Origin of the sequence: Parafrankia soli, assembly GCF_001854695.1 — a bacterium.
Classification (GTDB): domain Bacteria; phylum Actinomycetota; class Actinomycetes; order Frankiales; family Frankiaceae; genus Parafrankia; species Parafrankia soli.
Map to the genome: position 1 here is coordinate 57,672 of NZ_MAXA01000069.1, position 57,671 is coordinate 115,342.

Annotated in this window: 47 protein-coding genes and 2 tRNA genes (2 of these 49 cut by a window edge); 13 read left to right on the plus strand and 36 right to left on the minus strand. The window is 73.2% G+C overall.

The features are described 5' to 3' along the window. Together rsmD and BBK14_RS07995 are read right to left on the minus strand one after the other, a co-directional pair. Positions 1-447, minus strand: partial view of a 16S rRNA (guanine(966)-N(2))-methyltransferase RsmD gene (gene rsmD / locus BBK14_RS07990; RefSeq protein WP_071060623.1) — the 5' portion only. The gene continues 111 nt to the left of window position 1, outside the view; 447 of the gene's 558 nt are visible here — the first part of the coding sequence; its start codon is at positions 445-447; its stop codon lies beyond the left edge, outside the window. 7 nt (positions 448-454) lie between these two features. After that, positions 455-2,776, minus strand: a complete 2,322-nt coding sequence (locus BBK14_RS07995) for an ATP-dependent DNA helicase RecG (RefSeq protein ID WP_071060625.1) — start codon at positions 2,774-2,776, stop codon at positions 455-457. Positions 2,777-3,062: 286 nt separating this feature from the next. Between BBK14_RS07995 and rpmB the strand changes: the two genes are divergently transcribed. Both rpmB and BBK14_RS08005 read left to right on the plus strand, forming a co-directional pair. After that, positions 3,063-3,251: a 50S ribosomal protein L28 gene (gene rpmB, locus BBK14_RS08000; protein ID WP_006545176.1), complete on the plus strand. Its 189-nt coding sequence runs from the start codon at positions 3,063-3,065 to the stop codon at positions 3,249-3,251. Between the two features lie 127 nt (positions 3,252-3,378). Next, positions 3,379-4,482 (plus strand): D-alanine--D-alanine ligase family protein, encoded by a 1,104-nt coding sequence (locus tag BBK14_RS08005; RefSeq protein WP_071060720.1) that lies wholly within the window; start codon positions 3,379-3,381, stop codon positions 4,480-4,482. Positions 4,483-4,584: 102 nt separating this feature from the next. Here the strand turns inward: BBK14_RS08005 and BBK14_RS08010 are convergent, their stop codons facing one another. Both BBK14_RS08010 and BBK14_RS08015 read right to left on the minus strand, forming a co-directional pair. Continuing rightward, complete coding sequence (locus tag BBK14_RS08010) at positions 4,585-5,109, minus strand: DUF3515 family protein (protein ID WP_420849136.1); 525 nt, start codon at positions 5,107-5,109, stop codon at positions 4,585-4,587. Further along, positions 5,106-5,339, minus strand: coding sequence for an Lrp/AsnC family transcriptional regulator (locus tag BBK14_RS08015; protein ID WP_018504536.1), 234 nt, complete (start codon positions 5,337-5,339; stop codon positions 5,106-5,108). The genes BBK14_RS08010 and BBK14_RS08015 overlap by 4 nt, the downstream gene beginning before the upstream one ends. 211 nt (positions 5,340-5,550) lie before the next feature. Between BBK14_RS08015 and thiD the strand changes: the two genes are divergently transcribed. Next, complete coding sequence (gene thiD / locus BBK14_RS08020; RefSeq protein ID WP_071060629.1) at positions 5,551-6,372, plus strand: bifunctional hydroxymethylpyrimidine kinase/phosphomethylpyrimidine kinase; 822 nt, start codon at positions 5,551-5,553, stop codon at positions 6,370-6,372. A gap of 239 nt (positions 6,373-6,611) precedes the next feature. Next, entirely contained in the window at positions 6,612-8,018 is a 1,407-nt protein-coding gene (gene murA, locus BBK14_RS08025; protein WP_071060631.1) for a UDP-N-acetylglucosamine 1-carboxyvinyltransferase, read from the plus strand. Between the two features lie 13 nt (positions 8,019-8,031). Here murA and BBK14_RS39770 read toward each other — a convergent pair whose 3' ends face one another. From BBK14_RS39770 to BBK14_RS08045, 6 genes are all read right to left on the minus strand, one after another. Continuing rightward, entirely contained in the window at positions 8,032-8,634 is a 603-nt protein-coding gene (locus BBK14_RS39770; RefSeq protein WP_241831295.1) for a WD40 repeat domain-containing protein, read from the minus strand. 50 nt (positions 8,635-8,684) lie between these two features. Then, entirely contained in the window at positions 8,685-9,545 is an 861-nt protein-coding gene (locus tag BBK14_RS39780; RefSeq protein ID WP_241831288.1) for a WD40 repeat domain-containing protein kinase family protein, read from the minus strand. After that, positions 9,545-10,099 (minus strand): serine/threonine-protein kinase, encoded by a 555-nt coding sequence (locus BBK14_RS39785; RefSeq protein ID WP_241831290.1) that lies wholly within the window; start codon positions 10,097-10,099, stop codon positions 9,545-9,547. Before BBK14_RS39785 ends, BBK14_RS39780 begins: the two co-directional genes overlap by 1 nt. 249 nt (positions 10,100-10,348) lie before the next feature. Next, entirely contained in the window at positions 10,349-10,954 is a 606-nt protein-coding gene (locus BBK14_RS08035) for a hypothetical protein (RefSeq protein ID WP_241831292.1), read from the minus strand. A 76-nt stretch (positions 10,955-11,030) separates the two neighbouring features. Then, a complete protein-coding gene (locus BBK14_RS08040; protein ID WP_071060633.1) occupies positions 11,031-12,035 on the minus strand; it encodes an NAD(P)H-dependent glycerol-3-phosphate dehydrogenase in 1,005 nt (334 codons plus the stop codon). Next, complete coding sequence (locus BBK14_RS08045) at positions 12,032-12,895, minus strand: lysophospholipid acyltransferase family protein (RefSeq protein WP_071060635.1); 864 nt, start codon at positions 12,893-12,895, stop codon at positions 12,032-12,034. The genes BBK14_RS08040 and BBK14_RS08045 overlap by 4 nt, the downstream gene beginning before the upstream one ends. Before the next feature lie 160 nt (positions 12,896-13,055). On the opposite strand from BBK14_RS08045, the gene cofC reads away from it, so the two are divergent. Further along, the gene (gene cofC, locus BBK14_RS08050; RefSeq protein ID WP_071060637.1) at positions 13,056-13,835 is read left to right on the plus strand and encodes a 2-phospho-L-lactate guanylyltransferase; all 780 of its coding nucleotides are present in this window, start codon (positions 13,056-13,058) and stop codon (positions 13,833-13,835) included. Next, positions 13,832-14,677, plus strand: a complete 846-nt coding sequence (locus BBK14_RS08055; RefSeq protein ID WP_071060639.1) for a cyclase family protein — start codon at positions 13,832-13,834, stop codon at positions 14,675-14,677. Before cofC ends, BBK14_RS08055 begins: the two co-directional genes overlap by 4 nt. Here BBK14_RS08055 and BBK14_RS08060 read toward each other — a convergent pair. Both BBK14_RS08060 and BBK14_RS08065 read right to left on the minus strand, forming a co-directional pair. Beyond that, positions 14,635-17,265, minus strand: a complete 2,631-nt coding sequence (locus BBK14_RS08060) for a putative bifunctional diguanylate cyclase/phosphodiesterase (protein WP_083390795.1) — start codon at positions 17,263-17,265, stop codon at positions 14,635-14,637. The two genes, BBK14_RS08055 and BBK14_RS08060, sit on opposite strands and share 43 nt — an antisense overlap. A gap of 563 nt (positions 17,266-17,828) precedes the next feature. Next, positions 17,829-18,815, minus strand: a complete 987-nt coding sequence (locus BBK14_RS08065; protein WP_071060722.1) for a transglutaminase family protein — start codon at positions 18,813-18,815, stop codon at positions 17,829-17,831. A 192-nt stretch (positions 18,816-19,007) separates the two neighbouring features. Between BBK14_RS08065 and BBK14_RS08070 the strand changes: the two genes are divergently transcribed. Beyond that, positions 19,008-21,224 carry an RNA degradosome polyphosphate kinase gene (locus tag BBK14_RS08070; RefSeq protein ID WP_071060645.1) on the plus strand — a complete coding sequence of 739 codons (2,217 nt, stop codon included), beginning with the start codon at positions 19,008-19,010 and terminating at the stop codon, positions 21,222-21,224. 118 nt (positions 21,225-21,342) lie between these two features. Here BBK14_RS08070 and BBK14_RS08075 read toward each other — a convergent pair whose 3' ends face one another. The 3 genes from BBK14_RS08075 to leuC all read right to left on the minus strand — a co-directional run bounded on the left by BBK14_RS08075 (position 21,343) and on the right by leuC (position 24,248). Further along, on the minus strand, positions 21,343-21,627 hold the full coding sequence (locus tag BBK14_RS08075; protein ID WP_006541029.1) for an HU family DNA-binding protein: 285 nt from the start codon (positions 21,625-21,627) through the stop codon (positions 21,343-21,345). Positions 21,628-22,163: 536 nt separating this feature from the next. Next, complete coding sequence (leuD, locus tag BBK14_RS08080) at positions 22,164-22,751, minus strand: 3-isopropylmalate dehydratase small subunit (protein WP_020458749.1); 588 nt, start codon at positions 22,749-22,751, stop codon at positions 22,164-22,166. A gap of 99 nt (positions 22,752-22,850) precedes the next feature. After that, complete coding sequence (gene leuC, locus BBK14_RS08085) at positions 22,851-24,248, minus strand: 3-isopropylmalate dehydratase large subunit (protein ID WP_071060647.1); 1,398 nt, start codon at positions 24,246-24,248, stop codon at positions 22,851-22,853. 182 nt (positions 24,249-24,430) lie between these two features. Here leuC and BBK14_RS08090 point away from each other — a divergent pair, with 182 nt between their 5' ends. Both BBK14_RS08090 and BBK14_RS08095 read left to right on the plus strand, forming a co-directional pair. Further along, positions 24,431-25,243 (plus strand): IclR family transcriptional regulator, encoded by an 813-nt coding sequence (locus tag BBK14_RS08090; protein ID WP_071060650.1) that lies wholly within the window; start codon positions 24,431-24,433, stop codon positions 25,241-25,243. A gap of 382 nt (positions 25,244-25,625) precedes the next feature. Continuing rightward, a complete protein-coding gene (locus BBK14_RS08095; RefSeq protein ID WP_071060651.1) occupies positions 25,626-27,785 on the plus strand; it encodes a serine/threonine-protein kinase in 2,160 nt (719 codons plus the stop codon). A gap of 487 nt (positions 27,786-28,272) precedes the next feature. Here BBK14_RS08095 and BBK14_RS08100 read toward each other — a convergent pair whose 3' ends face one another. After that, positions 28,273-30,033, minus strand: coding sequence for a sensor histidine kinase (locus tag BBK14_RS08100; protein WP_071060653.1), 1,761 nt, complete (start codon positions 30,031-30,033; stop codon positions 28,273-28,275). Positions 30,034-30,233: 200 nt separating this feature from the next. On the opposite strand from BBK14_RS08100, the gene BBK14_RS08105 reads away from it, so the two are divergent. Beyond that, positions 30,234-30,503 carry a hypothetical protein gene (locus BBK14_RS08105; RefSeq protein ID WP_071060656.1) on the plus strand — a complete coding sequence of 90 codons (270 nt, stop codon included), beginning with the start codon at positions 30,234-30,236 and terminating at the stop codon, positions 30,501-30,503. A gap of 553 nt (positions 30,504-31,056) precedes the next feature. Here BBK14_RS08105 and BBK14_RS08110 read toward each other — a convergent pair. From BBK14_RS08110 to BBK14_RS08120, 3 genes are all read right to left on the minus strand, one after another. Then, positions 31,057-31,129: transfer RNA gene (locus BBK14_RS08110), tRNA-Glu, on the minus strand. 45 nt (positions 31,130-31,174) lie between these two features. Beyond that, positions 31,175-31,246: transfer RNA gene (locus BBK14_RS08115), tRNA-Gln, on the minus strand. A 286-nt stretch (positions 31,247-31,532) separates the two neighbouring features. Next, entirely contained in the window at positions 31,533-32,309 is a 777-nt protein-coding gene (locus tag BBK14_RS08120) for a fumarylacetoacetate hydrolase family protein (protein WP_071060724.1), read from the minus strand. Between the two features lie 256 nt (positions 32,310-32,565). Between BBK14_RS08120 and BBK14_RS08125 the strand changes: the two genes are divergently transcribed. Further along, a complete protein-coding gene (locus tag BBK14_RS08125; protein ID WP_071060659.1) occupies positions 32,566-32,832 on the plus strand; it encodes a hypothetical protein in 267 nt (88 codons plus the stop codon). Between the two features lie 280 nt (positions 32,833-33,112). Here BBK14_RS08125 and BBK14_RS08130 read toward each other — a convergent pair whose 3' ends face one another. From BBK14_RS08130 to BBK14_RS08155, 6 genes are all read right to left on the minus strand, one after another. Continuing rightward, positions 33,113-35,509 (minus strand): murein transglycosylase, encoded by a 2,397-nt coding sequence (locus BBK14_RS08130; protein WP_071060661.1) that lies wholly within the window; start codon positions 35,507-35,509, stop codon positions 33,113-33,115. 341 nt (positions 35,510-35,850) lie between these two features. Then, entirely contained in the window at positions 35,851-37,509 is a 1,659-nt protein-coding gene (gene cimA, locus BBK14_RS08135) for a citramalate synthase (RefSeq protein WP_071060663.1), read from the minus strand. A gap of 196 nt (positions 37,510-37,705) precedes the next feature. Next, positions 37,706-38,383 carry a Crp/Fnr family transcriptional regulator gene (locus BBK14_RS08140; protein ID WP_041255536.1) on the minus strand — a complete coding sequence of 226 codons (678 nt, stop codon included), beginning with the start codon at positions 38,381-38,383 and terminating at the stop codon, positions 37,706-37,708. Positions 38,384-38,500: 117 nt separating this feature from the next. Beyond that, positions 38,501-38,887, minus strand: a complete 387-nt coding sequence (locus BBK14_RS08145; protein WP_041253718.1) for a CBS domain-containing protein — start codon at positions 38,885-38,887, stop codon at positions 38,501-38,503. Positions 38,888-39,100: 213 nt separating this feature from the next. After that, on the minus strand, positions 39,101-40,024 hold the full coding sequence (gene ilvE, locus BBK14_RS08150; RefSeq protein WP_071060665.1) for a branched-chain-amino-acid transaminase: 924 nt from the start codon (positions 40,022-40,024) through the stop codon (positions 39,101-39,103). Between the two features lie 389 nt (positions 40,025-40,413). Further along, positions 40,414-41,442 carry a 3-isopropylmalate dehydrogenase gene (locus tag BBK14_RS08155; protein ID WP_071060668.1) on the minus strand — a complete coding sequence of 343 codons (1,029 nt, stop codon included), beginning with the start codon at positions 41,440-41,442 and terminating at the stop codon, positions 40,414-40,416. Between the two features lie 435 nt (positions 41,443-41,877). On the opposite strand from BBK14_RS08155, the gene BBK14_RS08160 reads away from it, so the two are divergent. Continuing rightward, positions 41,878-43,248 carry an EAL domain-containing protein gene (locus tag BBK14_RS08160; protein ID WP_071060670.1) on the plus strand — a complete coding sequence of 457 codons (1,371 nt, stop codon included), beginning with the start codon at positions 41,878-41,880 and terminating at the stop codon, positions 43,246-43,248. Further along, positions 43,245-43,544, plus strand: coding sequence for a DUF1059 domain-containing protein (locus tag BBK14_RS08165; RefSeq protein ID WP_071060673.1), 300 nt, complete (start codon positions 43,245-43,247; stop codon positions 43,542-43,544). Before BBK14_RS08160 ends, BBK14_RS08165 begins: the two co-directional genes overlap by 4 nt. Before the next feature lie 85 nt (positions 43,545-43,629). On the opposite strand, the gene leuA is transcribed toward BBK14_RS08165, so the two are convergent. The 11 genes from leuA to gatA all read right to left on the minus strand — a co-directional run. Beyond that, the gene (leuA, locus tag BBK14_RS08170) at positions 43,630-45,300 is read right to left on the minus strand and encodes a 2-isopropylmalate synthase (RefSeq protein ID WP_235015049.1); all 1,671 of its coding nucleotides are present in this window, start codon (positions 45,298-45,300) and stop codon (positions 43,630-43,632) included. 240 nt (positions 45,301-45,540) lie between these two features. Further along, positions 45,541-46,434, minus strand: coding sequence for a septum formation family protein (locus BBK14_RS08175; protein WP_071060677.1), 894 nt, complete (start codon positions 46,432-46,434; stop codon positions 45,541-45,543). 139 nt (positions 46,435-46,573) lie between these two features. Next, positions 46,574-48,163 carry a phosphoglycerate dehydrogenase gene (serA, locus tag BBK14_RS08180; protein ID WP_071060679.1) on the minus strand — a complete coding sequence of 530 codons (1,590 nt, stop codon included), beginning with the start codon at positions 48,161-48,163 and terminating at the stop codon, positions 46,574-46,576. Positions 48,164-48,406: 243 nt separating this feature from the next. Then, the gene (ilvC, locus tag BBK14_RS08185) at positions 48,407-49,402 is read right to left on the minus strand and encodes a ketol-acid reductoisomerase (RefSeq protein WP_020458729.1); all 996 of its coding nucleotides are present in this window, start codon (positions 49,400-49,402) and stop codon (positions 48,407-48,409) included. A gap of 49 nt (positions 49,403-49,451) precedes the next feature. Then, entirely contained in the window at positions 49,452-49,976 is a 525-nt protein-coding gene (gene ilvN, locus BBK14_RS08190) for an acetolactate synthase small subunit (protein ID WP_020458728.1), read from the minus strand. Continuing rightward, positions 49,973-51,943 carry an acetolactate synthase large subunit gene (locus BBK14_RS08195; protein WP_255565721.1) on the minus strand — a complete coding sequence of 657 codons (1,971 nt, stop codon included), beginning with the start codon at positions 51,941-51,943 and terminating at the stop codon, positions 49,973-49,975. The genes ilvN and BBK14_RS08195 overlap by 4 nt, the downstream gene beginning before the upstream one ends. Before the next feature lie 293 nt (positions 51,944-52,236). Then, positions 52,237-54,045 carry a penicillin-binding transpeptidase domain-containing protein gene (locus tag BBK14_RS08200; RefSeq protein ID WP_071060683.1) on the minus strand — a complete coding sequence of 603 codons (1,809 nt, stop codon included), beginning with the start codon at positions 54,043-54,045 and terminating at the stop codon, positions 52,237-52,239. A gap of 179 nt (positions 54,046-54,224) precedes the next feature. Next, positions 54,225-55,181, minus strand: coding sequence for a metallophosphoesterase family protein (locus BBK14_RS08205; protein ID WP_373693931.1), 957 nt, complete (start codon positions 55,179-55,181; stop codon positions 54,225-54,227). An 86-nt stretch (positions 55,182-55,267) separates the two neighbouring features. Further along, a complete protein-coding gene (gene gatB / locus BBK14_RS08210; RefSeq protein WP_071060685.1) occupies positions 55,268-56,785 on the minus strand; it encodes an Asp-tRNA(Asn)/Glu-tRNA(Gln) amidotransferase subunit GatB in 1,518 nt (505 codons plus the stop codon). Further along, the gene (locus BBK14_RS08215) at positions 56,782-57,030 is read right to left on the minus strand and encodes a hypothetical protein (RefSeq protein WP_071060687.1); all 249 of its coding nucleotides are present in this window, start codon (positions 57,028-57,030) and stop codon (positions 56,782-56,784) included. The genes gatB and BBK14_RS08215 overlap by 4 nt, the downstream gene beginning before the upstream one ends. Before the next feature lie 78 nt (positions 57,031-57,108). Beyond that, positions 57,109-57,671, minus strand: the final stretch of a protein-coding gene (gene gatA, locus BBK14_RS08220) for an Asp-tRNA(Asn)/Glu-tRNA(Gln) amidotransferase subunit GatA (RefSeq protein WP_241831294.1). 994 nt of this gene lie beyond the right edge of the window; the window shows 563 of its 1,557 coding nt (coding positions 995-1,557); its start codon lies off the right edge, out of view; the stop codon is at positions 57,109-57,111.

Sequence of the window (57,671 nt, forward strand, 5' to 3'; positions counted from 1 at the left end):
ACAGACCGCGCCCGGGGCCAGCCAGCCGCCGCCGACCAGCTGCCCGAGCACGCCGTCGAGCTCGGCGCCGGGCAGGGCGTAGGGCGGATCGAGGAAGACCACGTCGTAGGCCTCGGCCGGGGTGGCGGACAGGACCCGTTCCACCGCCGAGCGCACCACCTCGGCGCCCGCCAGGCCGAGGGCCTCCGCGTTGCGGCGCAGGGTGCGCACCGCCGTCGCGTCCCGGTCGACGAGCAGGGCGTGCACCGCGCCGCGGGACAACGCCTCGAACCCGACCGCGCCGGAGCCCGCGTACAGGTCCGCGACCCTTGCTCCAGCGAGATCCACCAGCGTCGCGAGTGTGTTGAACAAGCCCTCCCTCGTCCGTTCGGAGGTGGGCCTGGTCGCGCCGCCCGGCGGCACCACCAGCCGCCGCCCCCCGGCGTGCCCGCCCACGATCCGCGTCATCGCCAGGTCAGCCCTTCTCCAGGAAGGCCGCGCTGGCCTCGTCCAACGCGGCCGTGAGCCGGCGCTGCAGGGCCGGCTGGCCCTCGAGCTCGGGGTCCGCCGCCACGAGCGCCCCGGCCTCCTCGCGTGCGGCGCGGATGAGGTCCTCGTCCCGCAGCAGCTCGAGCAGGCGCAGCGACCGGCGCCCACCGGACTGGGCCGCACCGAGGACGTCGCCCTCCCGCCGCTGGGCGAGGTCGAGCCGGGCCAGCTCGGCGCCGTCCGACGTCGCGGCGACGGCCAGCAGGCGCTCGGCGGCCGGCGCGGCGCCGTCGACGGAGGTGTGCAGCAGGCACACCCCGGGCGCACTGCCCCGCCCCACCCGGCCGCGCAGCTGGTGCAGCTGGGACACCCCGAACCAGTCGGCATCCATAATGATCATGACGGTGGCGTTCGGGACGTCCACGCCGACCTCGATCACCGTGGTGGCCACCAGGACGTCCACCTCGCCGGCGGCGAAGCGGGTCATGATCTCGTCCCGGACCGGGGAGGGCAGCCGCCCGTGCAGGCCCTCGACGCGCAGGCCGGCGAGCTCGCCCGTGGCGAGCCGGGGCAGCACCTCGGTGACCGTCGCGCCGACGCGCTCCCCTTCCCGCGGGCCGGCCCCGCTCGCGGGCGGCCCGGACGGCTCCTCGCCGCCTTCGCCGCCCTCGCCGTCGCCGACCCGGGGGCACACCACGTACGCCTGGTGCCCGGCGGCGACCTCGTCGCGCACCCGGCCCCACATCCGGTCCATGAAGTGACTCTTCGCCGCGGGGACGACGAAGGTCGAGATCGGCGAGCGCCCCGCCGGGAGCTGGTTCAGCGTGGAGACCTCGAGATCACCGAACACCGTCATGGCCACGGTGCGCGGGATGGGCGTCGCGGTCATGACGAGCAGGTGCGGCGGGCGCCGGCCCCGCGAGCGCAACTCGTCGCGCTGTTCCACGCCGAACCGGTGCTGCTCGTCGACGACGACCAGGGCCAGGTCGGCGAAGGCGACGTCCGCGCCGAGCAGCGCGTGGGTGCCGACGACGAGGCCGACGCTGCCGTCGGCGACGGCAGCGAGCACCTCGCGCCGGGCCCGGGCCGGCATCGAGCCGGTCAGCAGCGCCACCCTGGTCGCGGGGCCGTCCACCCCGAGCTCACCGGCCCGGGCCTGGTCGCCGAGCAGTTTGAGCAGGCTGCGGTGATGCTGGGCCGCCAGCGTCTCGGTGGGTGCCAGCATGACGGCCTGGCCGCCCGAGTCGACGGCGGTGAGCATGGCCCGCACGGCGACCACCGTCTTGCCCGAGCCGACCTCGCCCTGCAGCAGCCGGTGCATCGGGAACGCCCTGGCCATCTCGGCCGCGATGGTCTCCCCCACCTCGCGCTGGCCGTCGGTCAGCGCGAACGGCAGCGCGGCGTCGAACGCGTCGAGCAGGCCGCCGGCGCACCCCGGCCGGGACACCGTGGCGGCCAGCTCCGCGCGCCGGCGCCGCTGGGCGAGGGCGACCTGCACGACGAGCGCCTCGTCCCACTTCAGCCGGGTGCGGGCGACGGCGATGTCGGCCCGCGAGGTCGGGCGGTGGGCCAGTTCGTAGGCTCTGCGCAGGCTGGCGAGGCGATGCCGGGACCGCAGCACCGCCGGAAGTGGATCGTCCAGCTCGCCGAGCGAGTCGAGCACCAGCCGCAGGCAGCGCGCCAGCGTCCAGCTCGTGATCTTCGCCGTGGCCGGGTAGATCGGGACGAGGGAGCCGGCGAATCCGGCGGCCACCGGGGCCGGCTCGCCCGCCGCCGCGGCGCCGCCCCCGGCACCGCCGGCTCCATCGGCACCGCCGGCTCCATCGGCACCGCTGGCTCCGTCGATGCCGTCGGCGTCGTCTTCGGGGTCTGGCGCGTCGAGGAGATGGACCTCGGGATGGATGAGCTGGCGCCGGCCGCGGAACTCGGCCACCTTGCCGGCGAACAGCGCGGTCGTGCCGGGGACGAGCTCCTTCGCCCGCCACTGCTGGTTGAAGAACACCAGCGAGAGCTCACCGCGGCCGTCGGTGACCGTGATCTCCGTGCGGCCACCACCGCCGCGCCGGCGGGGCCCGCCGCCCGACCCGGGCCGGCCCTGGTGCCGGACGACCTTCGTCACCCGGGCCTGCACGGTGGCGATCTCGCCGACGGCGAGCTCGTGGAGATCGGTGAGCTCGCCGCGCTCGTGGTAGCGCCGCGGGAGGTGGTCGAGGAGATCCCCGACGGTGTCGAGTTCCAGGCCGTCGGCGAGCAGCGCGGCGGTGCGCGTTCCCAGCGGGCCCTTCAGCGGGGTGTCAAGGTCGAGCACCCTTCGATACTGCACCGCACCACCGACACTCTCGGTGGCCGGCTCGTCCCGGTCTCGGACATCGGGGGGCCGGCCACTCTCGACAGCCGGCTCGTCCCCGCCACGGACGCCCGGGCAGGCCGATCGCCTCTTCCGCCCATCGGCGCGGGTCTCTCACCCACCGGCGCAGGCCGCGGCGACCTCGATCGCCACGACTGGGGTAGCCTCGCAGTCGACTACAGGCTAGAGCGGCCGGCAGTTCCCGGCCATCGCGATTGACCGCGATTGACATTGACGGAGTGTTCTCGTGTCTTCGGTGTGYGACGTCTGCGGCAAGGGGCCGGGCTTCGGCATGTCGGTCTCCCACTCCCACCGGCGCACCCGCCGTCGTTGGAACCCCAACATCCAGACCGTCCGGGCGATGGTCGGCCGTACGCCCAAGCGGCTCAACGTCTGCACCTCGTGCCTGAAGGCGGGCAAGGTCACCCGCGGCTGACCCGGCCGGCGCCCGGATCCCGCCACAGCGACCTGACCGGGCGGCACCGCGGCGGCCTGTAGACAGGCCGGGCGGCCCTCTGGAGGGCTTCGGCCAGGGCTCCATGGGCATCGGCTACTGTCCCGGCATGGGAGCCTCCACGCGCAGGGTTCGGCTCGTCCTTCTGTTCGGCGGCCGTAGCACGGAGCATTCGATCTCGTGCGTGTCCGCCGGCGGGGTGCTGCGGGCGCTCGACCGGTCCCGTTACGACGTGATCCCGGTCGGCATCGACACCGAGGGCCGCTGGGCGGTGCTGCCCGACGACAGTCCGGCGCTCGCCCCGGTGGGCACGGATCTCCCCGTCGTCGACGCGTCGACCGGCCTGGCCGTCACGCTGCCCCCGAGCCCGTCCGCGGCGCCGGTGGTGGTGCACGACCCGTCCGCGGCGCTGCGCGACCTGGGCCCCGTTGACGTGGTCTTCCCGTTGCTGCACGGGCCGTTCGGCGAGGACGGCACGATCCAGGGCCTGCTCGAGATGGCCGGGCTGCCCTACGTGGGCTCCGGAGTGTTCGCCAGCGCCGCAGCCATGGACAAGCAGCACATGAAGAGCATGCTCGCCGCAGCCGGCCTGCCCGTCGGCCCCTACGCCGTCCTGCGGCCCGGCCAGGCGCTGTCGGAGCCCGACCGCGAGCGGCTCGGGCTCCCCGTCTTCGTCAAGCCCGCGCGCGGCGGCTCCAGCATCGGCATCAGCCGGGTGGACGCCTGGGCCGACCTCGACACGGCGCTGAAGACAGCCCGGGCCAGCGACCCGAAGACACTCGTCGAGGCGGCGGTCGTCGGCCGCGAGATCGAGTGCGGCGTCCTCGACAGCCTCGACGGCTCCGGCCCACAGGCGAGCGTGCCGGCCGAGGTCACCATCACCTCGTCGGCCGGCTTCTACGATTTCGAGGCGAAGTACCTCTCGGACGGAGCCGTCTTCGACGTGCCCGCGCGCCTGCCGGGTGAGCTGACCGAGCGGGTCCGCGCGACCGCGGTCGCCGCGTTCGAGGCGTTGGACTGCGCCGGGCTGGCGCGGGTCGACATGTTCGTCACGCCCTCGGGCGAGATCGTCCTCAACGAGGTCAACACGATGCCCGGGTTCACCCCGATGTCGATGTACCCGCGGATGTGGGCGGCCTCCGGGATCGACTACGCGGCCCTGGTGGACCGCCTCGTCCAGCTCGCCCTGCGCGACGGCGCGGGCCTTCGCTGACGCCGGCCTGACGCCACCGTGAGGCGAGGCCCGACGCCACCCGGACCCGAACCCGGGGCCCGGCGGCCTGAGCCCAGAGCCTGGCCCGTCCCGGACCCGGCGTCAGGCGGTCGTGGACCTGGTGTGCGCGCGAACCGCCGGCGCCAGGGCCACCAGGACCTCGAACGCCTGCCGGTCCGCCGGCAGGGTCAGCACCACCTGAGGGGTCCTGGTCGGGGTGGAGTAGCGGACCTGGGAACCGACGTCCTCGGTGAACCAGGCGACCTGGTCGACCTCGGAGAGGGTCGAGTCAGGCCGGTAGGTCGCCGCGACGCCGGAGGCTCCACAGGTGAGAACGACCGGGTCGGACCCGAACGCCGCCGTGGTCGGAGCGGGAGGCTCCACCTCACGGCGGTCGAGACCGTCACCCAGCGAGTCGGGCAGAGCGGCGGTCAGTGCCTCGCAGGACGCCCGGTCCGCACCGGCCGGCGCGGGCGCGCCGATGATCGCCACAGGCCCGGGCCCACCACACGCCGTGAGCGGACCCGCCAGACCCGTCAGACCCGCGATACAGAGCGGGAGAAGCCGGACCCGCCGCGCAGCCCGTGCCCTGGGGCACGAGCCGGCGGACGGGTCGTGCCGAGTCAGAAATGGACGACGGGGCACGTCAGGGTACGAGTGATGCCGTCAACCGACTGGACTCGTGACATCACGAGTTTTCCCAGGTCATCGACGCTGGCCGCCTGCGCGCGCACAATGACGTCATAGGGACCGGTCACATCCTCGGCCTGGGTGACCCCCGGGATCTGCTCGATCTCCTTGGCCACCGATGCCGACTTGCCGACCTCGGTCTGGATAAGGATATACGCGTGGACCACAGACGCTCCCTCGTCGGACGTCGACAGCCCGTCGAGCAGACACGGGCTGACAGAAGGTAACAGGCAAACGGGCCGGATGAGAGGGTCTGCGGCGAGGAATTTGCTCTGATCGCCCGACTGGCACGGAGGAACCGCGCCCCTCAGCCGGTGAACTCGGCCGTTTCAGGCCCGCCAGGCCCGCTCCAGACCTCACTGTGAGGATCCACACGCCATGACGCCAGCGATACCACCGAACCCGGCCCCGCCCCGGGTGTTGACCATCGCCGGATCGGACTCCGGGGGCGGCGCCGGCATCCAGGCGGATCTCAAAACGATGCTGGCGCTCGGTGTGCACGGGATGAGCGCGATCACCTCGGTGACGGCGCAGAACTCCCTCGGCGTGCAGGGCGTCTGGGACCTCCCCCCGGAGGCGGTGCGCGCACAGATCCGCGCCGTCGCCGACGACATCGGCGTGGACGCGGTGAAGACCGGGATGCTCTCCTCCGCGCCCATCGTCGGGGTGGTGGCGCGGGAGCTCGCCGGGCTGGGGGCACCGTGCGTGGTCGACCCGGTGGGGGTCTCCAAGCACGGCGACCCGCTGCTGGCCGCCGACGCGGTGGACGTGCTGCGCACCGAGCTCCTCCCCCGCGCGACCGTCGTCACCCCGAACCTGGACGAGGTGCGACTGCTGACCGGCATCGAGGTCACCGACGAGACCGACCTGCATCGCGCCGCAGCGGCCCTGCTCGCCCTGGGCCCGGCGTGGGTGCTGGTCAAGGGAGGCCACCTGCCGGGCGACGCCGTCGACCTGCTGACCGACGGGTCGACCGACATCCTGCTGCGCGCCGAACGGCTGCCGCGCGAGCACACCCACGGGACGGGCTGCACGCTCGCCTCCGCGATCGCCGCGCACCTGGCGCGGGGCGACGACGTCCCGACCGCGGTGCGGGCGGCCAAGACATATGTGACCGGAGCGCTCGCCGCCGGCTTCCCGCTCGGCGCCGGGATCGGGCCCGTCGACCACGGCCATCTGACCCGGGCCGGCACCGTCTGATCCGGACCTCCGCCACCCACGGCGGGGCGTCGCCGGCGGCAGTGGTCCGGGCCGGTAGCTCTCCGCGATCATCCGCACGGAACGTATTCGAACACATGTTCGCCCATCGCGCCACCGCGGCACGTGCCCGGACGCCCCGTGGCGCCGGTCACTCGGTCTGATTGAATCTCCCCGGCTTCAGCCAGGAGCTGACGCACCGAAAACCTGGCGCATCCGACTCATCGCCGTGGAGGCAGCCCGTGAGGGAACCCAGTTCCGGTACGACCACACCCGCGGGTTCGGACCGCCACTGGTACAGGATCGTCGGCGGTGCGCCGCTCACCGGGTCCGTCGAGGTCTCCGGCGCCAAGAACTCGGTCACCAAGCTGCTCGTCGCCACCCTGCTGACCCCCGAGCCCTGCACGCTGAGCCGGGTGCCGCGCATCGTCGAGGTGGACGTCGTCCTCGGCATGCTCGCCGAGCTGGGAACGCAGGTCGAGTGGCTCGACTCGCACACGGTGCGGGTGACGACCCCGCGCATCGAGGACGCCTCGCTCGCCGAGGCCTACTCCGGGGTCAACCGCATCCCCATCCTGATGATGGGCCCGCTGCTGCACCGGGTCGGTGAGGCCGTCGTCCCGCTGCCCGGCGGCTGCCGGATCGGCAAGCGGCCGGTCGACTTCCACCTGCGCGGGCTGCGCGCCATGGGCGCGGAGATCATCGAGCAGCTCCGCTCGGTCGAGGTCAAGACCCTGGGCCTGCACGGGGCGCACGTGACGCTGCCGTTCCCGAGCGTCGGGGCCACCGAGAACCTGCTGCTGGCCGCCGTGCGGGCCAAGGGCACCACGGTGATCTCGAACGCCGCGGTGGAGCCTGAGATCATCGACCTCATCCTCTTCCTGCAGCAGATGGGCGCGCTGGTCGACGTCGAGGTCGACCGCACGATCGTCGTGCAGGGCGTCGAGGCGCTGCGCGGGGCGACGCACGAGGCCATCCCCGACCGCATCGAGGTCGCCTCGTTCGCCGCGGCGGCCGTCGCGACCAACGGCCGGGTGGACGTCGTCGGGGCCCGCCAGGAGCACGTGGCGACCTTCCTGAACCACCTGCGCCGCCTCGGCGGGGAGTTCCAGGTGAGCCCGCACGGGCTGACCTTCCACCGGGCGCGCGAGCTCACCGCGACGCACGTGCAGACCGACGTCCACCCCGGGTACATGACCGACTGGCAGCAGCCGCTGGCCGTGCTGCTGACCCAGGCCAAGGGCGCCTCGGTGATCCACGAGACGATCTACGAGGACCGCTTCGGCTACACCCGCCAGCTCAACGAGATGGGCGCGGACATCGCCCTGTCGACGTTCTGCCTGGGCGGCAAGGCGTGCCGGTTCGCGTCCCGGGACTTCGAGCACTCGGCGGTCGTCAGCGGTCCCACCCGGCTGCGCGGCACCGACCTGGAGATCCCCGATCTACGTGCCGGGTTCGCCTATGTGATGGCGGCCCTGGTCGCCGAGGGGTCCAGCCTGATCAGCGGCACCCGGTTCCTCGAGCGCGGATACGAGGACCCGGTGGGCAAGCTCCGCTCGATCGGCGCGCTGATCGAGACCGTGCCCGCGGACGTTCCGCCCGACAGCACCGACAGCACCGGCGCCGCGGGGAGCCGCGCCACCGGCTGAGCCGGCGAACGGCTCACGGCAGGGACCACAACCGGATGGTCTGGTCCTTGCCGGTGCTGGCCAGGATCCGGCCGTGCGGGGCGAACCGGACCGACATCACCCAGTCCGCGTGGCCCGCCAGCGGCCGGCCACGCGGCCGCGAGCGGGTCCGCTCGGAGGTGTCCCACAGCCGGACCACATTGTCGAAGCCACCGCTGGCCAGGGTGCGGCCGTCCGGGGCGAAGGCGAGCGCCCAGACACGGTTGTCGTGCCCTGCCAGCGGACGGCCCAGCGCGGTCGGGCGGTCCGGGACGGTGACGTCCCACAGCCGGATCACACCGTCGACGCCGCCGGTCGCGAGGGTCCGTCCGTCCGGCGCGAACGCGGCCACGAGCGCGGACGTGGGCCCGGCGACGGTGCGTGCCAGCCGGCGCGGCGCGTGCCGGTTCGTGATGTCCCAGAACAGCACGTCCCGGTCGTAGCCGGCGGCGACGAGCAGGTGGTCGTCCGGGGCGAACGCCACCGAGGTCACGAACGAGGTCGCGCCGGTCACCGGCCCGCCCAGCGGACGGGGCGCGCCACGGTCGGCCATGTCCCACAGCTGGACCGACCGGTCGTCGCTTCCGGTGGCGAGCATGCGGCCGTCGGTGGCGAACGCCGCCGAGCGCACGGGCCCCGCGTGGGCCCTCAGCGGCCTGCCCAGCAGATGGGGAGCACCGGGCCGGGGACGTCCCACAGCCGCAGCGAGCCGTCCCAGCTGGTGCCGGCGAGGGTGCGCCCGTCAGGCGAGAACACGACCGACGTGACGCCGTCGTCGGGGCCGTCCGGCAGGCGCCCGATCGACCGGGGCGCGGCCGGTTCGGCGACGTCCCACAGCAGCACCTCGCCGTCCTTGGCGCTGGTGGCCATGATCGCTCCGTCCGAGGAGAAGTCCGCCGCCAGGACCCAGCCGGCGTGACCCGCCAGCGGCGGGCCGGCCGGGCGCGGAGCCACCCGCCGCCCGATGCCGAAGCGGCTCCCCGTGCCCCGGACGGTCGGGTTCCCGGCCACCGTGGGAGTCCGGCCGCGCGCCCCGGACCCCGCCTCGGCGGGTGCGGACCCCACGGCCGGAGGTGGGGTCAGGGCCGGAGCCGCGGCGATGGCTGGGGCCGGCGCCGGCCGCTGGCGCCACGCCCGCGGCCCGGCCCCCGCCGGCAGGCGGCGAGTGGCCTCGGAGCGGACGTCCGCGTCGAGGTGCAGCGGCAGGCCGCAGCGGTCCAGCCAGTCCGGCCCGTACGCCGCGGCGGCGGCCCGGGCCAGGGAGAGCGCGAACGCCTTCGCCGATTCCGGCCGCGCCTGCGGGTCCCGGGCCAGCGTGCTCGCGACCACCGCCGCGAGCGGGCCGGCGATGTCCGCCGCCGGCGTCGCGACATGGTGCGGGCCGAACCCACCCGCCGGCCGGTCGAGCCCGCCCGCCGGCCGCACGAAGGTCGCCGGGTCGAACGCCTCCGCACCGGTCAGCAGCTCGAGAAGCACGACTCCCAACGAGTAGAGGTCGCTGGCGGGCATCAGCCGACCGCCCGCGAGCTGTTCGGGCGCCATGTAGCGGGGGTCCCGATCACCGTGCTCGCGCCCGGGCTCGTCCCGTCGACGATCTTCGCGATCCCGAAGTCGGCCACCTTGAGCTGCCCGGCGGCGTCGAACATGATGTTGTCGGGCTTGATGTCGCGGTGCAGCACGCCGCGGCCGTGGACGTAGGTCAGCGCCGACGCCGCCGCGAGGCCGACCGCGCAGGCCGCCTGCGGGCTCATCCTGGCGCGGCGCCGGGTCAGCGTGCCGCCGGCGAGCATCTCCATGACGAGCACGCGCAGCCCATCCCGCTCGACGTAGTCATAGACGCGGATGACGTGCGGATGGTCGAAGCGGGCCGCGATGCGCGCCTCGGCGGCGAACCCGTCGTCCGCCCGGCCGTAGCCGCGCGCCATCACCTTGACCGCGACGTCACGATGCATGCCGCGGTGCCACCCGGCCAGCACCAGGCCGGACGCGCCCTTCCCCAACGGGTCGCCGAGCGTGTAGTCCGGCAGGACGGCGGCAAGCCGCGCCAGGTCAACCTCGTTCATCGACGCACCGCCGGGTCAGGGGCGAACAGGAAAAGCCTCGAACCAGGGACGTGAGCCCCAGCAGCCCAACCACGAGCCGTGATCCTACGGGCGGGCCACACCGCCCCGACTGGCGGGAGTCGCATCCGCACGGTAAACATCTGACCACCGGAGCGGAGGACAACCCGACAGGCCGGCTGACCTGGTCGAGTCAGCCGGCGAACACCCCGATCCCGGACCGGGCGAGCACCCCGGTGTAGGTCTGCGTCGTCACCTTCCAGTCCCCGGCGACGAGCACCGCGGCGCCGACGGAGACCCCGCCCAGCGAGGCTCCCGGCACCACGACCTCGACCGGAAGGCCGCCCGCACCCGCGCGGCCTCGGTCGGGACGTCCACCGGCGGCGTGCCGGGCTCGTCGAGCCCGTCCCCCGCGGGCCACAGCGTCACGGCCCGCTCGGCAGCCGCGCGCAACGCGGAGCCGTCCACGGTGGCGTCGAGCCGGGCGGCGAGGGGCACGCCGGGATCGGCCGCGATCACCCGGGCCCCGCCGGGGAGCACGACGCCGAACCGGACCATCCGCTGCGCCTCCCGTGCCCAGGCCACGGACAGCCGCGGATCGGCGCCGGCCGCCGTCCCCGGCCGCAGGCGGACCTCCAGAGTGATCTCCACCCCGCTCGGGTAGGCGACGACACCGCCGATCGAGACGGCGGTGTCCCCAGTGGCCCCGAGCGAGGGTGGCGCCGCGACGACCCCGCCGAGCTGGTGGTCCGGCGGCGCCAGCCAGGGAGCGCGCACGGGCCCCGTCAGTGAGGCCGTCAGTGAGACCGGCAGGAGCGCCGCCGGCACGGGCTGCGGGACATCCTCGAAGAATCCCATAATGCGCCACATCGTGACAGACCCGTGACTTACCGTCCATCGGATTCCCGGCACCGCCGCCGCGCTCAGCGCCGCGTCAAAGGTGGTACTCGGGGCCGGGCTCGCGGCTCATCAGGTCCTTGACCGCCTCCAGCGGCGGCAGCCCCTCGTACAGCACCCGCTCGACCTGGCGGGTGATCGGCATGGAGACCCCGAGCCCGTCGGCCAGCGCCAGCAGCGGCCGGCAGGAGCGCACCCCCTCGGCCACCTGGCGCTGCTCGGCGAGCACCTGGTCGAGGGTCATGCCGCGGCCGAGCTTCTCGCCGAAGCTCCGGTTCCTCGACAGCGGTGATCCGCAGGTGGCCACCAGATCCCCGAGACCGGCCAGCCCGGCGAACGTCATCGGGTCCGCGCCGAGCGCCGTGCCGAGCCGCGCGGTCTCGGCGAGCCCGCGGGTGATCAGCGAGGCCAGGCTGTTGGTGCCGAAGCCCATGCCCTCCAGCATCCCGGCGGCGAGCGCGATCACGTTCTTCACCGCCCCGCCGAGCTCGCAGCCCAGGACGTCCGCGTTCGTGTAGGGCCGTAGGTACGGCGTCCAGCAGGCGGCCTGGACGGCGTGCGCCGTGGCCGCGGACGCACTGGCCACCACGGTGGCCGCGGGGTGCTCGACGGCGATCTCGCGGGCCAGGTTCGGGCCACTCACCACCGCGATGCGCTCCGGGCCGACCCCGGCTGCCTGCGCGATCACCTCGCTCATCCGCCGGCTGCTCCCGGCCTCCATGCCCTTCATCAGGCTCACGTAGACGGCGCCGGGCCCCACCAGTGGCGCCCACTCGACGAGGCAGGAGCGCAGCGCCTGCGACGGGACGGCGAGCACCACCAGGTCGGCCTCGCGCAGTGCCCGCTCCGGGCTCGAGGTGGCGCGGACCAGGTCCGGCAGGCGGACGTCCGCCAGGTAGCGAGGGTTGACGTGCCGGCCGTTGATCGCGTCCGCGATCGCCCGGTCTCGGGCGAACAGCGTGACGCGCGCGCCCGCGTCGGCCAGCACCTTGGCGAAGACCGTCCCCCAGGAGCCGGCGGTGAGGACCGCCGCGCGCCTCACCGCGCGCTCCCGGCCCGCGGCGCGTCCGGGTCGGGCGGGCGGGCCCCGGGCGACGCCGCCGCCTCCGGCTGACAGGGAATCTCCGGACCCGGTTCCGCGGAACCGGCCGGCGGCACAGGATCAGCCGGCACCGCGGAACCGGCCGGCGGCGGCGCCGGCTCGCCCCGGACCAGCTCCACCACCGCGGTGAGATCGGCCATCACCACGTCGGTCACCGCACGCAGCAGCCACGCACCGGACGGGTCAGCCACACCGGACGGGTCGGTCGGCGCACCGGACCGGGCGGCGAAACGGCTCAGGTCGACGGGACGGCCCGCGTGGACGCGGATCTCCGGGCGGGCGAACAGGTGCGGCCGCCGGTCGCGCCCCCAGATGCGCTGCGCGCCCCACTGGGCCACCGGGATCACCGGCGCGCCCGTCGCGAGAGCGAGCCGGGCCACGCCCGTGCGGGCGCGCATCGGCCAGTAGTCGGGATCGGTGGTGATGCCGCCCTCCGGGTAGATGACCAGCGCGCGCCCCGCGCGCAGCGCCGCGACCGCGTCACGCAGCGCGCCGCCCGCGCTGGGATCCCGGCGGTAGACCGGGATCTGCCCGGCGCCCGCCAGCACACGCCGCAGGATCGGAACCTCCCACAGGTCGCTCTTCGCCATGAACCGGGGACTGCGCCCGGCGGCGTACACATAGTGCGCGAGCAGGGGCGGGTCCACCGTCGAGAGATGGTTGGCGACCAGGATGACGCCCCCCGACGCGGGGATGTTCCCCTGCCCCGACCAGCGCCGGCGGGTCAGCAGGCAGGACAGCGGACGGATGACGGCCGCGGCGAGCGCGATCCAGAACCCGCCCCGCCATGGTCGTCCCATGAGTGGGCAGTCTTGCTCAGCGCCGGGAAGACTGTCGAGTTCGTGCCATGACGGGAGGACCCGGGCACCGCCGGCGGGCCCGTCGCCCGGCGCCTCGCGGGCGGATGCCGGACGCCGCGGGGACCGCCCGCGGCGGGTCGGATGTCCTATCGTCGGCGCTGTGCTGACCACCGAGACCGCCCCGCCCTGGGTCGTCCTGGTCCCGCTGAAGCCGCTGACCGCCGCGAAGTCCCGGCTCGACCGGCCGGACCGCGGCGCGCTCGCGCTGGCCATGGCTCTGGACACCGCGAGGGCGGTGCTCGACGCCGGCGAGGGCGTCGTGGGCCTCGTCGTCGTCACCGACGACCCCCGCGCGCGGCGCGCCCTCACCGAGCTCGCGCGGGACCGGTCCGAGATCCCGGCCGGCACTGACAGCACAGGGAGCGGCAGCGCGGGTGGCGTGGGCGGCACGACCGGTGTGGGCGGCATGTACGGCCTCACGCGGACGGGCCGGCTGCTGGTGGCCGCGGACGAGCCGAACCGGGGGCTCAACCCGGCGCTCGCGCACGGCGCCGCGCTCGCCCGCCGGATACACCCGGGATGCGCCGTGGCCGCGGTCTCCGCCGACCTCCCCGCGCTGCGCCCGGCCGAGCTGCGACGGGCGCTGGCGGCCGCGCCGCCGTCCGGTAGGGGCGTGCTCGCGGACGCGGTCGGCACCGGCACGGTGCTACTCAGCGCCGCTCCCGGTGCCTCGCTGTGCCCCTCGTTCGGCCCCGGCAGCTTCGAGGCGCACCTCGATTCGGGGGCCGTCGACCTCACCGCCCTGCTCGCCGACACGGTTCCCGGACTGCGCCGGGACGTCGACACCGTCGCCGATCTCAACACGGCCCGCGCCCTCGGGCTGGGCCCGGCCACCGCCCGAGCGCTCGCGGCCGACCCGTCCCCGCGCACCGCTGCGTGAACCGGCCCCGTTGGGCCCGCACCGCCCGCGCGGGGGGTGCGGGGGGTGCGGGGGACGGCCTCGGCGCGGTGACCGTCGTCAGCCTGGCGCACGTGCACGACCCGGCGACGACGCCGGTGTTCCCCGGCGATCCCGAGTTCACCCTGACCACCGCGGCGACCATCGAGCGGGACGGCTACTACCTCCAGCTGGTGCGCCGCGGCGAGCACACCGGCACCCACTGGGGCGCGCCCGGCCACTTCGACCCCGCGGGGGCGCTCGCCGACGAGCTGCACCCGGCGGACCTGTTCCTGCCCGCGGTGCGGATCGACGTCCGCGCCGCGGCGGCCGAGAATCCCGACTACCAGGTGAGCCTGGCGGACCTGGCGGCGTTCGAGCGCCGGCACGGCCGCATCCCCGCCGGTGCCGCCGTGATCGCGTGGACGGGATGGGACCGCCGCTGGGGCACGCCCGCCTACCCGAACCTGGACGGGCACGGAGGCATCCATCAGCCCGGCTTCGGGCTGGCCGCCGTGCGCTGGCTGATCGAGACCGGCCGGCTCGGGCGGCGGGGTGCCCTGGGGTCGGACACCTTCGGCCCCGACCCGGGCTCGGACGACACGTACGCGGTCTCCAGGGCGCTCTACCGCGAGCACCGCGTCTCCCTGGAGAACCTGGCGCACCTCGAGGCGCTCCCGCCCATCGGGGCCTGGGTGCTGGCGGGTGGCGCCGTCAACCGCGCCGGCTCCGGCTCGGCCGCCACCGTGTTCGGGCTCATCCCGCCCCACCGCCAGGGCACGAGGCGCCGCTGGACCGGGCCTCACCACTTCTGGGACCCACCTTCCCCCCCGCCGGAGCCATAGCCGTCCTCGCCGTCACCGGGACCACCGCCGGGACCGCCGCCGATGGGCGGCAGACCCGACAGCGGCCCGGGCCGCGCGAAGAGAAAACCCTGGCCGAGCTCGCAGCCGAGACGGTCCAGCTCCACCAGCTGCGACTCCCGCTCGATGCCCTCGGCGACCACGACCGCCCCGAGCGCGTGGGCGACGTCGATCATCGAGCGACGCAGGTTCGAGACCCGGCTGCCGTCCATCGGGGACTCGATGAGCGTGCGGTCCAGCTTGACGACGTCCACCGGCAGCCGGTGCAGGACGGCCAGGCTCGTGTTGCCCGCGCCGACGTCGTCCAGCGCGATCGCCACCCCTAGGTCCCGCACGCCCGAGAGCACGTCGGCCGCGGCGGAGAGGTCCGCGATCCGGCTGGTCTCGGTGACCTCCACGACGAGCCGGCGGGGGTCGAGCCGGCTCGCGGCGAGCACCCGGGCGACGCTGTCGCGCAGCCTGGTGTCGGTGATCCGGCTCGCCGAGACGTTCACGTGCAGCCGCAGCCGCGAGCCGGCCGGGTAGGCCAGCGCGACCTCGGTGCACGCCCGGGTGAGCACCAGGTCGTCGAGCAGGCCGACCATCCCCCCGTTCTCGGCGGCGGCGACGAACGTGCCGGGCGGGACGGGCCCGCGCCCGGGGTCGGTCCAGCGGGCGAGGGCCTCGAGCGCCACAGGGTGCCCGTCCCGCAGCCGCACGATCGGCTGGTAGTGGACGTCGAAGCCCGCCGAGCGCCCGCCGCGGCGCAGCGCCGTGGCCAGCGCGTCGGCCAGGTGCGCGCCAGCCTCCGGCGAGGCCATCCCCGGCCGGTAGGTCACCAGCCGGTTCTTGCCCGAGCACTTGGCCACGTGGACGGCCGTCTCGGCGTGCCGAAGCAGCGACTCCCCGGTCTCGTGGGTGCGGCGGGCGACGGCGAGCCCGACACTGGCGCGGATCGAGCGCGGCCGCCCGCCGACCGCCATCGGGTGGCGCAGCGCGGCCAGCACCCGCTCCCCGACCACCTCGGGCGACTCGTCGCCGCCGGCCAGCAGTACCGCGAACTCGTCCGCGCCGACCCGGGCGACCAGGTCGGTGGTGCGCACGCAGTGCCGCAGCCGCTGCGCGACGGTGCGCAGCAGATGGTCACCGGCCGCCGGGCCGAGGCTGTCGTTGAGGGCACTGAAGTCGTCAAGATCGCAGTACAGGATGGCGATGCCGCCACCGGACCGGTCGTCGCCGGAGCGCCAGCGGTCGGTCAGGGCGCCGCGCAGCCGGTGCTGGAACAGCGCGCGGTTCGCCAGCTCGGTGAGCGGGTCGTGGAAGACCCGGTGGTGGATCTCCCGTTCGGCGGCGTGGACCCGCTGGGCGAGCCGCCGGCCCGCGCGGGCCGCCACCAGGCGGTCGGCCACCATCCCGGCGACTACCACCGCGGCCAGCCCGATCTCGACGCCGTCGAGGCGGTGGCCGCCGGCGAGGCCGGCCAGCACCGTCGCCGTCGCGCAGCCGGCGACCAGCGTGGGCACCAGGAGAAAGCCCCAGCGCTCGGACCCGTCGCCGGCTCCGCGACCGCCCCCGGCCGCCCGTCCGCCGCCAGCCGCCCGTCCACCGCCTGCCCCGCGAACACCGCCTGCCCCGCGAACGCCGCCGGTGCCGGCGCGTGTCGACACGGCGTGTCCGTACCCGACGGCATGGCCGAACCGCGCGGCGTGACCGAAGTCCATGGCGTGCGCATGCCCCGCGGCGTGCTCTGGACCCGCGGCGTGCGCGGCCGCCGGGAGTACGAAGCCCGCCGTCCCGATCCGGGCGCCGCCGGCCGCGCGCAGCACGGCCAGCAGAACGAACGCGCAGCCGGCGATCGGCACGACCCCGACCACCGCCGGGAAGGCGGCGGCGTCGGTCGGCCCGCGAAGCCATGAGGTCGAGGCGACGATCAGGAACAGGCCCACGGCGGCCGCGAGGATCCGGACCCGGTCCGGAGGCCGCCGGAACGCCGTGGCGTGCAGCGCGGCGACGACGAGCAGCACCGCCCCGGCGGGATAGACGGCCGCCACGGCACGGCTCCACCCGTCCGTGCCGGCGGCGGCGAGCGCGGGGCGCACCCCGAGCCCCCAGCCGACGAGAATCACCGAGCAGGCAAGCAGCAGCCGGTCCACCAGGCCCGCGACGCCGTCACCGGTGCGCTCCGCCCGCGACCGGCGGACCCGGTCGGAACCACCGAAGCCACCGGAACCGCCGAAGCCACCTGAGGTCCCCGGCCCGCCCGCGATCGGCACACCCGCCGGCAGGGGCGGCAGATCCGGCTGGTTCACCGGCCGGCGCGCCCGCGCGGTCGGGGTCGCGGCGAGCGCCGCGAGTGCCAGGACGGGCATCGCCAGGTAGCCGACGTCCGCCAGGGACGGCCGGCGGGGCCGCTGGCCGTCACGCCCGTCGGCGACCCACGCCGACTGGCTGGCCGTCCACGCCACCAGCGCCGCGGCGACCCAGATCAGCCATCTGCCGTGGGCCCGCCCGAGCCGGCGGCCTGTCCACACGCAGCCGGCGGCCGCGGTGAGACCCGCCGCGATCCCGACGCCGTCGAGCAGTAGAGGCACGCCCACCCTCCTCCCCCTGTGGTCCGGTGGTCCGCCCCACCGGCACCTGGGCCGGTTCTCTGCGCACCGACGTCCGTGGGGTCAGCCGGCGGCGACCGAGGGTTATGACGGCTTTCGCGGATAACGGTGCATCGCGGATGACGGTGCGTCGCGGGTGACCAGGACCCGCTGGGCCTGATCACTCGCGAGGGGTCACTGACCGCGGCGCAGGCCGCGGCACGCTCGTCGGGAACTCCCGCGAACCAGGACAGCTCGTGCGTGTTCGATCAATCGACGCCGAGAGACCAGCTCGTCGGAGAGCCCCTCGGGTCACCGTATCTTGTGATCAGGCAAACACAAAGAGTGTCCACCTGTGGTGCGCGCGGCGCGTCGGGCACCCTATGGCGTCAGACGAGACGTCGCGGACGGCCAAACCGGACGAGCGCCGGTTCGCCGCGACACCGGCATCGGCGCCGGCAGTCGCGCCGGCGCCGACCGGGCCGGCGACAGTGGTAGTGCGGGTCGGCCGGTCGGTGTGGCGGTGGCGGGGCGGGCTGGTCCTGAGTCGGAAGTAGCTCGGCCCTCTAGACGACGTCGACCCGCGCGGTGGCGACCAGGACGCCGCGGCCCGCGCCGACGTAGCGACCCGAGGTCGGTGCGACGTCCTGGTAGTCGCGACCGACCGCCACCGTGACGTACCGCAGGTCGGCGAGCCGGTCGTGGCAGGGGTCGAAGGCCACCGCGGCCGCGCCGACACCGCCGGGGGTGAACGCCTCGGCCGGCCCCGGATCGACCGCCCCCGCCCCGGCGAGCGCGTCAGCCCCGCCGACGGGCGAGGCCCCGCCGACGGGCGGAGCGAGGGCCGCGGGCACCAGCACCTCCACCCAGGCATGCGAGGCGCCCTCACCCAGCATGTGCCCCTGCGCGTACCGGGCGGGGATACCGGCCGCGCGGCACATCGCGATCATCACGTGGGCCTGGTCCTGGCAGACGCCGCGCCCGCCGGCGAGCGCCTGGGCGGCGGTCGTCCCGACGTCGGTGCTGCCCGAGACGTAGGCGATGCGCTCGTGGACCCATCCGCACACCCGGCGGGCCGTGGCGACCGGGTCGGGCCCGGCCATCGAGCGCGCCGCGTCGATCATCGCCGGGGTGGGGGCGGTGAGAGCGGTGGCGGTCAGCAGGCGCCGGCTGCTCAGCGCGGACGCCGGCAGCGTCGGCCACCCGGCCCGGGCGATCCGCTCGACGACGACGGTGACGTCGAAGTCCAGCGTCGGCGGCACGACATCGATCCGGATGTTGGCGATCTGAAGGCCGTCCGGCCCGCGCTGCCAGGTCGTGCGCGCCTCCGGGGCGGAGACCCGCAGGTCGACGGACCGGCGGAACTGGCCGCCGTGCCGCGGCGGGGGCACCGCGACAAGCCGGTGGTCGAGGTTCGTCGCGCTGCCGTCGTAGGTGTACCGGAACCGCTGACTCACCCGGTAGGTGACCCGCTGCGCGCCCGCGATGTCGGGCACGGCAGACGCCGGCCCGGCGGGCGCGAGCCGGCCACCGGGTGTCCCAGGAGTCTCCACCACGCCACCGATCGTCACTCTGGCCTGTTTCCCGTCCGTTAACAAATGCCGCACCGCGGCACGACTGTCACCGAACGGCAGCGGCACAGGACATCTCAGCAGCCCGGACGGCACAACCAATCCTCATGATTACCTCACATCGTCATACTTCGAGGCTGCCGCGTTCACTCAAGCCTGGCAGCATGGACAAGCATGAGCGAGCTGGTGGCGACCCGTACGGATCAGCCGCAGCGGAAGGCCCGAAGCGCGCTGCTGGAGCCCCTGGAGGCGCCCCGCACGCCGACCCCTTCGGACCTCCCGCCGGACCGCTACATCAACCGCGAGAAGTCCTGGCTTGATTTCAACAGCCGTGTCCTCGCACTCGCCGAGGACGTCTCGACCCCATTGCTGGAACGGGCGAAGTTCCTGGCCATCTTCGCGAGCAATCTCGACGAGTTCTACATGGTCCGGGTGGCCGGCCTGATGCGCCGGCACGCCACGAGGCTGGCCGTCCGCTCGGCCGACGGGCTGACCGCCCGCGAGCAGCTCGACCTGATCAGCCGCACCACCGCCGAGCTCACCGCCCGCCACTCGCGCTGCTTCACCGACGAGGTGGCGCCCTCGCTCGCGCACGCGGGGATCACGGTCAAGCTGTGGCAGGAGCTCGGCGACCCGCAGCGGGAGCGGCTGCGGGACTACTTCCACGAGCAGATCTTCCCGGTGCTCACCCCGCTGGCGGTCGACCCGGCGCACCCGTTCCCCTACATCAGCGGCCTGTCGCTGAACCTGGCCGTGGCGGTGCGCGAGCCTGGCGGCGACGCGCAGCGCTTCGCGCGGGTCAAGGTGCCGCAGAACGTCCCGCGGCTGATCCGGGTGGACGTCGACGAGCCGGCCGGGGACCGGGCCGGCACGGAGGCCGCCCCCCGGCACGCCCAGGACGACACCACCGCGTGCTTCGTCCCGCTCGAGGAGGTCATCGCCGCCCATCTCGGGCAGCTCTTCCCCGGGATGGAGGTCGCCGACTCGCACCTGTTCCGGGTCACCCGCAACGCCGACCTGGAGGTCGAGGAGGACGAGGCGGAGGACCTGCTCCAGGCACTGGAGCGCGAGCTGGCCCGGCGCCGGTTCGGCCCGGCGGTCCGCCTCGAGGTCGACGACGACATCGACGACGACCTGCTCAGCCTGCTGATGCGCGAGCTGGAGATCAGCGACCGCGAGGTCCACCGGGTCCGTGGCCCGCTCGACATGTCGGTGCTCTGGGCCCTCTACGACCTCGACCGGCCGGAGCTGAAGGACCCGCCGCGGGTGCCGATCACGCATCCGCGGCTGCTCACCGACGAGGGCGAGCCGCCGGACTTCTTCAGCGTGCTGCGCGAGGTGGACGTCCTCGTCCACCACCCGTACGACTCGTTCACGACCTCGGTGCAGCGGTTCATCGAGCAGGCCGCGGCCGACCCGAACGTCCTGGCGATCAAGCAGACGCTCTACCGGACCTCCGGCGACTCACCGATCGTCGACGCGCTCGTCGCGGCCGCCGAGGCCGGCAAGCAGGTCGTCGTCCTGGTGGAGATCAAGGCCAGGTTCGACGAGAGCGCGAACATCCGCTGGGCGCGCGAGCTGGAGCGGGCGGGCTGCCACGTCGTCTACGGGCTGATCGGACTCAAGACGCACTGCAAGATCTGTCTGGTGGTGCGCCAGGAGCGCGGCGGGCTACGCCGCTACTGCCACGTCGGCACCGGCAACTACAACCCCAAGACCGCGCGCCTCTACGAGGACCTGGGCCTGCTCACCGCCGACCCGGACGTCGGCGCCGACCTGACCGACCTGTTCAACGTGCTGACCGGCTACAGCCGGCAGACCGAGTACCGCTCGCTGCTGGTCGCCCCGCAGCACATGCGGGACGGCATCATCCAGCGGATCGAGGCCGAGGCCGCGGCCGCCCGGGAGGGCCGCGAGTGCGGCATCCGGGTCAAGGTCAACAGCCTGGTGGACGAGAAGATCATCGACGCGCTCTACCGGGCGTCCCGCGACGGGGTGCCGGTGCACTGCCTGGTGCGCGGCATCTGCGCGCTGCGGCCGGGGGTGCCGGGGCTGTCCGAGACGGTGCACGTCCGGTCGATCCTCGGGCGGTTCCTGGAGCACAGCCGGGTGCTGGAGTTCGCCTCGGTCGGCGAGTTCTGGATCGGCAGCGCCGACATGATGCACCGCAACCTGGACCGCCGGATCGAGGCGCTGGTGCGGGTCCCGCACACCGAGCGGCAGGCCACGGTGCGGGGGATGCTCGACCACGCCTTCTCCGACCAGGTGGAGGCATGGACCCTGGCCGCGGACGGCCGCTGGGAGCGCCAGACGACCTCGGCGGACGACGAGCGTCTCTCGGACTACCAGGCCGACCTGATGGCGCAGGCGTACGAGCGCGGGCGCCGCTAGCTAGCAGGGCAGACGGGCGGCGGCGGGCTCTGCGTCCGCCGCGGCCGCGCTCCGGAGCGTCGTGGGTGTCCACGCTCGCTCCGGAGCGCGGCCGCGTGAGGGCACGGCCGTCAGCCGCTCAGTCGCTGCTGGCCGAGACGCTGGCCTTGAACTCCGAGCCGGGACGGAACTTCGGCACCACGGACGCGGCGACGTGGACGGGCTCGCCGGTCGCGGGGTTGCGGCCCGTGCGCGCGGCGCGCTCCACCCGCTCGAACACACCGAACCCGGTGATCGTGACCTTCTCGCCGCCGGCCACGGCCTCCTGGATCGCGTCGAACACCGCGTCGACCGCCTTGGTGGCGTTCGACCGCCCACCCTCGATCTGCTGGGCGATGCGGTCAACCAACTGGGACTTGTTCACAACAACCTCCGGACGCCCCCGCACGGTGCGGGGTGGGGAGCAGATCGGGCATCACACTGCGCTGCACCRTAGGCATCTCCACTGTCGAGGGCAATTCCCATGAGCGTGTCGCGTCACACAAACCCGCACGTCAGCGGGTTCGCGTCGGGTGGCTACAGGTTGCGCGCTGTCCTACGAGCCCGCCGCATCCTGCAACTTGGTCACCTTCAGTAACTTTTGACGGGGGCGAATTCAAGCCGAAAGTCACGAATTGGTAGCCGGCAGACGCCAGCCAGAGAAGGTCCTCACAGCAACACACCATGGCACTACCCCATGCGGATGTGAGATCACCCTCAGCGTTGCGACGAACACCGGGCGGCAAGCCGGCCGGCGGCGCGTGGACCACCCACCACCTGGGGCGCCGCAAGGGGTTGGAACGTGATCAACGCAACATCCGCGAGGGCGGCCCGGGAGCCCGTCAGTGGGCCGAAAATCCCCGGGCCGAGCTGGGACGTCCCCGCTCGGCCCGGGGAAAATCCTCAGGTGACGCGGGAGGCTCAGGCCGTGGTCGGGAGCCACCCGGGCCGGCTGGCCTCGAACACGGTGATGTCCTGCTCGTGGCGCAGCGTCAGGCCGACGTCGTCCAGGCCCTCCATCAGCCGCCAGCGGGTGAAGTCGTCGAGCTCGAAGCCGGCGACCTGACCGGCGCCGCGGACCTCCCGGGCCACCAGGTCGACGGTGATCTCCGTGGTCGGGTCGGCCTCCACCGCCGCGGTCAGCGCCTCGACCGTGTCGGCCGGCAGCACCACCGGGAGCAGGCCGTTGCCCAGCGCGTTGCCGCGGAAGATGTCGGCGAAGCGGGGCGAGAGCACCGCGCGGAAGCCGTAGTCCTGCAGCGCCCAGACCGCGTGCTCACGCGACGAGCCGGTGCCGAAGTCCGGGCCGGCGAGCAGGATCGACGCACCGGCGTGGGCGGGGTCGTTCAGCACGAACGACGGGTCCGCCCGCCATTCGGAGAACAGCCCGGCGCCGAAGCCCGTCCGCTCGATGCGCTTGAGCCATTCGCTCGGGATGATCTGGTCGGTGTCGACGTCGCTGCGCCGCAGCGGCACCGCCCGACCGGTGTGGATGGTGAACGCCTCCATGACGGCACGTTCCCTTCGAGTCCGTTCGGAAGTTTCGGAAGTCTGGGAGTCCGGTGGCCCGGGGTCCGGGAGCCCGGAGTTCGACCGGGCCGGGGCGCCCTACAGGTCGGCGGGCGCCGTGAGGCGGCCGGTCACCGCGGTGGCGGCGGCGACCGCCGGCGAGACGAGGTGGGTCCGCCCGCCGGGGCCCTGCCGGCCCTCGAAGTTGCGGTTGGACGTCGACGCGCTGCGCTCCCCCGGCCGCAGGGTGTCCGGGTTCATGCCCAGGCACATCGAGCAGCCGGCGCTGCGCCAGTCGGCGCCCGCGGCGCGGAACACCTCGTCGAGGCCCTCCGCCTCCGCCTCGGCCTTGACCGCCATCGAGCCGGGGACGACCAGGACCCGAAGGCCGTCCGCCACCTGGCGCCCGCGCAGCACGTCGGCGGCGGCACGCAGGTCGGAGATCCGGCCGTTGGTGCAGGATCCGATGAAGACGGTGTCGACGGCGACGTCGGACAGCGGGGTGCCCGGCACGAGATCCATGTAGGCCAGGGCGCGTTCCACCGAGCCGCGCGCGGCCGGGTCGGCGTAGGCGGCCGGGTCGGGCACGGGCGAGCTCAGCGGCGCAGCCTGGCCCGGGTTGGTCCCCCAGGTGACGTACGGGCTCAGGCTGGGCCCGTCGATGACGACCTCGTGGTCGAACGTGGCGTCGGGGTCGGTGGCCAGGGTGCGCCAGTACTCGACCGCGGCGTCCCAGTCGGCCCCGGTCGGGGCGTTCGGACGTCCCTTGAGGTACTCGAACGTGGTCTCGTCCGGGGCGATCATCCCGGCGCGCGCGCCCGCCTCGATCGACATGTTGCAGACCGTCATCCGGCCCTCCATCGACAGCCCGCGGACGGCTTCGCCGCGGTACTCGATGACGTAGCCGGCGCCGCCACCCGTGCCGATCCGGGCGATCACGGCGAGGATCAGATCCTTCGCGGTGACCCCGGCGGGCAGCTCACCCTGGACGGTGACCGCCATCGTCTTCGGGCGGCGCTGCGGCAGCGTCTGGGTGGCCAGCACGTGCTCGACCTGGCTGGTGCCGATCCCGAAGGCGAGCGCCCCGAAGGCGCCGTGCGTCGAGGTGTGGCTGTCGCCGCAGACGATCGTCATGCCCGGCTCGGACAGGCCGAGCTGCGGGCCGACCACGTGGACGATGCCCTGGCCCGGGTCGTTCATCGGGAACAGGCAGACCCCGAAGTCGGCGCAGTTCTTGCGCAGCGCGTCGACCTGCGCCCGCGAGACCGGGTCGGCGATCGGCAGCAGCGTGTCGGTCGTCGGGACGTTGTGGTCCTCGGTCGCCAGCGTCAGGTCGGGACGGCGGACCGGTCGCCCGGCCAGYCGCAGCGCCTCGAACGCCTGCGGCGAGGTGACCTCGTGGACGAGGTGCAGATCGATGTAGAGCAGGTCGGGCTCTCCGTCCGCGCGGCGGACGACGTGTGCGTCCCAGACCTTCTCCGCGAGTGTGCGACCCATTGGCCCCACTCCCTCTCTCGCGTGGGCGGGCCCACGCTGCTCGGACTTCGCTGTCATGACGGGACCGCGCGCCCCATGGCCGTGCCGTGCCTCCCACGGGGCATGCCTCCCACGGGGCATGCGTCTCRCGGTCACCATCTCGCGGTCGTGCATCTCAGGAGATGAGATGGCAATATCAGACTATGGAACATAGTAGCGGCGTCGGCGTGCTGGACAAGGCCGCCCTGGTCCTGAGCGCCGTTGAGCACGGGCCGGCCGGGCTCGCCGACCTGGTCGTTCGCACCGGCCTGACCAGAGCGACGGCCCACCGGCTCGCCCTGGCCCTGGAGACCCACCGCCTGCTCACCCGCGACTCCGACGGCCGGTTCGTGCCCGGCCCACGACTGGCCGCCGGCGGCCCGACCCCCCTGCCCTGGGAGATGATCGACGCGGCCGGCCGGGTGCTCACCGCCCTGTGCGAGGCCACCGGCGAGAGCACCCAGCTCTACGTCCGGCGCGGGCCGGTCCGGGTCTGCGTCGCCGCCTCCGAGCGGTCCACCGGGCTGCGCGACACCGTGCCCGTCGGCGCGGCCCTGCCGATGACCGCGGGCTCCGGCGCGCAGGTCCTGCTCGCCTTCGACGACGCGGCCGAGCCCGAACTGCTGGCGCGCGCGGCGTTCGCGTCGGACGTCCTGCCGAAGGTGCGCCGGCGTGGCTGGGCGGAGAGCCTCGGCGAGCGCGAGCCGGGCCTGGCCTCGGTGTCGGCCCCGGTGTACGGCGCGTCCGGCGTGGTCGCCGCGCTGTCGCTGTCCGGCCCGGTCGAACGGCTGACCCGGTCGCCGGGACGGCGGCACGGTACCGCGGTGGTCGCCGCGGCCCGGGAGCTGTCCAGCCCGCAGGCTCCGACGGGTGCCGACCGAATCCCCACACCCGAAACGGGAATCGTGTCTCAGATCACGACGAATGCGCCAAGAACCCCACCGGGCACAGCGAAAACCACCGCCGCTCCACTGTGAAAGCCGATATTCGATGTCCGGAAACACAATGCTCCCGCACCAGCCGGCCCCGCCGGCACCCCGACGCACCCGGAGAGAGCCCGGCATCGTAGCCTCTGGTGTTGTCAACAGAGCAGGATCGACGTACTGAGCAGTTTCTGCACACAAGCAGTGATGGCGCAGTCCGGTCAGCCCGCCAGCCCGTGGGATGCCGACCGGGCAGGGGGGCGTCCGTCGCTGTGCGTCGATCCGGTGGCCCGGTCGGACTTTACGTCAACGGGCTCTCGCCACTGGTAGGCGAGAGGGTTCACCGGAGTCCTCAGGCTTCCGCAGCCCCCGCCGCGGCAGCGTCACAGGCTCGCGCCGTCCGCTCCCGGACGGCACACAAAGGGGGAAAGGCGCAGTGCGCAAACTGGGTGCACGGTACGTCCTGCACGAATTGCTCGGGCAGGGAACGGCCGGCCAGGTCTGGCGCGGGGCCCATGTCCCCGACGGAGAGCCCGTCGCCATCAAGGTACTTCGGCCGGAGCTCGCTCATGACCCCGAGATCGTCGACCGGTTCCTGCGCGAGTGGGACCTGCTCGTCGAGCTCGACAGCCCTGACCTGGTGCGGGTTCGTGACCTGATCAGAGAGCCCGACACGCCCCTGGCGATCGTGATGGACCTCGTCGAGGGCATCGACCTCCGGGCACACCTCGACCAGAGCGGGCCACGACCGGTGACCGAGGCGGTCAACCTCGTCGTCGGGCTCCTCTGGGCGCTGGACAGCGTGCACGCGGCCGGGATCATCCACCGCGACGTCAAACCCGAGAACGTCCTCATCGACACCTCGGACCCGCGCCGCCCCTACGTCCGGCTGACCGACTTCGGCGTGGCGCGGATGGTGCACACCCCCACCCGCGCCTCGCTGACCGGCCCGATCGGCACCCCGCTCTACATGGCGCCGGAGCTGACGACCGACGCCCCTCCGACGCCGGCCGTCGACATCTACGCCGCCGGGATCGTGCTCTACGAGCTCATCGCCGGCAGCCCGCCTTTCGACGCGGCGCACCCGGCCGACATGGTGCGGGCGCACCGCGAGGACCAGCCACTGCCCATCCAGGGCGTCCCGCCGGCCCTGTGGGACGTCCTGTCGTCGATGCTCGCGAAGTCGCCGCGCCAGCGGCCCGCCTCCGCCGCGGACGCCGCGGAGGACCTGATCGAGGCGCTCGAGAACGACCGCGACCGCGACGACCCGGACTTCGACTCCGACGACCATCTGGACCTCGACAACCGCCGTCCCGACAACCGGGACCGCGAGTTCGACGACCGGTCCGCGGGTCAGCGTGGGCGCGGCGCCGTCCTCGAACCTCGCCGCGACGCGCCCGGGAAACGGGAAGCGGCCTTCGACGCGGCGCAGACCCGGATCGGCTCGGCCGCCGACTGGGCGGAGGACGAGCGCGGCCGCCAGCCGGCCGCGGCGGGGCGCCGCCTCGCCGGCGCCGGCGCCGCGGTCGCGGCGACCAGCGTCGCGGGTGCGGGTGGCCCGGCCGGCGACTGGAACGACGCCGAGCACACCCAGATCGCCGGGATGCCACCCGTCCGCGCCGACTGGAGCGACGACGACACCGGTGGCCGGCCGGCGGTCCGCGTCCCGGCCCGCTCCACGGGCTCCGCGTCCGACCGCAACACGGTGATCTCCGCGATCCCGGCGAACAAGCAGCCGGCCCCGGGCAGCTCGGGCTCGTCGGGCGGACCGGGCGGACCAGGCGGGCGTTCTGCCGGCGACCGCCGCCGCCGCAGCCGCATCGCGGCCGGAGCCGGCCTGGTCGTCGCGCTGGTCGCCGGCGCCGGTGGTTGGGCCCTGGCCGCGGCCGGTGACAGCGAGAGCGCGCTCACCGCGGACGGCGGCTCGCAGGTCGTCGCCGACCCGTCGATCACCGCGACGCTGCCCGGTGGCGCCCCGATGCCCCCGGGGATGGACCCGGGCACTGTCCCCACAAGCTCCATAGCAGGAACGACGCCGCATCCAAGTACCTCCCCGAAGCCTGGCCAGAGCGCCACGCCCGGGCCGGCCACCCCCACCCAGCCGGGTCGGACCACGGCCCCGCCGGACGCCAGCGCCGCACCGACGCCGACACCGACGGCCAAGGAAGCGACGGTCCCCAACGTGGTGGGCCAGAGCCAGACGGCGGCCACCAACACCTTGACGGGCAAGGGCTTCACGAACGTCACGGCGACCGAGGTCTGCCAGAAGGGCAAGAACGGCGGCGTCGTGCTCGACCAGGGCCCGAACGCGGGCAGCGTCGTCCCGGTCACCACGAAGGTAACGCTCACGGTCCAGGCAACGAACTGCGTCGAGGTCCCCGCCGTCGCGAATCAGACGCTCGCCGCCGCCCGCAACGTGCTGATCGGCGCCGGTCTGGGTGTCCTGGACGGCAACGGCGGTTGCCAGAACGGTCCCGGCACCACTGCGGCGGGAACGAACCCTGCCGCCGGGACGATGATGCGCAAGGGCGACAGCGTCTGGCTCGAGCCCACCTGCGCGAAGCCGCCCCCCACCACCCCCGCCGCCGCCAAGTAGCGGTCCTCGACCCGGCGTCCACCGCACCCGGGCCGCACATGCGAAAGACCCCGGCGTCCATCACGCCGGGGTCTTTCGCGTAGCCGGGACCCGCCCGGCCTGCCTCTCCCGGCTCCGGGCCGGGACGCCGGCGGCAGGCCCGAGCATCACCTGCGCTCGCCTACCACATTTCTGCCTGCTTCATCCTGCTTCATCCCGGATGCTTCCGCCGCCACCGGCGGCCCGCCCCGAACCGGCCGCCGCCCACACCGAAGCGAGTTGACTCGCCGGCACATGGACTGGCTGAGGCAACTCACTTCTTCGACGGCCTCCCACGGGATACAGCCGGAGATCCCGTACAGGCGTGCTGGCGTACGGGCCTGGTCCACTGCTCGGCCGGGCCGGCGGCGTGACCACAGGCCCCCGCCGCATCCGACGCCGGGTGCCAACCGGACCCGGGCCTGCGCTGCGCAGAATCGCCGTCGAACCCGGGCGTCGTACTCCGAGGTCAGTGCAGCCAGTCGGCGGGCAGGGACGACGAGGATCTCGAGCCCCAGTGCCGGGGCGACGGCGTCATGTGCCGGGACGCGGCGTGCGGTGGCGCGGCCGGGTGTGGTGTCGAGGCCGGGTGTGGTGTCGAGGCGGGGCGGGGGAAGTTCGCGGGTTCCGGCGTCGGCGCCGCCACGCTGTGACCAGGCGCGGCGGGACCGCCCGTCGGCCCGAGCAGCGCACCGGAGCCGGCGGGCAGCGCGGGCGGGTCGGGCAGATCCGACCGGTTGCGCATGCTGCGTGGCAGCGGCATCGGTACCGGCATCGGAGCCGGATCGGCCGTGCCGGTGGTGGCCGATGTCGTGGACGCCGCCCACAGGTCGACCTCGACGATGATCTCGCCGTTCTCGGAGGACATCCGCAGCCGGCCGCCGTGGACCTCCACCAGCCGCCGCACCACGTAGAGCCCCATGCCGGCGCCGTCGGTCTGCCGGGTCGCCGTTCCGTCCCGCTGGGTGAACGGCTCGAAGAGCTGGCGGATGGTCGCCGGGTCGAGATCCGGACCGGGGTTGCGGACCCGCAGGACGACCTCGTCGCCGACCCGGCCCGCGATGAGCCGCACCGGGGCGCCCGGCCAGGAGTGCACCAGCGCGTTGTCCACAAGGTTCGCCACGACCTGGTGCAGCGCCTGGCGGGCCATCCGCACCGGGAGCTGGGGCGGCAGGTCGACCGTCACGCTGCTGCCGGCGTAGTTCAGGCTCGCGATCACCTCGCGCACGACCTCGGGCAGGTCGGCGGCGGTGGTGTCGTCGGTGCCGGTGGCCGTGGCGGCCGTCAGCATGTTCTCCAGCAGCCTGGAGAGGCGGTCCGAGTAGGTGACGGCCGAGTCGAGCATGTCGTCGAGCTGGGCGTCGGAGAGGCGGTCCCGGCGGCGCCTGATCGTGAGCAGGGTCCCCCGGATGCCCGTCAGCGGCGTCCGGAACTCGTGCGAGACCGTGGCGACCAGGTCGCTGCGGATGCGGTCGGTCTCCTCCAGCCGGGCCATGAGGCTCTGCTGGCCCTCGTAGAGCTGCTGGCGGTAGTCCTCCACCCGCCGACGGGACTGCTCGTTGTAGTGCCAGAAGACCATCTGGGCACCGGCCAGGGCGAAGATGAAGCCGGCGTGGAGCCCTGCCAGGAGCAGGGCGTTGTCCATCCGCGACGCGGCCTCGTCGGTGATCAGGTCGCCGATCGCGAGGATGGCGAGGAAGACGAAGGCGATGGCCAGCAGGTAGACGGTCCAGTCCTCGTAGAGCGCGATGAGCGCGACCACCACGAAGAAGTGGAAGTACATCGGGGTCAGGCCGTCGGAGAGATGCACGAAGACGACCGAGCAGCACAGCAGGCCGAGGCTCGCGGCCAGCGCGCGCACCCGCCGCATGCCGGGGGCCAGCGCGGCCGCGAACAGCAGCGCCGGCGGGCTCGCCGCCAGCAGGCCGTGCGGGAGGCTGTGGTCGCGCCACAGCGCGTACCCGACGATGGCCGGAAGGTGCAGGGCCAGAACCCAGCACATCAGCGCGTGGCGGGCGGCCCAGTCCTCGGTCGGCAGGCCGCGGCCGCGGGGGAACCACGCGACGGGACCGCGGAGCGCGGCGTCGGCGGTCGCCGCGGCCAGCCCGGCATCCGCCGCGGGTGACCGGGACGACCGAGACTTCTCGAGCCGCCGGGCGGCGCGCCCGACGTGGGCGCTGCCGTGACGGCGGCGCGCCCGTTCGGGCATGGAGGGGCTGGCGGAGGACATCCGAGCAAGTTTCTCCCGTTCCGGCCGTGGAGCACCATGGCTGTCAAGGGTGGTGTCGTATGACGACTATGCCCAGCTTTGACTAGGCCATCTGTACCACCTGGTAACGGGCTCAAAGAAGCATGGCGCACATACCGCGGTTCCCGACAGGCTGTGGTCCGCGAGGTGGCCCCAGGACGGCCACCCGCGGAGGAGGACTCGTGCCCCCAGTGGCCCTGACTACCGCGACCGCCCCCGTCCGCATCACCCAGGCGGTGCCACAGCCTGCGGAGACCTTCACTGACGGCTGCGCCCCGGCCTCGCTCACCACCCGTCCCGTGCTGCGTCTGGTCGGCTCGGAGCCGGTCGGYTCGTCCGAGGCTGCCGAGGAGGTCGTCCACGGTTGGGGCGGCCCGAGCACGTGCAGCTGCCGCCCCTGCGCCATGGCCCGCCACCCCGCGGCCATGCCCCGCCTGCGCGTCGTTGACTAGTCCTTCGCCCGCTTCCGATCCCACCCGCTGACGGCAGCCCGGCGACCCGAGGTCCACCGGGACACCCGCCAGCACCGGCACGCCACCGGACATCACTGGCACTCCGATGCCACCGGCACGCTGTCCGCGCCTCCGGCGCACCCGTCGCGGCGGACTCGTACCGCCCGCACCGTTCCACCCCTACGCGCTACCCGCGCGCCCCCGCCCGCGCACCGCTCCGCACCGCGCTCGGCCCCGCCTCACCCGCATCCCGCACGCCATCCGCGCGCCCCGGCTCGCCCCGGACGGCCCACGCCACCCGGCCCAGCGCGCACGGCACACGGCTGGGCGGCCATCGGTGGGGTACGGCCAGGCCGGTGGAGTCGTCACACCGACGTGACAGGGCGGAGGGCACCGCGCTCCCCGGACTTCGAAAGCTCACGCCCGCCGGGGGTCACACCCGCCGGGCGGACGTCGTTGGGCCCGGAGCACAGGCGCGAGCGAGGCGGGGTGAAGCAATGGAAACGCAAAAGCGCCAACCTAAGAAGGTTGGCGCTCGCGATTATTCGTAACGTAGCCCCGACCGGATTCGAACCGGCGCTACCGCCTTGAGAGGGCGGCGTCCTGGGCCGCTAGACGACGGGGCCAAGACTGTTTCTGCAATATACAGCATCGTGGTGCATCTGGTGCAGCTGGGGTACCAGGACTCGAACCTAGACTAACGGAGCCAGAATCCGTTGGGCTGCCAATTACCCCATACCCCATGGGGCCCTCGCGGGCGATGCCTACTGTACCCCATCGGCGACCGCGGTCCACACGAGGGGTGGGCGCGGGGCGAGTCGTCCCATCCGAGCCGTTCGCACCCCCGGAGCAGGCCCGCGACACCACCCCAACCCCAGAACCGAACATCCCCGTCCCCACCCAGCACACCGCCATCACGGCCAAATGCGTGGCGGGATCGGGGCCCGGGGCTTCGGGCGGCGGGAACCCCGGGGGTCGGAGGCCGGGACGACCGGGGGCGGGAGCGGCCTGGTTGCGTCCGTGGCCTGGTTATCGGGTGGTCACGGGGTTCGTCAGGGTTCCGATGCCGTCCACCGTGACGGCTACGGTCTGGCCGGCGCGCATCGGGCCGACTCCGGCCGGGGTACCGGTCAGCAGGACGTCTCCCGGGAGCAGGGTCATCGCGCGGGACATGAACGCCACCAGCGCCGGGACGTCGTGCAGGAGGAGTTTGGTCCGCGAGTCCTGGCGGACCTCGCCGTCCAGCGTCGTCCGGATGACCCGGTCGGACGGGTCGAGGTCCGTCTCGATCCAGGGGCCGATCGGGCAGAAGGTGTCGTGGCCCTTGGCGCGGGTCCACTGGCCGTCCGTCGCCTGCTGGTCGCGAGCGGTCACGTCGTTCGCACAGGTGAAGCCGAGGACGACGGACAATGCGCGTTCCGCCGGCACGTCACGGCAGAGCCGGCCGATGACGACGGCCAGCTCGCCCTCGTAGTCGACCCGCTCGCTGTCGGGCGGCAGCACGATCGGATCCCCGGGGCCGGCCACACTCGTGGACGGCTTCAGGAACAGGACGGGACTGGTCGGGGCCTCGCCGCCCATCTCCCGTGCGTGGTCGGCGTAGTTCTTCCCGATACAGAGAATCTTGCTGGGCAGCACGGGGGCCAGCAGCCGTACCTCCGCCAGCGGTCGCCGCGCCCCCGTGAAGGTGAAGGGCGCGAACGGATGCGGTGTGATCCCGGCAACAATGGCGGTTCCGTCCGCCACGGAGCCTTCCACCACTCCGAATGCCGGCTCGGACCCGTCGGTGTACCTCGCTATGCGCACTCCGCGACCGTACCGACCGAACGCGGGAATCGGGGTGTCCGGATCCGGGCCGGGTTCCGGCACCCGGCAGCGGCCAGGCCGCACTGTGGTCCGGACCACTCGGCCGCCCGGCCGCCGGATCCGGTTCACGGGGACGGCGAAGGGAAGCCGAGAATCAGAAGCTGAGAATCAGGCAGGATTGCCGGATACGGGTCGGCGCCCCGGTCGGGACACGGCGTGGCCCAGCACGACCCGCCATCGACCTGGAAGGAGAACGGTGACCGAGATCGACGCGACCCCCGTCTATGACGTCGGCGCACCCGAGCCCAAGCCGATCGACGAGGAGCTCAGCGTCAAGCTGGGCCACCTCGCGGAGGACGCCATCCTCCGCGGCAAGCCGAACGGTGACGAGCGCTGCGACAACTGCCTGTACTACCTGGACACCGACAAGGACATCACCTACTGCTGGCACCCGAAGCTGCGGATCCTCGTCGGCGGCGACTGGTGGTGCCAGTGGTGGGAGGAGATCCCGGACGAGGACTGAGACGCCGGGGGCGTCCCCGTCCAGTGAACTGATGTCGTGCCGGCGGACACGAGTGCCGCTGGCGTGACGCCTTCCCGCCCATCATGGTCCGGGACGCCTGCGCGCCCGCCGTGGGCCGCGGCGCCTTCCCGCCCGTGGTGGGGCGGGTCGGCGCACGGCGAGGGCAGGTACGGCCACGGCGAGCGCAGGACGTCGGTGCCGGACACCGTGACCAGCGCACGCGCCTCGTCGAGGAGCTCGGCCACCTCCGGGTCCGGATCACCGCGATCGGCGGCGTGCGTCAGGTCCCGGGCGCCAGCGGGACCACGTCGAACGGCAGGGGGACGTCCTCGTTCGTGCCCGGTGACGGGGTCCCGCCCGCGGGCGGTGTGCTCGCCGGTGGGTTCAGCTGGGATTGCAGGGCATTGGCGACGTCACCGAGGCCTGTCGCCGCGTCGGCGGCGATCTCCCCGATCCGGATGGCCGCGGCGAGGCGGTCGAGGAAGCGGGCGAGCTCCACCGAGGCCTGCAGGCCGCCGTCGCCGGCCGGCAGGGTGGCGAGCAGGTCCGCCGCGGCCGTCTGGGTGATCCGTCCCGTGTCCCGGTAGGTTTCCAGCCGCCGCCGGAGGCTGGCCAGCGTGGACGGCGCGCCGGCGAAGTCCGCGGGATCGACGTTGCCGACCCGCGCGGTGGCCTGCACCGGCTGGCAGTCCTGGCCGGCCGGCAGGACCTGGACCTTCACGTCGAACGGGCCGCGGCCGGTGGCCCGCCCGATCGCCAGCCCGTCCAGCCGGCCCAGCGGCACGACGCCGTCGCCGCCGGGCAGCGCCCGCGCGCTCACCCCGGTCGCCACCGTCGCCCCGGTCTCGTCCAGCAGGGTGAGCTCGATGGTCACGGTCCGCTCGGCGGTGCCGCCCACCCGGGCGCGGACCTCCAGCGACTCGTACTCCGATCCGGTCACGACGTCCCCGCCGACACCGCCCGCGCTGATCGACGCCTGGTCGATCACGGGGGCCACGCAGGTGCCGTCGGACGAGCCCGGCAGCGGGACGAGGGTGGTGACCTGGAAGGGCTGGTCGGTCGCCAGGGCGTCGGTGGTCGGGTCGCCGCCGTCGCCCCCGGTCGCGCCGGCGCCCGCCGGGTCGGCCGTCCCGGTGCCCAGGTTCCCGACGACCGTCGGTCCGACGGCGTACCAGGCCGCCCAGCCGAGCACGGAGCGGATGTAGCCGTCGGAGGGGTTGTAGGAGCGCACCGCGGAGAGCACGTTGTCGGGTACGCGCAGGTCACCCCCGGCCTGGCAGAGGCGATCGGCGGCGGTCAGGGTGGCGTCGTCGAAGTCGTTGGGGTCCGCGCGGCCGTCGCCGTCGGCGTCGCGCCCGATCCACCGCCACATCGACGGCGTGAACTGCATCGGGCCGACCGCCCGGTCCCAGACGGTGTCGCCGTCGAGCCAGCCGTCGTCGGTGTCGCGGATGCGGAACATCCCGGGAGAGCCGTCGAGACGCGGGCCGACAACGGTGGGCGCGACCCGGCCGTTACTGTCCGTGCGTGCACCCTGCCCGTGGCCCGACTCGATCGCGCCGATGCCGGCGAGGACCGACCAGTGCAGGTAGCAGCCTGGATGTTCGGTCGCGGCCCGGTCGGCCGCGTTGGTGTACGCCGCCAGGGCCCGGGCCGGGATGGTCGACGCCTCCTTGCTGGAGCCGGGCGGGGTCGCGAGCGGCGCGTTGCGGACGGTGCCGTCGTCCGACGCGCCCGCGGTCGCTGTTCCGGTCGACGCTGTTCCGGCCGGCGAAGGCGACGCGCCTGCCGTCGGGGACGTGCCGGACGTGGCCGTGGCGGACCCGGCCGGCCGGCTCGCGACCGGCGAGGCGGCGAGCCCGGCTCGCACGGGCAGGCGGACCTGCCCGGACGCGCCCACGACGCTGGCGAGGTCTTCCACGGTCGCGCCCCCGAAGGCGGCGCCACCCTCGGGCAGCAGCTCGGTCTGGTCGACCCGTCCGTTGACGGGGCCGGTGAGCTTCGCTGCGGCGGTTTCGGACGACGGCCCGGCCACCGCGGTGACGGCGAGCGCGAGAGCCGTGGCCGCGAGCGCGATCTTCGGCAGCGACCAGGACCCGTTCGTGGAAGCGTCCCGGTCCCGTCTCCGGCCGCGCCCCCCGGCCAGGTCCCGGCTCCGCGTGGTGCGCGACCGGCTCCCGCCCACCGGCCACGCGCCGGGCGCGGGGCGCCGCCCCAGCCGTACCCGGCGGCCGGCGGCGATCCCGCCCCGGCGGGCCGCAGCCCGCTCGGCAGAGGACGACCGACCGTAGAGAACGTCCTGCTCGGAGGCATCGGCGTCCGGAGACGGCATGGCGCGGGGGGAGCTTCCAGCCGGTCCGGCGCCGCCGGCGGGCACGCGGCCATCAGCAGGCACGCGGCCCTCGACCGGCACGCGGCTGGCCGGCACGCGGCCGTCGGTGCCCACGCCGTCGTCGGTGGGCACGTGGCCCTCGGCGGGCGCCAGGCTGTCGGTGCGCTCAGGAAGTTCGGTGCGCGCGGTGGCCTCGACGCGCCCTGAGGTGGAACGGCGGCGACCGCCCGTCCGGCGGCGGCCCCCGGACGGCGGGTCGACCCACACGATGTCCGATACTCCGGGCGACGAGCGGTGCGAGCCGCCTCGGCGTCCACCCACGCTGCCGGTGGAACGACGGCTCATCGCCGACCTCCCCGAGCACGGTCGCGCCCTGTCGGGCGCTCAACCGCCGGGCACCGCGACACGGCCGTCCCCTCTCCTCGGCCGCAGCAGCCGAGATCGCCCATCACCGTCGCCCCCGGGAGCCCCCGAACCCGTCCACCGCCACCTGTGGCGGATGACCGGGGTGCCCGAAAGCGTCGCGGTCAGCGTAACGGGCACCAAAGGATGACCGGGCGGCGTTGGCGTCAACCGGGAATTCTTTGACAGGACAGGCCCGAAACGCCCGGACGGCGTTGGCCGTGTAGATCATCCGATGATGAAGAACCCGCGGCGCGGGCGATCGGGCCGGCCCGGTCAGATCGTCAGACGGCATCCGGGTCGGGGCGCTCACCCTGGCGGCGCAGGCCGTAGGTGACGGCGTCCTGCAGCGCCACCCAGGAGGCGGCGATGATGTTCTCGTCGACGCCGATGGTGTCCCAGCGGCCGCGGCCGTCGCTGGTCTCCACCAGGACGCGGGTGACCGCACCGGTGCCCTGACGGCCGTCGAGGATGCGAACCTTGTAGTCGACCAGGTCGAGATCGGCCAGACCCGGGTATGCCTTCTCCAGCGCCTTGCGCAGGGCGGTGTCGAGCGCGTTGACGGGCCCGTTGCCCTCCGCCGTCGACACGTGCCGCTCGCCGTGGGAGGTGAGCTTCACCGTGGCCTCGCTGACGACCTCGCCGCCGGAGCGCTGCTCGACGATGACCCGCCAGGATTCCAGGGTGAAGAACCGCTCCCGGCCCGAGACCTCGTCCAGCAGCATGAGCTCGAAGGACGCCTCGGCGGCCTCGTAGGCGTAGCCGGAGGCCTCCCTGTCCTTGACCATCTCCAGCACCCGACCGAGCGCCTCACGCTCCCCGGAGAGGTCCATGCCGAGCTCGCGGCCCTTGAGCTCGAGGGTCGCGCGGCCGGCCAGTTCGGAGACGAGCATCCGCATGTCGTTGCCGACGGCGGCCGGGTCGATGTGCTGGTACATGTCGGGGTCGACCTTGACGGCGCTCGCGTGCAGGCCGGCCTTGTGCGCGAAGGCGCTGGCGCCGACGTAGGGCCGGTGCGTGCTCGGGGCCGAGTTGGTGACCTCGTCGATGGCGTGTGAGACACGCACGAGCTCACGCAGCCGCCCGGCCGGCAGGACCTGGCGGCCCAGCTTGGTCTCCAGGCCCGCGACGACGCTGAACAGGTTGGCGTTCCCGCAACGCTCGCCGTAGCCGTTGGCGGTCCCCTGGACGTGGGTGGCCCCGGCCTCGATCGCCACCAGGCTGTTCGCGACGGCGCAGGCGGCGTCGTCGTGGGTGTGGATACCCAGGCGCGCTCCGGTGCTCGCGAGCGTGGCCGCCACGACGTCACCGATCCGGGTGGGCAGCATGCCGCCGTTGGTGTCGCACAGCACGATCACCTCGGCACCGGCCTCGGCCGCGGTGCGCACCATCTCGAGCGCGTAGGCGGGGTCGGCGCGGTGGCCGTCGAAGAAGTGTTCGGCGTCGACGAAGACCCGCTTGCCCTCGTTCGTCAGGTGCCGGACGGTGTCGCGGATCATCGCGAGGTTCTCGGCGGGCGTGGTCCGCAGCGCGCGCTCGACGTGCCGGCGGTCGGCCTTGGCCACCAGGCAGACCACGGAGGTGCCGGCGTCGCGCAGCGCGGCGACCTGGGAGTCGTCGGCGACGGCCTTGCTGGCCCGCCGGGTCGACCCGAACGCGGTCAGCAGCGCGCCGTTGAGGTCGAGCTCGGTGCGGGCCCGCCGGAAGAACTCGGCGTCCTTGGGGTTCGAGCCGGGCCAGCCGCCCTCGATGAAGCCGACACCCAGGTCGTCGAGGTGCCGGGCGACCGCCAGCTTGTCGGCGACCGACAGCGACAGGCCTTCCTGCTGGGTGCCGTCGCGCAGCGTGGTGTCGTAGATGTGCAGCGACTCCCGGTCGAACGGGAGCCCGCCGACCGCGCCGAGCGGAGTTGAACCGAGCGGAGCTGGGGTGTCGTGAACCACGATGGACCTCTCGCTGGAACCGTGTCTGGCCGTCACGCGCCCGGTCTGCCTGGTCAGTGACCGGAACGCGCGACGGGGACGGGTTCGCCGCCAGCGTCCCACCATACGATGTAACACGCTGGACACGCGGCAAGTGTGGCAAGTGCCATGGACGCCATGTGCACGCCGTGGACGCCGCGCACGCCCGCCGCGGCGGTCAGTCGCCCGCGAACCGGCGGAGGCGGTCGACCTGCATGATGGTGATCGTCTGACCTTCGGACAGGATCCACGCCCGCCGCTCGAACTCGCGCAGTGCCTGGTTGACCGACTGGCGCGAGCCGCCCAGCAGCGACGCGATCTCGGTCTGCGTCAGGCCCAGCTCGATGACCGGCCGGCCGGCCTCGCGCATCCGCATCAGCAGCAGCTTCGCGACGCGGCGCGGGAGATCGAGGAAGACCAGGTCCGCGTTCGCCCCGGTGAGCCGGCGCACGTGCGCCACCAGCGCGCGGATGAGCTGCTCGGCGACAGCCGGGCGCTCCCGGACGAGCTCCCACACGGCGCTGCGCTCGAGCACCAGCGCGGTGCTCGGCTCCAGCGCCTCGACACTCGCGGACCTCGTCCCGGCCTCGACGATGTTGAGCTCGCCCAGCGTCTCCCGGGGACCGGCGATGTTGAGCACGTGGTCGCGCCCGTCGTCGGCCTTGGTGAGGATCTTGAGTCGCCCGGACGCGATGACGAGGAGGGTGTCGGCCGGCTCCCCCTCGGTGAAGACCACCTGGCCCCGGCGGAAACGCCGGGTCACGGACCGGCTGGCCAGCCGCAGCAGATCCTCCTCGTCGAGCTCCTTCAGCAGCGTGGTCGCCCGCAGCAGCGTGACCGCCTCAGTGTCGTGCATGCGGTGAACGTAGCGCCGCTCGGCGGTCTCGTGTGCTGCAGATCCCGGAGCCGACACGTTCATCGCGCAATCGTGATAATGCGAACACGACCGGTAATACCCATCGCGGCCGGCACGTCAGGCCGACACCCGCTGCCGACTCCAGCAGCGCACCACGTCACGCATCGAAAGCACGCCCTCGACCTCGGCGCCGGTGGTGACCACGAGGTGCCGGAACCCGCCGCGCAGCATCGCCGCGGCCGCCTCGTCGAGTGACCAGTCGGGGGCGGCGACCACCACGTCCCGGGTGACGTGGTCGCCCACGACCTCGACGTCCGGATCCTGGTCGGCCGCGATCGCCCGCAGGACGTCGCGCTCGGTGAGGATTCCGAACCCCTGGCCGTCGCCGTCGAGCACGACGGCGGCACCCACGTGCCGGGCGGCCATCAGCCGGGCCGCCTGGCGCAGGGTGTGCCCGGGCCCGACGACGAGGACCAGAGCGCTCATGCCCTCCGAGACACTCATGCCCTCCGAAGCCCGCATATCCTCCGAAACGCGTGTATCCCCCGAAACACGCGTGCCCTCCGAAACCCGCATGACGTCCTCCCGAACTCCGACTCCGGACGCTTGTGCGCTCGTGAAACGACTACTGGAGACGGTAGGCGTCCAAGGTCGGGTTGGCCAGGGCACACGCGGCGGCGGCGTGGTCACGCAGTCGGCTCGCCGCCGGGCGGGACGTCAGCTGACGAGCTCGTTCCAGTCCTTGTAGCGGTCGACCTCGCCGTGGGTGGCCTGGTGGAAGATGTCGAGGATCTCCCGGGTGACCGGGCCGGGCCGGCCCGTGCCGATCCGCCGGTCGTCCACCTCGGAGATGGGAACGATCTCGGCCGCGGTGCCGGTGAAGAACGCCTCGTCGGCGAGGTAGAGGTCGGTGCGCACGATGTGCTGCTCGCGCACCTCGTAGCCCTGGTCCGCGGCGATCTGCATGACGGAGGCGCGGGTGATGCCGCCGAGCGGCCCGTCACTGAGCGGCGGGGTGATCACCTGCCGGCCGGAGACGATGAAGACGTTCTCGCCGGAGCCGTCAGCGATGTGGCCGTTCGGGCTGGTCATGATCGCCTCGTCGTAACCGGCCTTGATCGCGGCGACCTTGGCGAGCGACGAGTTGAGGTACTGGCCGGACGCCTTCGCGGCCGGCGGGATGATGTTCGGGTCGTTGCGGCGCCAGGTCGAGATGGTCGCCCGAGCCCCGTTGCGCTCGGCGTCCTCGCCCAGGTAGGAGCCCCAGGGCCAGACCGCGATCATGACCTCGATCGAGGACGGGAGCGGATTGAGGCCCATCTCGCCGTACCCGAGGTAGATCAGGGGCCGGATGTAGCACTCCTCGACGTTGTTCACCGCGATGGTGTCCTTCGTCGCCTGGACGAGCTCCTCCGGCGTGAAGGTCGGCTCCATCAGGTAGATCTTCGCGCTGCGGTACAGGCGGGCGATGTGGTCGGTCAGCCGGAAGACCGCGCTGCCGACGGGCGTCGAGTAGGCGCGGATGCCCTCGAACACGCCCCAGCCGTAGTGCAGGGTCGGGTTGAGCACGTGGATGCGGGCGTCGTCCCAGTCGACGAACTCGCCGCTCATCCAGATCTTCGAGGTGGGCGTGATGGCCATGATGACTCCAGGACGGGCTACGTCAGGGGGACGTGCGGGCTGGCGAGCACCGCGGGCACGAGCACCGCGGTGCGCGAACGCTGTCACTGACCAGCGCTCGCCTGCGCTGTCGCCCACCGGTGCCGTGACGAACGGCTCCGTGCCGAACGATCAGCGAAGTGCCGAACGATCAGCGAACAAACGGTCGGAGAGGACGAAACCGCCGATCGTCGCCGTGGTCGGGCCCTGTCGGCTGCCGTCGTACCGGATCTACGGCTTCACCGAAGAATAGCCGCCGGATGACCGGACGGAAAACGAACGACGAATCGGCGGGGACACACCGGCCCTCCCCCGGCTCGCCGGCCGCGCGGTCGTTCCCGCTCGCGCGGCCGGTCGGAGTGGGGCCCGGCTTAGCCCACGGCGCGGGCGGCCAGGTCGTCGCCGATCTCGCGGGTGGAGCGGCGGGCACCGCCGGCCGCGGCGCGGGCGGCCAGCGACGCGGCCACCGCGCCCTCCACCCGAGCCGCCTCGTCGGCGTGGCCGAGGTGGTCCAGCAGCATCGCGACCGAGGCGACCGTCGCGGTCGGGTCCGCCAGCCCCTGGCCGGCGATGTCGGGAGCGCTGCCGTGGACCGGCTCGAACATGCTCGGGTTCGCGCCCGAGGGGTCGAGGTTCCCGCTGGCGGCGAGCCCGATGCCACCGGTGATCGCGGCGCCGATGTCGGTCAGGATGTCGCCGAACATGTTGTCGGTGACCACCACGTCGAACCGGGCCGGGTCGGTCACGAAGAACATCGAGGCGGCGTCCACGTGCTGGTAGTCGATGCTGACGCCGGGGAACTCGGCGCCGACCTCGGCGGCCGTGCGGGCCCACAGGTCGCCCGCCTTGGTGAGCACGTTGGTCTTGTGCACGAGGGTGAGGTGGGCGCGGGGACGCCGGCTCGCCCGCGCGAAGGCGTCGCGCACGACCCGCTCGACCCCGAAGCGCGTGTTCAGGCTCTCCTCGGTCGCCACCTCCTGTGGCGTCCCGCGCCGCAGCGTGCCGCCGGCGCCGGCGTAGGGGCCCTCCGTCCCCTCCCGCACCACGATCATGTCGATGGCGGGGTCACCGGCGAGCGGTGAGGTCACTCCGGGGTACAGCCGGACCGGCCGGAGGTTGACGTGGTGGTCCAGCTCGAACCGCAGCCGCAGCAGCAGCCCGCGTTCCAGGACGCCGCTGGGCACCCCGGGGTCGCCAACGGCGCCGAGCAGGATCGCGTCGTGCCCGCGCAGCTCCGCCAGGACGCTGTCGGGCAGGGTCTCGCCGGTCTCGTGCCAGCGCCGCGCACCCAGGTCGTAGTCGGTGGTCTCCACTTTGGGATGCACGGCGCGTAGCACGCGCAGCCCCTCCGCGACCACTTCCGGACCGATTCCGTCGCCACCAATGACCGCAAGCCTCATGGGGCTCGACTTTAGTCCGCCCGGCGTGGACGTCCGGCGCGCCCGCCCCGGGCGCGACCAGGCCGGACGGGCGCCCGGTCGCGCCCGCCGGGGAACAGCTCGCGAGCCACCCCGGGGTGGCCCGGGGCGACCCGGGTCACCGGCGACGGATCGTGCCGCCCCGGCCGTCGCCGGTTGTCATTCCACTGAACCAGGAGACGACATACGAGGACACATCGCGCGTTGACGTAAGCGGCAGCAGACAAAGACGCCACTACATCAACCGGACCACAATCGCCCTGGCCATGATAAATGCGCAGCAGACAAAATTCGGACCACGCACTCGAACGGCACCACAACTCCCGCCACCAGCCGTGCCCAGAGCGTTGAAAAAGTGATAAGAAATCAACAACATCGACGATGCGGCGTGCGGCGACACGAGGGGGTGCACGGCGCATGGTTTCTCAACAGTCGACCATCAGGCGCCCGGTCGAGGCTGGTCCACCGGGGGCGCGCGAACCCGCCGGTCAGGGTCAGGCGGACGAGGCGGGCGGAGCCTGCCCCGCGGACGGACGCCGCCAGGTTCCCGGCCTGCCCGTGCGGCCGGATCTCGACGGCATCCTGGCCGACCCCGACGCGCCATCCCTTGTCTTCCAGCCAATCGTGGACCTGCGCCGCGGCGTCACGGCCGGCTACGAGGCCCTGGCACGCTTCGGCCCGGACCCGCGCAACGCACCCCATCTCGTGTTCGGCGAGGCGGACCGCCGCGGCTGCGCGGCCGAGCTCGAGGCCCGGGTCCTGCGCCGGGCACTCGCCGCCCGCGACCATCTTCCCGACCGTTGTTTTCTTGCCGTCAACGTGTTCCCGCATCTCCTTTCCTCCCCCGAGGTCGCGGCGGTCTGGCGGGGCGCCGATCTCTCCCGCATCGTTCTCGAGCTGAACGAGGCCGTCGACATCGAGCGCGCGACCGGTCTGACGTCGACCTCGCAGGAGCTGCGGGACCACGGCGCGTTCCTCGCCATGGACGATGTCGGTTCGGGATATGCCGGCCTGCGCCAGCTCACCCACATCCGGCCCGATTTCGTGAAACTCGACGCGTCACTGGTCTCGAACATCGACGACGACCAGGTGAAGATCGCACTCACCGAGCTGGTCGGCGGATTCGCCAGCCGCCTCAACGGCTGGGTCATCGCCGAGGGTGTGGAGCGCGTCCAGGAGCTGACCATGCTGGTCGCCCTCGGCGTCCCCCTCGGGCAGGGCTTCCTGCTCGGACGGCCGTCCGCCCGCTGGCAGGAGCTCGACCCGGCCGTGGCCAGGCGGATCAGGCTGCTCTCCGCGCGCTCCGACCGTTCCTCGCGCATCGTGAGCCTGATGGAGCCGGTCCGGATCTCGACCGGCGACTACGGGCGCTGCGGCCAGGTCCCGGGCTGCCCGCCCTGCGCGCGCTCGCCCGCTCCAAGCGACGACGCCGGCTCGCCGTCCCCGGGCGGACGTCCCGAGGAACACGCCGAGGAACACGCCGAAGAACACGAAACGCTCAGGGGCGACGGTTCCGGTGGCGGGACTGCCATCATCGTCAGCAACCGGTGCCGGCCGGTCGCCGTGCGGCTGGCCGGCGGCGCGGGTGGGCGGGAGTCGCAGCGGATTCCCACGTCGCTGTTCGCGCTCCCGGACGAGCCCGTCACGGAGGTCGCCCGCCGGGCGATGACCCGGCCCGCCGGCTGCCGGTTCGACCCGGTGATAATCGTGACCGAGATGGGACGGCCTCTCGGCCTGGTACGGATGGAGCGCCTGATGCTGCGTCTCGCGGATCTGTCGGCCGCATGAGGCGGAACCGATTCTGGACGGCGCAGGCGCTGATGGGCCCGCGCCCCGTCGGCGACCCGGGCGCGCGGGTGCGCGAGGTGAGCATCGCGCGGCCGCCCGCCATGAAGGAGTTCTACTGCGGGGCGATCATCCCCGGCTGCGAGGCCCGGTTCGTCGCCGGCACCGAGGACGAGCTCCTCGGCGCGGTCAACACCCACGCCCGGGTCGACCACTCGATGGCCGACGTTCCCGCCGAGCTGGTCGACCAGGTCCGGCAGGGCATCAGGGACGCCGAGCCGGCCTCCCTCAACGACTGATCACGGCACTGGCCGCGGCGCAGGTCGTGGCCGGTGCGGACGACGGCACGGCCATCCCGCCCGCCCACCCGCACCGGCCGGATACTCAGCTCTCCCGGGACGCCCGGTTCACGGCGCTGACGACCGCGCGCAGCGAGGCGGTGACGATGTTGGGGTCGATCCCGACCCCCCACAGCACCGTCTCCCCCACCGCGACCTCCAGGTAGGCCGCGGCACGGGCGTCCGCGCCCGAACCCAGCGCGTGCTCGTTGTAGTCGAGGACGCGCACCGGCACACCCCGCTCGGACAGCGCGGCCACGAACGCGTCGATCGGGCCGTTGCCGCTGCCCGTGATGACCGTCTCCGTGCCGTCCAGACGTACCGAGACGGTCACCTCGTCCCGTGCGCCGCTCGCCGCGGTCGTCCGCGATCCGAGCAGTTCCAGCGATGCCGCCGGGTCCCCGCCCTCCGGCCGGTACTCCCGGGTGAAGATCTCCCAGAGCTGGCCGGCCGTGACCTCGCCGCCGGCGTCGTCGGTGTGCTTCTGGACCACGCCCGAGAACTCGATCTGCAGCCGGCGGGGCAGGTCCAGCGCGTACTCCGACTTCATCAGGTACGCCACGCCGCCCTTGCCCGACTGGCTGTTCACCCGGATGACGGCCTCGTACGAGCGGCCGACGTCCTTCGGGTCGATCGGCAGGTAGGGGACCTCCCACAGCGTCTGGCCGGTCCGTTCCATCGCCTCGAAGCCCTTCTTGATGGCGTCCTGGTGGGAGCCGGAGAAGGCCGTGTAGACAAGGTCGCCGCCGTAGGGATGGCGCGGGTGCACGGGCAGCTGGTTGCAGTACTCCACGGTGCGGCGCACGCCGTCGATGTCAGAGAGGTCGATCATCGGATCGATGCCCTGGGAGAACAGGTTCATCCCCAGCGTGACCAGGCAGACGTTGCCGGTACGCTCGCCGTTACCGAACAGGCAGCCCTCCACCCGGTCGGCGCCGGCCATGACGCCCAGCTCCGCCGCGGCGACCGCGCAGCCCCGGTCGTTGTGCGGGTGCAGCGACAGCACCACCGAGTCCCGGCGGGTCAGGTTGCGGCTCATCCACTCGATCTGGTCGGCGTACACGTTCGGCGTCGACATCTCGACCGTGGCGGGCAGGTTCAGCACGACGGGGTTGTCCGGGGTGGGCGCCCAGACGTCCATCACCGCCTCGCAGACCTCGAGCGCGTACTCCAGCTCGGTCCCGGTGAACGACTCGGGGCTGTACTGCCAGCGGACGTCGGTCCCCTCCAGCAGCTTCTCCGCGTACTGGGCGCACCAGCGGGCGCCCTGCACCGCGATGTCGGTGACGCCGGCCCGGTCCAGGCCGAACACGACCCGGCGCTGCAGGGTGGACGTCGAGTTGTACAGGTGGATCAGGGCGCGGCGGGAGCCGACCAGCGAGGTGACGGTGCGCTCGATCAGCTCCTCGCGGGCCTGGGTCAGCACCTGGATCGTCACGTCGTCGGGGATCAGGTCATCCTCGATCAGCTGACGGACGAAGTCGAAGTCGGTCTGGCTCGCCGCCGGGAAGCCGACCTCGATCTCCTTGTAGCCCATCGCGACCAGCAGCTCGAACAGCTGCATCTTGCGCGACGGCGTCATCGGGTCGATCAGGGCCTGGTTGCCGTCCCGCAGGTCGACACTGCACCAGCGCGGGGCCTCGGTGATCGTGGCGTTGGGCCAGGTGCGGTCCGGCAGCGCGACCGCCGGGAACGGGCGGTACTTCTCAATGGGCATGCCGGACGGTTGCTGCGGTGTGATCACTGCTCCTGCTTCCTCGGAAGAGCCGGCGGTTATCCCCCCGCCGAGCGGGACCCGGCGCTGACGCACGAGAACTCCGCGGCGGGGAAGCCAGCCATCTGTCCGGCTCGGATCAGCCGGATCGGATCAGGCCCCGCCGCGGCACCTAAGAAGAAGCAGCGCACGCATCACGGTGGCAGTTTACCGGATCGCCCAGCCCACCCGCCGGCCCAGCGGTCAGCTCCGGACGGTGCCAGCCACCACGCCAGCCACCACGAACCGCCCCGAGCGCGCGGCGAGATCATCCGAGCGGATGGTGCAGACCACGGCTCGCACCCCCCGCTCCCAGCTCGCCTCGTCCGGCCGCACCGACCCGACGACCTGGTGCGGGGCCACGTCGAGGGCGCCGACGTACTCGCGCATCGACCCGGCGCAGACGTCCCGCGCCGTGGTGTGCAGGACCTCGACGCCGGGCCAGTCGGCGAAGCGGCCGCCGAGATTGACGATCTTCGTGACCTCGTCGACGTGCGGGGCCGCACAGTCGACGCGGACCGGCGTGACCGGAGACACGGACCGGGCCGACCAGGCCATGCAGTCACCCTTGCGGATCGCGGCGAACAGCCCGGGCGCCAGGTCGAAGCCCCCCGGCACCCCGACCGCGGGGTCGACGGTGAGCGGAACCGAGCTGGCCGAGAACCCGACACCGCCCCCGCTCCCGGTGGCCGCGGCGCCGTCGGCGAGCTCACCCCCGCTGCTCGCCGACGCCGGCCCGCCGACGGGGGTGCTGACCTGCGAGACCGGCAGCGGTTCCGTCGCCACCGGTGTGCCGCGGCCCGCGGTCTGACGCAGCGCCACGAACGTCAGGCTGATCATGCCGACGGCGAGCGTGACAACCGCCAGCACCCGGGTGAGTCGCCTCGTCCGCGGCGCCGGGCGTGGCGGCGCGACGAACAACCGGTGAACGAATCCCTGCAGCCCACGGGGCGCGGGCACCACCTGGCACCGTGTCCCGTGGCCCCGAGCAACCTGACCGGCCCGCTCACGGGCCGATGGTTCGAGAAACCGGGCCGACCGGACGAAGCGCTCGTCGAGCCGAAGGTCCTCGAACGGATCCGGGTGCCGTGCCGCCATGCCTGTCACGGTAACGCGCGCAAGCGCGCAAGAGCGCCGCTTCCCGCTAAAGATCACCCACACCGGGCCGAGTCGTCACGACCCCGGTCAAGTACGGAGAATCTTGCCGCACAGGCGCCCTACCTGCACCGGGGCGCGCTCAGCCCGCGGAGATGCTCACCGCGCGGGCGTACGACGCACCGATGATCTTGGCGATCTCGGCCAGGATGTCGGGCGCCACCGCGTCGTCCAGGGACAGCGACATGAGGGCCTCGCCACCGGCGCTGAGCCGGCTGACCTGAGCGTTGGCGATGTTGATGTGGRCCTCGCCCAGCAGCGCGCCGACGGCCCCGACGATGCCGGGACGATCCTCGTAACGGAAGAACGCCAGGTGGTCCTCGGGACGCAGGTCGACCTCGAACCCGTCGATCGCGGTGATCTTCTCGACCTGGCGGGAACCGACGAGCGTCCCGCTGACCGACACCGCCGTCCCGTCGGGCAGGACGCCGCGCACCGTGACGAGGTTGCGGTAGTCCGGGCTCTCCTCGGAGGTCTCCAGCGCCACGTCGACGCCGCGCTCCTTGGCGATCAGCGGCGCGTTCACGTAGGTGACCTGCTCCTCGACGATGTCGATGAAGACACCCTTGAGGACGGCGAGCTGCAGCACCGACACGTCGTGCGCGGCGATCTCGCCGCGCACCTCGACGGTGATCGCGGCGGCCACGCCCGCGGCCAGCCCGGAGAAGAGCTGGCCCAGCTTCTCCGCCAGCGGCAGACCGGGCCGCACGTCCTCGGCCACGACCCCGCCGGCCTGCACGTTCACCGCGTCCGGGACGAACTCGCCGCTGAGGGCGAGGCGCACCGAACGGGCCACGGCCAGACCGGCCTTGTCCTGCGCCTCCTGCGTCGAGGCGCCCAGGTGCGGGGTGACGACGACGTTCTCCAGCCCGAACAGCGGCGAGGAGGTGGTCGGCTCCTTGACGTACACGTCGAGCCCGACACCGCCGACCCGGCCGGACCGGACCGCGTCGGCCAGGGCGCCCTCGTCGACCAGGCCGCCGCGCGCCGCGTTGACGATGATCACGCCCGGCTTCACCCTGGCCAGCTCGTCGGCCCCGATGAGCCCCAGCGTCTCGGGTGTCTTCGGCAGGTGGATCGTGATGACGTCGCTGGACGTGAGCAGCTCGTCGAGGTCCACCAGGCGCACACCGAGCTGCGAGGCGCGGGCGACGGAGACATAGGGGTCGTAGGCCAGGACCTTCATGCCGAAGGCCGCCAGCCGCTGCGCGACCAGGACACCGATGCGGCCGAGGCCGACGACGCCCGCGGTCTTCTCCGTCAGCTCCACGCCGACGTACTTCGAGCGCTTCCACTCACCGCCGACGAGCGACTCATGGGCGGCCGGGACCCGGCGGGCGACCGCGAGCAGCAGTGCGATGGCGTGCTCGGCGGCACTGACGATGTTCGACTGCGGCGCGTTCACCACCATGACGCCGCGGTTGGTGGCGGCGGGGACGTCGACGTTGTCGAGCCCGATCCCGGCGCGGGCCACGACCTTCAGTCGCGGGGCGGCCGCGAGCGCCTCGGCGTCGATCTTCGTTGCCGAGCGGATGAGGACCGCGTCGACGTCCGCCAGCGCCGGCAGCAGGGCGGATCGGTCGGCCCCGTCCACATGACGGATCTCGAAGTCCCCGGACAGGACCTCCAGCCCGGCCGGTGAGAGTTCCTCGGCGACGAGTACGACGGGCACGGTTGCTCCTAGCACGCTCGTCGCCGGCCACCGCTGAGGAGGACGCAGCGGCGTGGACACGCTGCGCCGCGGCCCGGGCGGACGACGACGATGTCGAATCGGTGGGCGGTTCGGTGCGGGTACAGCCTACAGACGCAGCTCCGCACGTTCGGGCGCCGCGACGGGTGTGCCCGCTCTCACCTGTGGCGGGCGCGGGCGCACGTCGACGGGCCGGGCGGCACGTGCCGCCCGGCCCGGCTCGCCTCAGTCCTTCGCGATCCAGGACATCATCGGGCGGAGCTTGCCACCGACCTGCTCGATCGGGTGCTGCTTGCCCTCCTCGACGAGCTTGGTGAAGGTGGCCCGGCCCGCGTCGTCCTCGGCGACCCACTCGCGGGCGAACGTCCCGTCCTGGATCTCGTCGAGGATCTTGCGCATCTCGGCCTTGACCGCCGGGGTGATCACCCGCGGGCCGCGAGTGACGTCGCCGTACTCGGCGGTGTCCGAGATGGAGTAGCGCATCTGCGAGATGCCGCCCTCGTACATGAGGTCGACGATCAGCTTCAGCTCGTGCAGGCACTCGAAGTACGCGACCTCGGGGGTGTAGCCCGCCTCGACCAGTGTCTCGAAGCCGGCCTGGACCAGCGCGCTGGCGCCGCCGCAGAGCACCGCCTGCTCGCCGAACAGGTCGGTCTCGGTCTCCTCGGTGAAGGTCGTGCGCAGCGCGCCGGCCCGGGTGCCGCCGATGCCCTTCGCGTAGGCGAGCGCGATGTCGAGCGCCTTGCCGGTGGCGTCGGCCTCGACGGCGACGAGCACCGGTACGCCCTTGCCCTCGACGAACACCCGGCGGACGAGGTGACCCGGGCCCTTGGGCGCGACCATGAAGACGTCGACGCCGGCCGGCGGCTCGATGAGGCCGTACCGGATGTTGAACCCGTGCCCGAACGCCAGCGCCTTGCCGGGGGTGAGGTGCGGCGCGATCGACTCGGCGTAGATCTTGCGGTGGGTCGTGTCCGGCGTGAGGATCATGATGATGTCGGCCTCGGCGGACGCCTCCGCCGGGGTCACCACCCGCAGGCCCTGCTCCTCGGCCTTGGCCCGACTGGTGCTCGTCTCCGGCAGCCCGACGCGGACGTCGACCCCGCTGTCGCGCAGGTTCAGCGCGTGCGCGTGCCCCTGGCTGCCGAAGCCGATCACGGCGACCTTGCGGTCGGCCAGGTTGTCGAGGTTGGCGTCGTCGTCGTAGTAGATCTCGACCATCTTCGGTGAATCTCCTCGAGGGAAATGAGGGGTGAATGAGGGATGGGAGTCAGGCCGAGCGCTCGACGGCGCGCAGACTGCGATCGGTGATCGACCGCGACCCGCGGCCGAGCGCGACCATGCCGGACTGGACCAGCTCGCGGATCCCGAAGGGCTCCAGCATGCGGATGAGCGCGTCCAGCTTGTCACGGGTACCGGTGGCCTCGATCGTCACCGCGTCGGGGGCGACGTCCACGACCTTGGCCCGGAAGAGCTGCACGGTCTCGAGCACCTGGGAGCGGACCGAGAGGTCGGCCCGCACCTTGACCAGCATCAGCTCGCGCTGCACGGAGACGGCCGTGTCCATCTCCACGATCTTCAGCACGTTCACCAGCTTGTTGAGCTGCTTGGTGACCTGCTCCAGCGGCAGGTCCTCCACCGCGACGACGATCGTCATCCGGGAGACGTCCGCGTGCTCGGTCGGCCCGACGGCGAGCGACTCGATGTTGAAGCCGCGCCGGGAGAACAGACCGGACACCCGGGCCAGGACGCCGGGCTTGTTCTCGACGAGCACCGAGAGAGTGTGCCGGGTCACAGGTTGACCTCCGCGTCGCCGGAGTAGTCGAAGTCGGGGGCGATGTCGCGGGCGACGCGGATCTCGTCGTTGCTCGAGCCGGCGGCCACCATCGGCCACACCATCGCGTCGGGGTGGACCACGAAGTCGACCACGACCGGGGCGTCGTCGATGCTCATCGCCTTCTCGATCGTGGCGTCCACGTCCGCGGGCGACTCACAGCGCAGGCCGACGCAGCCCAGGGCCTCGGCGAGGCGCACGAAGTCGGGGACCCGGGTCACCCCGGTGCGCGCCGACACCGGGTGGGTGCCCAGGTCGGTGTTCGAGTAGCGCTTGTCGTAGAAGAGCGTCTGCCACTGCCGGACCATGCCCAGCGAACCGTTGTTGATGACCGCGACCTTGATCGGGATGCCCTCCAGGGCGCAGGTGGCGAGCTCCTGGTTGGTCATTTGGAAGCAGCCGTCGCCGTCGATCGCCCACACGGTGGCCTCCGGGCGGCCGACCTTGGCGCCCATCGCGGCCGGCACGGCGTAGCCCATGGTGCCGGCGCCGCCGGAGTTCAGCCAGGTGTAGGGGTGCTCGTAGGAGATGAACTGGGCGGCCCACATCTGGTGCTGCCCCACCCCGGCCGCGAAAACGGTCTCCGGGCCGGCGATCCGGCCGATCCGCTCGATGACCTGCTGCGGGGCGAGCGAGCCGTCGGCGGGCTGGTCGTAGCCGAGCGGGTAGGTCTTGCGCCAGCGGTCCAGCGACCGCCACCAGCCCTCCAGGTCGGGGCGTTCCTCGGTGCGCAGTGCCGCGGTCAGGTCGGCGATGACCTCCCGGCAGTCGCCCACGATCGGCACGTCGGCGATCCGGTTCTTGCCGATCTCGGCCGGGTCGATGTCGGCGTGGATGACGGCCGCGCCGGGCGCGAACGACGACAGCTTGCCGGTGACCCGGTCGTCGAACCTGGCCCCCAGGGTGATCAGCAGGTCGGCCTTCTGCATCGCGGTGACCGCGGCGACGGAGCCGTGCATCCCGGGCATGCCCAGGTGCTGCGGGTGGGAGTCGGGGAACGCGCCGCGCGCCATCAGCGTGGTGACCACCGGGATGCCGGTGAGCTCGGCGAGCACCCGCAGCTCGGCGGCGGCACGGGCCTTCAGCACCCCACCGCCCACGTAGAGCACCGGCCGGCGCGCCGCACTGATCATCTTGGCCGCCTCTCGGACCTGCTTGGCGTGCGGCCGGGTGACCGGGCGGTAGCCGGGCAGGTCGAGCGTGGGCGGCCACACCTCGTGCGGCAGCACCGAGGTGACGCCCTGCAGGATGTCCTTCGGCAGGTCGACCAGCACCGGGCCCGGGCGCCCCGTCGAGGCGATATGGAACGCCTCGGCGATCGTGCGCGGGATGTCGTCCGCCGACTGCACCAGGAAGTTGTGCTTGGTGATCGGCAGCGTGATGCCGCAGATGTCGGCTTCCTGGAAGGCGTCGGTGCCGATGGCCGCGCTCGGCACCTGCCCGGTGATGGCGACGATGGGCACCGAGTCCATGTAGGCGTCCGCGATCGGTGTCACGAGGTTCGTCGCGCCCGGCCCGGACGTCGCCATGCAGACCCCGACACGCCCGGTGGCCTGGGCATACCCCTCGGCGGCGTGCCCGGCACCCTGCTCGTGCCGGACGAGCACGTGCCGGACCCGGGTGGAGTCGAACAGCGGATCGTAGGCGGGCAGGATCGCCCCGCCCGGAATGCCGAAGACCACGTCGGCACCGACCGCCTCGAGCGAGTGGACGAGCGACTGCGCTCCGGTGATCTGTCTGGTCTCTCTGGTCATCTGTCGTCTTCCTTGACGGGGCCGGCGAGGTGCGGACGGGACGTCGTTCACGGGCGGGTCCACGGACGGCGACGGGTGGTCGCCGTGCGCGGCGTTGCCGCCGTGCCCGTGTCCGGGAACGGCGTCACGCGGGGCCGGGGTCGGGGCCGGACACGAAAAAACCCCTCGTGCCATGGGCACTGAGGGGCGGCGCGGGTGGTCGGAGACCGATCTGGTCCGACTACACGCGCTCCGAGCCTACGAGAATCGTACGTACGAGAATGCCGAGCAGCATGCGGATAACCATCCCCGACATCCGCCACCGCGTCAAGCACCACGTCGCGTCCGGAGAGACAGACCACAACACCGACACCGCGACGACAGTCGCCGCGCCGCCCGCCGGGACGCCAGACAAGCATGCGCCACCCCGCCGGCGACGGCCATGTGATCATGGTCCGGTCGATGCCGGCGGGGTGGCAGGGAACCGATCAGCCGGCCGCGGCGGGCGGGCCGCCGACCTGGCCGCCGTCGAGGGCGGTGTAGAACGCCGACACCACCGGCGCGGCCGACTCGGCGCCGAACCCGCCGTCCTCGATCACCACCGCGACGGCGACGTCGCCGCGGTAGGCGACGAACCAGCCGTGCGTGGGCGGCGGGTTGCCGTCGGCGTACTCGGCCGTGCCCGTCTTGCCGTGGACGTCGCCGGGCATCGGGACGCCGGCCGCGGTCCCCTCGGTGACCACCGCGCGCATGAAGTCCCGCAGCGGCCCCAGTGCCTCGGCCGGGAGGGGGTTGCTGCGCGGGGACTCTCCGACGACGAACGGCTGATGCCAGGTGCCGCTGGCCACCGCCGCGGCGACGCTCGCCATCTGCAGCGGCGACGCGGCCACCCGCCCCTGCCCGATCGAGGCGGACGCCGACTCGACGGCGTCGCGCGGGGTCGGGAACGAGCCGCCCACGCTGGCGATCGGCAACGGCTCGGAGCTGTCGAACCCGTAGAGCTTCGCGGCCCGCTCGAGCGCGTCGTCGGGCAGCGACTGCTCGAGCCGGATGAAGGCGGTGTTGCAGCTCTTGGCGAAGACCGTCCGCAGCGGGATGGCCCCGAACTGCTCCGCCTCGGCGTTCCGGAACTCGCGCCCGCCGACGCTCACCGTCTGCGTACAGTCGATCATGGTGTCGGCGTCCTTGCCGCTCATCAGCGCCGCGGTAGCCGTCACGATCTTGAAGGTGGAGCCCGGCGGGTAGGAGCCGCGCACCGCCCGGCCGTAGCCGTTGAGCGGGTGGTTCACCGCCGCCAGCACCCCGCCGGTACGGGTGTCGATCGCGACGAGGGCCCCGTTGGGGCGCGACGCGGTCCCCAGCGCCGCCTCCCCCGCGCGCTGGACGTCCAGGTTGATGGTGGTGCGGATCTCCTCGCCGTTGCTGCTCGGGTAGGTCTTGAGGGTCTCGACGGTCTCGTTGCCGTCGGTGCGCACCACCACCGAGCCGCCCTGCGGCCGCAGCCTGGCGTCGTACACCCGCTGCAGGCCGGACGCCGGATCGACCCGGCCGACGAGGTTCCCGGCGAGCTCGGGGCTGCCGTCCAGCGGCCGCCCGTTGACGTCGAGCAGGGCGCCGCGCTCGCCGGTGGACGCGGCGCGGTCGAGGCGCAGGCCGGGCTTGAGGGACGGGTGCACCGAGGACGGCCGGGCCCGCACCTTCCACTGCCCGCCGCCGGTGTCGACGAGGGCCAGCTCACCCACGTAGGCCAGCGGCTCGGCGAAACCGGCGAGCGTCAGCTTCGCGGTGTACGGGACGGTGGCGCTCGTGCCCGACCGGGTCAGCTCGCCGGGGACGAGCTCGGCCCCGGTCACCGAGAGCCGGTCGCGCACGTCGCCCATCAGCCCGACAAGGGCACCGACCGGGATGTCGCCGTCGGTGCTGAGGGCCGTCACGGCGGCACCCGCCCGCTCCCGGACCTGCCCGGCAGCGGGCTGTGCGCCCTGCCCGGCAGCTGCCGGCGCGGCCGATGCTGCCGGTGCGGCCGCGGTGCCGCCGCCCGGGTCACCCGCCGCCGGTTCCTCGGCGGCCGGCGCGGTCGTCAGCGTCTTCCAGGCGTCCAGGTAGGCGTGGGCGACCGCGGCCACCCGGCGGTCGGCCTCACGCGCGTCGGAGCGGGACTTCAACCAGTAGGCCACCCCGCCGCCGACCGCCAGCAGGACCACAACGAGCGCGACGATGAGTGCGTTACGCCGGCCGCGGCCCCGGCCTCGGCGGCGTGACATGGACGGGCTGAACCCCGTCGGGGTGAGAGGCACGACGGCTCGCCTCCCCCCTCGCTCGGAGAACCGCCTGACAGGACCGTGCGGCCCGACCACACCCTACGAACGGCTAACCCGCTCCGCATCCGACGCGCCGTCGCTCGTCGGCAAGCCGACACGCGGATGCACTGATGGTGGTAACACGGAGGACCACGCCGACCGACCGGACGTTCGGCTTAATCCACCCGATCCGTTGCCAGCCCGGACCGGATCGCCGCGGCGGCGGACTCGTCCCGGGGCGCCCCCCACGGGGGCACCGGCTCGCCCGTCGGCGCCGGCAGGATCTGGCGCAGCACCGGCCGGCGGGCCGGCCAGGACCGCCACTCGCGCGGGTAGCCGACCGAGACCTCCTCGAACCGCACCCCGTCGTACCAGGTCGTCCGCGGAATGTGCAGGTGCCCGTAGACCACGGCGGCGACGTTGTAGCGGGTGTGCCAGTCCGCGGTCAGCTCGGTGCCGCACCACTGGGCGAACACCGGGTAACGCAGGATCCTGGTCGGCTCCCGCACCAGCGGGAAGTGGTTCACGAGAACGAGCGGGACGTCGCGCGGGCACGCGTCGAGCCGCCGCCGGGTCAGCTCGACCCGGGCCCGGCACCAGTCGTCCCGGGTCGGGTACGGGTCGGGGAAGAGGACCGACTCGTCCGAGCACACGATGCCGGCCTCGTAGGCGGCGGCGAGCGCCTCCTGCTTGGTCGAGGTGCCCTCGGGCCGGAACGTGTAGTCGTAGAGCAGGAACATCGGCACGATGCGCGCCGGGCCGCCCTGACCCGTCCACAGTGGGTAGGGGTCCTCCGGGGTGAGCACGCCGAGCCCGGCGCACAGGTCGACCAGGCGCCGGTAGCGCGCCTCGCCGCGCAGCGACGTCTGGTCCCGCCCCAGCGTCCACAGCTCGTGGTTGCCCGGTACCCACACGACCTGCGCGAAGCGGTCGGCGAGCAGCCGCAGCGCCCATTCGACGTCCTCGTAGAGCTCCCCGACGTCGCCGACGACGAGCAGCCAGTCGTCGGGGCGGCCCGGGCGCATCGCCTCGACGATCGCCCGGTTGTCGGGGTGGCGGACGTGGATGTCGCTGGTGGCGAGCAGCCGCCCCTGTGTGGTCGCCGGCATCCGGCCCGGCGTGGTCGATTGCATCACTGACGATCGTCGCACACCGGCCGCCCCGGGCCCGGAGCGAGAACGGAACCAGTGATGTGGCCCACGTCGCCGCCCCGGATGTGTCAGGAGGCCTCGAGGCGCTCCAGCAGCAGGCGGCGGACGGCCGCGGCGTCGGCCTGGCCGCGCATCGCCTTCATAACCGCGCCGACCAGCGGGCCGACGGCGTTCACCTTGCCGCCGCGCACCTTCTCGGCGATGTCGGGCGCGCCGGCGATCGCCGTGTCGACCGCGTCGCGCAGCGCCGAGTCATCGGAGACCACGGCCAGGCCACGGGCGGCGATGACCTCGTCGGCGGAGCCGTCACCGGCGAGCACCCCGTCGATGACCTTGCGCCCGAGCGCGTCGGTGAGCTGCCCGGCCGCGACCAGCTCGCAGATCCGCGCCACGTCAGCCGGGCCGATCGCCAGCTCGCGCGGCTCGACCCCGGCGTCCGCCGCGCGCCGGGCGAGCTCGTTGAGCCACCACTTGCGGGCCGCGGGCGGGCTGGCCCCGGCGGCCACCGTCGCCTCGACCAGGTCGAGCACCCCGGCGTTGCGCATCTCCTGGATGTCGCGCACCGTGTACCCGTGCTCGGCGATGAGCCGGACGCGCCGCTGCGCCGGCAGCTCCGGCACCACCGCGCGAACGGCCTCGATGTACTCGTGCGTGAGCGCGAGGGGCGTCAGGTCCGGCTCGGGGAAGTACCGGTAGTCGGTCGCCTCCTCCTTGGAGCGGCCCGACGACGTCCGCCCGGAGGCCTCGTCGAAGTGCCGGGTCTCCTGCACGACCCGGTCGCCCGCGTCCAGCAGCGCGGCCTGCCGGACGATCTCGAACCGCACCGCCCGCTCGACCGAGCGCAGCGAGTTCAGGTTCTTCGTCTCCGACCGGGTGCCGAACGGCGCCTCGGGCTCACCGGGCGCGGGCCGCAGCCGCAGCGAGACGTTCGCGTCGCAGCGCAGCGAGCCCTGGTCCATCCGGACGTCCGAGACGGCCAGCGCGCGGCACAGCTCACGCAGCTCGTCGACGTAGGCGCGGGCGACCTCCGGCGAGCGGATGTCGGGCTCGGTGACGATCTCGACCAGCGGGATGCCGGCGCGGTTGTAGTCGACCAGCGAGTGGGTCGCCCCGTGGATGCGGCCGGTCGCCCCGCCGACGTGCAGGGACTTGCCGGTGTCCTCCTCCATGTGCACCCGGGTGATCCCGACCCGGTGGATCTCGCCCTCGACCTCGACGTCGAGCCAGCCGTTCGAGCACAGTGGCTCGTCGTACTGGCTGATCTGGAAGTTCTTCGGCATGTCCGGGTAGAAGTAGTTCTTCCGGGCGAACCGGCACCAGGACGCGATCGAACAGTTCAGCGCCAGCCCGATCAGCGTCGCGAAACGCACCGCGGCCTCGTTGACCACGGGCAGCGCGCCGGGCAGGCCCAGGCAGACCGGGCACACCTGGGTGTTCGGCTCCGCACCGAAGGCGGTCGCGCACCCGCAGAACATCTTGGACGCGGTGCCRAGTTCGACGTGGGTCTCCAGCCCGATCACCGACTCGTACCGGGCGGTGGCGTCCTCGTAGGACGGGGTGGCGATGACGGGAGCCGATGTGCTCACCGGGATGACTCCTCTTCGATGCCGTCGACGCCGTCTTCCTCACCCGCGGCGGGCGGGCGGGGAGCGGAGCGGGTGTCACGGACGTGGACGTAACTCAGCGCGATCGCGGCGGGCAGCCCGATGATCCCCCAGACCAGCAGGATCGGGCTCAGCGTCAGGCCGCCGAGGACGAGCACCAGGAGCGTGAGCCCCCAGACGACCATCAGCAGTGCGCGGTCCTGCCGGCCGCTGCGCAACCCGGCCATGTCCCTCCTCGTCCTTACTTTCCCGACCTTCCCCGGCTTCCCGGCCTTCCCAGCTTCCCGGTGTTCCGGGTGCCGGCGCTAGAGCGCGGGTGCCTCGTCCAGCAGCGGATGTCCGCGGCGCGCCTCCAGGGCGGCCTCGAGCGCTCCGCCGACCAGGTAGAGCCGGTCGTCCGCGAACGCCGGGGCCATGATCTGGATGCCGGCGGGCAGCCCGCCCACCAGGCCGGCCGGCAGGCTCATCGCCGGCCCGCCCGCCAGGTTGGACGGGATCGTGCACAGGTCCGACAGGTACATCGACACCGGGTCGTCCACCTTGTCGCCGAGCGGGAAGGCCGGCGTCGGCGTGGTCGGCGAGACCAGCACGTCGGCCTTCTCGTAGGCGGCGGCGAAGTCGCGGCTGATCAGCGTCCGGACCTTCTGCGCCTGCCCGTAGTAGGCGTCGTAGTAGCCCGAGGACAGCGCGTACGTGCCGAGCATGACCCGCCGCTTGACCTCGGCACCGAAGCCGACGTCGCGGGTGTGGCTCATGACCTCCTCGGCACCGGCCCGGCCGTCGTCCCCGGCGCGCAGCCCGAACCGCATCGCGTCGAACCGGGCCAGGTTGGACGAGCACTCGCTCGGCGCGATCAGGTAGTACGCCG

What these genes read in the sequence shown, in the direction of transcription:
- BBK14_RS08175 (WP_071060677.1), bottom strand. Translation starts at nt 46,434, where the DNA reads ATGGCGGCACGGCACCCGGATCCGTTCGAGGACCTTCGGCTCGACGAG.
- ilvE (WP_071060665.1), bottom strand. Translation starts at nt 40,024, where the DNA reads ATGGCCATCACGCCCACCTCGAAGATCTGGATGAGCGGCGAGTTCGTC.
- ilvC (WP_020458729.1), bottom strand. Translation starts at nt 49,402, where the DNA reads ATGGTCGAGATCTACTACGACGACGACGCCAACCTCGACAACCTGGCC.
- BBK14_RS08035 (WP_241831292.1), bottom strand. Translation starts at nt 10,954, where the DNA reads ATGGGATTCTTCGAGGATGTCCCGCAGCCCGTGCCGGCGGCGCTCCTG.
- BBK14_RS08165 (WP_071060673.1), top strand. Translation starts at nt 43,245, where the DNA reads ATGAGGCGGAACCGATTCTGGACGGCGCAGGCGCTGATGGGCCCGCGC.
- leuA (WP_235015049.1), bottom strand. Translation starts at nt 45,300, where the DNA reads ATGCCCATTGAGAAGTACCGCCCGTTCCCGGCGGTCGCGCTGCCGGAC.
- BBK14_RS08045 (WP_071060635.1), bottom strand. Translation starts at nt 12,895, where the DNA reads ATGGGACGACCATGGCGGGGCGGGTTCTGGATCGCGCTCGCCGCGGCC.
- BBK14_RS08100 (WP_071060653.1), bottom strand. Translation starts at nt 30,033, where the DNA reads ATGTCCTCCGCCAGCCCCTCCATGCCCGAACGGGCGCGCCGCCGTCAC.
- BBK14_RS08195 (WP_255565721.1), bottom strand. Translation starts at nt 51,943, where the DNA reads ATGGCACGAGGGGTTTTTTCGTGTCCGGCCCCGACCCCGGCCCCGCGT.
- BBK14_RS08070 (WP_071060645.1), top strand. Translation starts at nt 19,008, where the DNA reads ATGAGCGAGCTGGTGGCGACCCGTACGGATCAGCCGCAGCGGAAGGCC.
- BBK14_RS08145 (WP_041253718.1), bottom strand. Translation starts at nt 38,887, where the DNA reads ATGAGTGTCTCGGAGGGCATGAGCGCTCTGGTCCTCGTCGTCGGGCCC.
- BBK14_RS08130 (WP_071060661.1), bottom strand. Translation starts at nt 35,509, where the DNA reads ATGAGCCGTCGTTCCACCGGCAGCGTGGGTGGACGCCGAGGCGGCTCG.
- BBK14_RS39770 (WP_241831295.1), bottom strand. Translation starts at nt 8,634, where the DNA reads ATGCTCGCCACCGGAAGCGACGACCGGTCGGTCCAGCTGTGGGACATG.
- BBK14_RS08205 (WP_373693931.1), bottom strand. Translation starts at nt 55,181, where the DNA reads ATGCAATCGACCACGCCGGGCCGGATGCCGGCGACCACACAGGGGCGG.
- BBK14_RS08215 (WP_071060687.1), bottom strand. Translation starts at nt 57,030, where the DNA reads ATGGCCGGGTTGCGCAGCGGCCGGCAGGACCGCGCACTGCTGATGGTC.
- BBK14_RS08140 (WP_041255536.1), bottom strand. Translation starts at nt 38,383, where the DNA reads ATGCACGACACTGAGGCGGTCACGCTGCTGCGGGCGACCACGCTGCTG.
- BBK14_RS08155 (WP_071060668.1), bottom strand. Translation starts at nt 41,442, where the DNA reads ATGAGGCTTGCGGTCATTGGTGGCGACGGAATCGGTCCGGAAGTGGTC.
- BBK14_RS08160 (WP_071060670.1), top strand. Translation starts at nt 41,878, where the DNA reads ATGGTTTCTCAACAGTCGACCATCAGGCGCCCGGTCGAGGCTGGTCCA.
- BBK14_RS39780 (WP_241831288.1), bottom strand. Translation starts at nt 9,545, where the DNA reads ATGCCCGCCAGCGACCTCTACTCGTTGGGAGTCGTGCTTCTCGAGCTG.
- BBK14_RS08005 (WP_071060720.1), top strand. Translation starts at nt 3,379, where the DNA reads ATGGGAGCCTCCACGCGCAGGGTTCGGCTCGTCCTTCTGTTCGGCGGC.
- thiD (WP_071060629.1), top strand. Translation starts at nt 5,551, where the DNA reads ATGACGCCAGCGATACCACCGAACCCGGCCCCGCCCCGGGTGTTGACC.
- leuD (WP_020458749.1), bottom strand. Translation starts at nt 22,751, where the DNA reads ATGGAGGCGTTCACCATCCACACCGGTCGGGCGGTGCCGCTGCGGCGC.
- BBK14_RS08090 (WP_071060650.1), top strand. Translation starts at nt 24,431, where the DNA reads ATGGAACATAGTAGCGGCGTCGGCGTGCTGGACAAGGCCGCCCTGGTC.
- BBK14_RS39785 (WP_241831290.1), bottom strand. Translation starts at nt 10,099, where the DNA reads ATGAACGAGGTTGACCTGGCGCGGCTTGCCGCCGTCCTGCCGGACTAC.